The 56,082-nt window shown below is 70.8% G+C and carries 49 protein-coding genes (2 of these 49 only partly in view); 19 read left to right on the top strand and 30 right to left on the bottom strand.

Features of this window, described 5'->3' with window-relative positions:
* On the top strand, positions 1–1,316 hold the 3' portion of the coding sequence (locus ABTV91_RS02600) for an ATP-binding cassette domain-containing protein (RefSeq protein ID WP_433853089.1). It extends 301 nt beyond the left edge of the window; the window shows 1,316 of its 1,617 coding nt (coding positions 302–1,617); the start codon falls outside the window, past its left edge; the stop codon is at positions 1,314–1,316.
* A 196-nt stretch (positions 1,317–1,512) separates the two neighbouring features.
* Positions 1,513–2,577 (top strand): glycerophosphodiester phosphodiesterase, encoded by a 1,065-nt coding sequence (locus tag ABTV91_RS02595; RefSeq protein WP_433854102.1) that lies wholly within the window; start codon positions 1,513–1,515, stop codon positions 2,575–2,577.
* A 30-nt stretch (positions 2,578–2,607) separates the two neighbouring features.
* On the opposite strand, the gene ABTV91_RS02590 is transcribed toward ABTV91_RS02595, so the two are convergent.
* Together ABTV91_RS02590 and ABTV91_RS02585 are read right to left on the bottom strand one after the other, a co-directional pair.
* Entirely contained in the window at positions 2,608–3,390 is a 783-nt protein-coding gene (locus tag ABTV91_RS02590; protein WP_433853088.1) for a rhomboid family intramembrane serine protease, read from the bottom strand.
* A gap of 156 nt (positions 3,391–3,546) precedes the next feature.
* Positions 3,547–4,500, bottom strand: a complete 954-nt coding sequence (locus ABTV91_RS02585) for a TerC family protein (RefSeq protein WP_433854101.1) — start codon at positions 4,498–4,500, stop codon at positions 3,547–3,549.
* Between the two features lie 279 nt (positions 4,501–4,779).
* On the opposite strand from ABTV91_RS02585, the gene ABTV91_RS02580 reads away from it, so the two are divergent.
* The gene (locus ABTV91_RS02580; RefSeq protein ID WP_433853087.1) at positions 4,780–5,949 is read left to right on the top strand and encodes a class I SAM-dependent rRNA methyltransferase; all 1,170 of its coding nucleotides are present in this window, start codon (positions 4,780–4,782) and stop codon (positions 5,947–5,949) included.
* A gap of 152 nt (positions 5,950–6,101) precedes the next feature.
* Positions 6,102–7,343, top strand: coding sequence for a dipeptidase (locus tag ABTV91_RS02575; protein ID WP_433853086.1), 1,242 nt, complete (start codon positions 6,102–6,104; stop codon positions 7,341–7,343).
* Positions 7,344–7,703: 360 nt separating this feature from the next.
* Here ABTV91_RS02575 and ABTV91_RS02570 read toward each other — a convergent pair whose 3' ends face one another.
* From ABTV91_RS02570 to ABTV91_RS02550, 5 genes are all read right to left on the bottom strand, one after another.
* Complete coding sequence (locus ABTV91_RS02570; RefSeq protein ID WP_433853085.1) at positions 7,704–8,108, bottom strand: arsenate reductase ArsC; 405 nt, start codon at positions 8,106–8,108, stop codon at positions 7,704–7,706.
* A gap of 23 nt (positions 8,109–8,131) precedes the next feature.
* Positions 8,132–9,571 carry an amino acid permease gene (locus ABTV91_RS02565; protein WP_433853084.1) on the bottom strand — a complete coding sequence of 480 codons (1,440 nt, stop codon included), beginning with the start codon at positions 9,569–9,571 and terminating at the stop codon, positions 8,132–8,134.
* A 365-nt stretch (positions 9,572–9,936) separates the two neighbouring features.
* On the bottom strand, positions 9,937–10,293 hold the full coding sequence (locus tag ABTV91_RS02560) for a DUF488 domain-containing protein (protein ID WP_433853083.1): 357 nt from the start codon (positions 10,291–10,293) through the stop codon (positions 9,937–9,939).
* Positions 10,294–10,320: 27 nt separating this feature from the next.
* Complete coding sequence (leuE, locus tag ABTV91_RS02555; protein ID WP_433853082.1) at positions 10,321–10,944, bottom strand: leucine efflux protein LeuE; 624 nt, start codon at positions 10,942–10,944, stop codon at positions 10,321–10,323.
* Between the two features lie 19 nt (positions 10,945–10,963).
* Complete coding sequence (locus tag ABTV91_RS02550) at positions 10,964–11,497, bottom strand: nucleoside 2-deoxyribosyltransferase domain-containing protein (RefSeq protein WP_433853081.1); 534 nt, start codon at positions 11,495–11,497, stop codon at positions 10,964–10,966.
* 81 nt (positions 11,498–11,578) lie between these two features.
* On the opposite strand from ABTV91_RS02550, the gene rmuC reads away from it, so the two are divergent.
* Positions 11,579–13,120, top strand: a complete 1,542-nt coding sequence (gene rmuC, locus ABTV91_RS02545; RefSeq protein ID WP_433853080.1) for a DNA recombination protein RmuC — start codon at positions 11,579–11,581, stop codon at positions 13,118–13,120.
* An 82-nt stretch (positions 13,121–13,202) separates the two neighbouring features.
* Here rmuC and ABTV91_RS02540 read toward each other — a convergent pair whose 3' ends face one another.
* On the bottom strand, positions 13,203–16,331 hold the full coding sequence (locus ABTV91_RS02540; RefSeq protein WP_433853079.1) for a TonB-dependent receptor domain-containing protein: 3,129 nt from the start codon (positions 16,329–16,331) through the stop codon (positions 13,203–13,205).
* A gap of 232 nt (positions 16,332–16,563) precedes the next feature.
* On the opposite strand from ABTV91_RS02540, the gene ABTV91_RS02535 reads away from it, so the two are divergent.
* Together ABTV91_RS02535 and ABTV91_RS02530 are read left to right on the top strand one after the other, a co-directional pair.
* Positions 16,564–17,109, top strand: coding sequence for a glutathione peroxidase (locus ABTV91_RS02535; RefSeq protein WP_433853078.1), 546 nt, complete (start codon positions 16,564–16,566; stop codon positions 17,107–17,109).
* Positions 17,110–17,205: 96 nt separating this feature from the next.
* Positions 17,206–17,388, top strand: a complete 183-nt coding sequence (locus ABTV91_RS02530; RefSeq protein WP_433853077.1) for a hypothetical protein — start codon at positions 17,206–17,208, stop codon at positions 17,386–17,388.
* A gap of 85 nt (positions 17,389–17,473) precedes the next feature.
* Here the strand turns inward: ABTV91_RS02530 and ABTV91_RS02525 are convergent, their stop codons facing one another.
* From ABTV91_RS02525 to ABTV91_RS02495, 7 genes are all read right to left on the bottom strand, one after another.
* The gene (locus ABTV91_RS02525; RefSeq protein WP_433853076.1) at positions 17,474–18,505 is read right to left on the bottom strand and encodes an MlaA family lipoprotein; all 1,032 of its coding nucleotides are present in this window, start codon (positions 18,503–18,505) and stop codon (positions 17,474–17,476) included.
* 1 nt (position 18,506) lies between these two features.
* Positions 18,507–18,815 carry an STAS domain-containing protein gene (locus ABTV91_RS02520; protein WP_433853075.1) on the bottom strand — a complete coding sequence of 103 codons (309 nt, stop codon included), beginning with the start codon at positions 18,813–18,815 and terminating at the stop codon, positions 18,507–18,509.
* Positions 18,805–19,473 carry an MlaC/ttg2D family ABC transporter substrate-binding protein gene (locus tag ABTV91_RS02515; RefSeq protein ID WP_433853074.1) on the bottom strand — a complete coding sequence of 223 codons (669 nt, stop codon included), beginning with the start codon at positions 19,471–19,473 and terminating at the stop codon, positions 18,805–18,807. Before ABTV91_RS02515 ends, ABTV91_RS02520 begins: the two co-directional genes overlap by 11 nt.
* Before the next feature lie 2 nt (positions 19,474–19,475).
* A complete protein-coding gene (gene mlaD, locus ABTV91_RS02510) occupies positions 19,476–19,994 on the bottom strand; it encodes an outer membrane lipid asymmetry maintenance protein MlaD (RefSeq protein WP_433853073.1) in 519 nt (172 codons plus the stop codon).
* A gap of 106 nt (positions 19,995–20,100) precedes the next feature.
* The gene (locus ABTV91_RS02505; protein WP_433853072.1) at positions 20,101–20,850 is read right to left on the bottom strand and encodes an MlaE family lipid ABC transporter permease subunit; all 750 of its coding nucleotides are present in this window, start codon (positions 20,848–20,850) and stop codon (positions 20,101–20,103) included.
* Entirely contained in the window at positions 20,850–21,638 is a 789-nt protein-coding gene (locus tag ABTV91_RS02500; protein WP_433853071.1) for an ABC transporter ATP-binding protein, read from the bottom strand. Before ABTV91_RS02500 ends, ABTV91_RS02505 begins: the two co-directional genes overlap by 1 nt.
* 137 nt (positions 21,639–21,775) lie before the next feature.
* Complete coding sequence (locus tag ABTV91_RS02495) at positions 21,776–23,578, bottom strand: Na/Pi cotransporter family protein (protein WP_433853070.1); 1,803 nt, start codon at positions 23,576–23,578, stop codon at positions 21,776–21,778.
* A gap of 110 nt (positions 23,579–23,688) precedes the next feature.
* Here ABTV91_RS02495 and recC point away from each other — a divergent pair, with 110 nt between their 5' ends.
* The 5 genes from recC (at position 23,689) to ABTV91_RS02470 (ending at position 33,352) form a co-directional block, all read left to right on the top strand.
* Complete coding sequence (recC, locus tag ABTV91_RS02490; RefSeq protein ID WP_433853069.1) at positions 23,689–27,027, top strand: exodeoxyribonuclease V subunit gamma; 3,339 nt, start codon at positions 23,689–23,691, stop codon at positions 27,025–27,027.
* Positions 27,027–30,692: a UvrD-helicase domain-containing protein gene (locus ABTV91_RS02485; RefSeq protein WP_433853068.1), complete on the top strand. Its 3,666-nt coding sequence runs from the start codon at positions 27,027–27,029 to the stop codon at positions 30,690–30,692. The genes recC and ABTV91_RS02485 overlap by 1 nt, the downstream gene beginning before the upstream one ends.
* Positions 30,689–32,623: an exodeoxyribonuclease V subunit alpha gene (recD, locus tag ABTV91_RS02480; protein ID WP_433853067.1), complete on the top strand. Its 1,935-nt coding sequence runs from the start codon at positions 30,689–30,691 to the stop codon at positions 32,621–32,623. Before ABTV91_RS02485 ends, recD begins: the two co-directional genes overlap by 4 nt.
* Positions 32,624–32,771: 148 nt before the next feature.
* Entirely contained in the window at positions 32,772–33,056 is a 285-nt protein-coding gene (locus ABTV91_RS02475) for a ribbon-helix-helix protein, CopG family (protein WP_433853066.1), read from the top strand.
* 2 nt (positions 33,057–33,058) lie between these two features.
* A complete protein-coding gene (locus ABTV91_RS02470) occupies positions 33,059–33,352 on the top strand; it encodes a type II toxin-antitoxin system RelE/ParE family toxin (protein WP_433853065.1) in 294 nt (97 codons plus the stop codon).
* 23 nt (positions 33,353–33,375) lie between these two features.
* Here the strand turns inward: ABTV91_RS02470 and ABTV91_RS02465 are convergent, their stop codons facing one another.
* Positions 33,376–34,044 (bottom strand): hypothetical protein, encoded by a 669-nt coding sequence (locus ABTV91_RS02465; protein ID WP_433853064.1) that lies wholly within the window; start codon positions 34,042–34,044, stop codon positions 33,376–33,378.
* Between the two features lie 14 nt (positions 34,045–34,058).
* Positions 34,059–34,988, bottom strand: coding sequence for a LysR substrate-binding domain-containing protein (locus ABTV91_RS02460; protein WP_433853063.1), 930 nt, complete (start codon positions 34,986–34,988; stop codon positions 34,059–34,061).
* 133 nt (positions 34,989–35,121) lie between these two features.
* On the opposite strand from ABTV91_RS02460, the gene ABTV91_RS02455 reads away from it, so the two are divergent.
* Complete coding sequence (locus ABTV91_RS02455; RefSeq protein WP_433853062.1) at positions 35,122–35,826, top strand: pirin family protein; 705 nt, start codon at positions 35,122–35,124, stop codon at positions 35,824–35,826.
* Positions 35,827–36,366: 540 nt separating this feature from the next.
* A complete protein-coding gene (locus ABTV91_RS02450; protein WP_433853061.1) occupies positions 36,367–36,720 on the top strand; it encodes a hypothetical protein in 354 nt (117 codons plus the stop codon).
* A 515-nt stretch (positions 36,721–37,235) separates the two neighbouring features.
* On the opposite strand, the gene ABTV91_RS02445 is transcribed toward ABTV91_RS02450, so the two are convergent.
* The 5 genes from ABTV91_RS02445 to ABTV91_RS02425 form a co-directional block, all read right to left on the bottom strand.
* Positions 37,236–37,901 (bottom strand): DUF2894 domain-containing protein, encoded by a 666-nt coding sequence (locus ABTV91_RS02445; protein WP_433853060.1) that lies wholly within the window; start codon positions 37,899–37,901, stop codon positions 37,236–37,238.
* Positions 37,891–38,550, bottom strand: a complete 660-nt coding sequence (locus ABTV91_RS02440; protein WP_433853059.1) for an OmpA family protein — start codon at positions 38,548–38,550, stop codon at positions 37,891–37,893. The genes ABTV91_RS02445 and ABTV91_RS02440 overlap by 11 nt, the downstream gene beginning before the upstream one ends.
* Positions 38,547–40,943: a DUF802 domain-containing protein gene (locus ABTV91_RS02435; protein ID WP_433853058.1), complete on the bottom strand. Its 2,397-nt coding sequence runs from the start codon at positions 40,941–40,943 to the stop codon at positions 38,547–38,549. The genes ABTV91_RS02440 and ABTV91_RS02435 overlap by 4 nt, the downstream gene beginning before the upstream one ends.
* A gap of 10 nt (positions 40,944–40,953) precedes the next feature.
* On the bottom strand, positions 40,954–41,676 hold the full coding sequence (locus tag ABTV91_RS02430; RefSeq protein WP_433853057.1) for a DUF3348 domain-containing protein: 723 nt from the start codon (positions 41,674–41,676) through the stop codon (positions 40,954–40,956).
* 96 nt (positions 41,677–41,772) lie between these two features.
* Positions 41,773–42,045 carry a metal/formaldehyde-sensitive transcriptional repressor gene (locus ABTV91_RS02425; RefSeq protein ID WP_433853056.1) on the bottom strand — a complete coding sequence of 91 codons (273 nt, stop codon included), beginning with the start codon at positions 42,043–42,045 and terminating at the stop codon, positions 41,773–41,775.
* A gap of 46 nt (positions 42,046–42,091) precedes the next feature.
* Here ABTV91_RS02425 and dmeF point away from each other — a divergent pair, with 46 nt between their 5' ends.
* A complete protein-coding gene (gene dmeF, locus ABTV91_RS02420) occupies positions 42,092–43,066 on the top strand; it encodes a CDF family Co(II)/Ni(II) efflux transporter DmeF (protein ID WP_433853055.1) in 975 nt (324 codons plus the stop codon).
* Positions 43,067–43,185: 119 nt separating this feature from the next.
* Here the strand turns inward: dmeF and ABTV91_RS02415 are convergent, their stop codons facing one another.
* Both ABTV91_RS02415 and ABTV91_RS02410 read right to left on the bottom strand, forming a co-directional pair.
* On the bottom strand, positions 43,186–43,821 hold the full coding sequence (locus tag ABTV91_RS02415) for a response regulator transcription factor (RefSeq protein ID WP_433853054.1): 636 nt from the start codon (positions 43,819–43,821) through the stop codon (positions 43,186–43,188).
* Positions 43,818–44,969: a sensor histidine kinase gene (locus ABTV91_RS02410; RefSeq protein ID WP_433853053.1), complete on the bottom strand. Its 1,152-nt coding sequence runs from the start codon at positions 44,967–44,969 to the stop codon at positions 43,818–43,820. The genes ABTV91_RS02415 and ABTV91_RS02410 overlap by 4 nt, the downstream gene beginning before the upstream one ends.
* A gap of 118 nt (positions 44,970–45,087) precedes the next feature.
* On the opposite strand from ABTV91_RS02410, the gene ABTV91_RS02405 reads away from it, so the two are divergent.
* The gene (locus ABTV91_RS02405; protein ID WP_433853052.1) at positions 45,088–45,801 is read left to right on the top strand and encodes a hypothetical protein; all 714 of its coding nucleotides are present in this window, start codon (positions 45,088–45,090) and stop codon (positions 45,799–45,801) included.
* Between the two features lie 90 nt (positions 45,802–45,891).
* Here the strand turns inward: ABTV91_RS02405 and phhA are convergent, their stop codons facing one another.
* On the bottom strand, positions 45,892–46,782 hold the full coding sequence (gene phhA, locus ABTV91_RS02400; protein ID WP_433853051.1) for a phenylalanine 4-monooxygenase: 891 nt from the start codon (positions 46,780–46,782) through the stop codon (positions 45,892–45,894).
* A 127-nt stretch (positions 46,783–46,909) separates the two neighbouring features.
* On the opposite strand from phhA, the gene ABTV91_RS02395 reads away from it, so the two are divergent.
* Entirely contained in the window at positions 46,910–47,395 is a 486-nt protein-coding gene (locus tag ABTV91_RS02395) for an Lrp/AsnC family transcriptional regulator (RefSeq protein ID WP_433853050.1), read from the top strand.
* A 132-nt stretch (positions 47,396–47,527) separates the two neighbouring features.
* Positions 47,528–48,757 (top strand): alginate export family protein, encoded by a 1,230-nt coding sequence (locus tag ABTV91_RS02390; protein WP_433853049.1) that lies wholly within the window; start codon positions 47,528–47,530, stop codon positions 48,755–48,757.
* A 279-nt stretch (positions 48,758–49,036) separates the two neighbouring features.
* Here the strand turns inward: ABTV91_RS02390 and ABTV91_RS02385 are convergent, their stop codons facing one another.
* Together ABTV91_RS02385 and ABTV91_RS02380 are read right to left on the bottom strand one after the other, a co-directional pair.
* Positions 49,037–50,074 carry a patatin-like phospholipase family protein gene (locus ABTV91_RS02385; RefSeq protein WP_433853048.1) on the bottom strand — a complete coding sequence of 346 codons (1,038 nt, stop codon included), beginning with the start codon at positions 50,072–50,074 and terminating at the stop codon, positions 49,037–49,039.
* Between the two features lie 73 nt (positions 50,075–50,147).
* Positions 50,148–51,161: a TIGR00266 family protein gene (locus ABTV91_RS02380; protein WP_433853047.1), complete on the bottom strand. Its 1,014-nt coding sequence runs from the start codon at positions 51,159–51,161 to the stop codon at positions 50,148–50,150.
* Positions 51,162–51,500: 339 nt separating this feature from the next.
* On the opposite strand from ABTV91_RS02380, the gene ABTV91_RS02375 reads away from it, so the two are divergent.
* Positions 51,501–53,672, top strand: coding sequence for a methyl-accepting chemotaxis protein (locus ABTV91_RS02375; protein WP_433853046.1), 2,172 nt, complete (start codon positions 51,501–51,503; stop codon positions 53,670–53,672).
* A gap of 84 nt (positions 53,673–53,756) precedes the next feature.
* Here ABTV91_RS02375 and ABTV91_RS02370 read toward each other — a convergent pair whose 3' ends face one another.
* The 3 genes from ABTV91_RS02370 to ABTV91_RS02360 all read right to left on the bottom strand — a co-directional run.
* Positions 53,757–54,869, bottom strand: a complete 1,113-nt coding sequence (locus ABTV91_RS02370) for a glycoside hydrolase family 18 protein (RefSeq protein WP_433853045.1) — start codon at positions 54,867–54,869, stop codon at positions 53,757–53,759.
* 172 nt (positions 54,870–55,041) lie between these two features.
* Entirely contained in the window at positions 55,042–55,884 is an 843-nt protein-coding gene (locus ABTV91_RS02365; RefSeq protein WP_433853044.1) for an acid phosphatase, read from the bottom strand.
* Positions 55,885–55,941: 57 nt separating this feature from the next.
* Positions 55,942–56,082 carry the 3' portion of an ABC transporter ATP-binding protein gene (locus ABTV91_RS02360; protein WP_433853043.1) on the bottom strand. Its footprint extends 684 nt past the window's final position, so 141 of the gene's 825 nt are visible here — the last part of the coding sequence; its start codon lies beyond the right edge, outside the window; it ends in the stop codon at positions 55,942–55,944.

Below are 56,082 nucleotides of genomic sequence, written 5' to 3'. Positions count from 1 at the left end.
AACAGGGCAGCAGCGACGTCGCCGATTTCGAGGCGCTGGGCGATCGCTGGCAGCTGCGTGAGCAGCTGCAGGCCGAGCTGGAGGGGATGCAGCTGCATGGCGTCTCGGCCGACACGCCGGTGCACCAGCTCAGCGGCGGCCAGCGCATGCGCGTGGCCCTGGCCGGCGCCTTCCTGTCCGAAGCCGATTTCCTCATCCTCGACGAGCCCAGCAACCATCTCGACGCGCAGGGCCGGCAACGGCTGCGCGAACAACTGCGGCGCTGGCCGCGCGGCCTGCTGGTGGTCAGCCACGACCGCGAACTGCTGGGCGACATGCAGCGCATCGTCGAGCTGTCCCCGCTCGGCCTGCGCAGCCATGGCGGCAACTACGCGTTCTACGCGGCGCGCAGCAGCGAGGAACGGCGGCTGGCCGCGGAAACCCTGCAGCAGCGTCGCCACGAACGCCGCCAGGGCGAGCAGGCGCTGCGCGAGCAGCAGGAGCAACGCGAGCGCCGCACCGCCCGCGGCAACCGCCGGGCCGCGCGCGCCAACCAGGCGCCGATCCTGCTCGGCCGGCAGAAGCAGCGCGCGCAGGCCAGCGCCGGCAAGGCGCAGCTGCAGCAGCAACAGCAGCGCGAGCGGCTGGACGCGCAGGTGCGGCAGGCCGCCGCCGAGGTCGAAGCGGCCGCTCCCGTGGTGCTGCTGCCCGCCGACGCGGCCGGTGCCGCGCCCGAACGCGTGGCGGTGCTGGAAGACGTGGCGCTGCCGTTCGTCGAAGGCGCGCACGCGAAGATCGATCTGCTGCTGCGCCGTGGCGAGCGGCTGGCGCTCACCGGCCGCAACGGCAGCGGCAAGTCGGTGCTGCTCAAGGTGCTGGCGGGCCGGCTGCACCCCCTGCGCGGAGCGGTGCAGGTGAACGCGCCCCACGCCTGGCTGGACCAGCACTTGGCCCTGCCCGTACCGGAGGCGTCGGCGATGGAACAGCTGCGCCATGCCAACCCGGCGATGCCCGAAGCCGAGCTGCGCACCCGCCTGGCGCTGCTGGGCCTGGAGGCCGGGCATGCGCAGCAGCCGGTGGAGGCGCTCAGCGGCGGCGAACGCATGAAGCTGGCGCTCGCCTGCGCCCTGTATGCGCAACCGCCGGCGCAGCTGCTGCTGCTGGACGAGCCGGCCAATCATCTCGACCTGGATTCGATGCAGGCGCTGGAAACGATGCTGCGCGACTGGCCCGGCACGCTGCTGGTGGCCGCGCATGACGAGGCATTCCTGCAGGCCATCGGCATCACTGGCCGCCTGCATGCCGGTGCTGGAGGCTGGCAACGGCTTCCGCCCTGAAACAACGTAGGAGCGGCTTCAGCCGCGATGGAGCTTTACCGGAAGGCCCATCGCGGCTGAAGCCGCTCCTACGGGAGCACGGGCCTGTCCCATGCCGGTCACATGCGCGCTGCACACTCCCGCTTCTTTCCATGACGGAAAACAGGAGCGGGCGGTGTTCGGCAGAGCGGTGGTGGCTGTGGTGGCGGGCGTGTGCATGGCATCCTCGGCGGCGATGGCCGCTGCTCCCGCCCCGTCGTTCGCGCATGTCCCGGTGTACGCGCACCGCGGCGCCAGCGCGCTGCTGCCCGAACACACGCTGGCGGCCTACGCGCAGGCCATCGTCGATGGCGCCGATTACATCGAGCCGGACCTGGTGATGACCCGCGATGGGGTGATGGTGGCGCGCCACGAGAACGAGATCGGCGGCACCACCGACGTCGCCGCGCACCCGGAGTTCGCCGCGCGCCGCACCACCAAGGTGATCGACGGCCAGCGCATCGAAGGCTGGTTCACCGAGGATTTCACCCTTGCCGAACTGAAAACGCTGCACGCGCGCGAACGCCTGCCGGAGCTGCGCGGCACCGCCTTCGACGGCGAGTTCCGCATCGCCACGCTGGACGAGATCGTCGCGTTCCTGGTGCAGCAGGCGCGGCGTGCCGGGCGCGGCATCGGCCTGGCACCCGAAATCAAGCACGGCAGCTACTTCCGCGGCATCGGCCTGCCGATGGAGGAGCGCCTGCTCGACACCCTGCGCGGCAACCCCTATACCAACGTCGCGCCGATCCTGGTGCAGTCGTTCGAGACCGCCAACCTGCGCCAGCTGCGCGCGCGCATCGGCAGGCCGTCGAACATTCGCCTGCTGCAGCTGCTGGACGAAGCCGAGGCCAGGCCCGCGGACGTGGCGCTGGCCGGCGGCGAGCTGACCTATGCGCGCATGATGACGCCCGCCGGTCTGCGCGAGGTCGCCACCTACGCCGATGCGATTGGCGTCGAGCGTCGCGCCCTGCTGCCGGTGGACGCGCAGGGCCGGCTGGCCGCGCCCACGCCGCTGATCGCCGATGCACATGCCGCCGGCCTGCAGGTAGTGGCCTATACCTTCCGTCCGGAAAACCCGTTCCTGCCTGCCGCCCTGCGCCAGGGCGCGGCGGACGCGCGCAACCCGCCCGGCTCGGTCGCCGAGATCCGCGCCTATCTGCAGGCCGGCGTCGATGCCTTCTTCACCGACGACCCCGCGCTGGGCCGGCGTGCGGTGGACGGCGGCGAAGTGCCGGCACCCTGATCGCGCTTGCCGCCGGCGCCGGTCTGCGCCTTACTCGCGGCGCGTGCGCGGCCGCAGCTGCACCACCACCTCGTAGTCGCGGCCCTCGCGCGGCTGCCACAGCACCGGCACCTGGCCGGGGGAGGGCGGCTCCAGTTCGGCGTCGGCCAGCGGCGCGGCGTCGTCTTCCTCGTCCTCGTCTTCCCAGCTGTAGCGCTTGCGCGGCGCCAGCGGGTCGGCGTGGCGGAACAGCAGCGCGGCGATGACGCCGGCCGCGGCGCCGCCCATGTGCGACTGCCACGACACACCGGGTTCGTGCGGCAGCACGGTCATCACCATGCCGCCGTAGAACAGCACGCCGATCATGCCGGCGGCGATGGCGGCGCGGTCGCGGCGCAGCAGGCCCAGCCCGAGCACCAGGAACATCAGGCCGTGGGTGACGCCGCTGGCGCCCAGGTGATGGCTGCCGGGTTCGCCCAGCATCCACGCACCGATGCCCGAACCCAGCCACAGCAGCGGCAGGGCGCGCAGCGTCGCCTTCGGGTAGACGCCGCCGGCCAGGGTGCCGAGGATCAGCAGCGCCGCCGCGTTGGCGCCCAGGTGTTCGACCGAACCGTGCAGCAGCGGCGCGCCGAGCAGGCCCAGCAGGCCGGCGGTGTCGTGCGGGCCCACCGCCCACGGGCGCCAGTCCCAGCCGGTCTGCTGCAGGGCGAACATCGCCACCAGCAACAGCACGAAACCCAGGCTCAGGTTGAAGGCACGCAGCACGCGGCGGCGGTCGCTGCGGTCGGTGGCCGGCGTGTCGCCGGTGTCGGGCGTGTTGGAAGTGTCCATGGTTCTCGGGATTGCGGCGCCCCGCGATGAATGCAAGGGCGCCGCTTCGGGAAGCCGGTGTGCCACCGGCGGGACAATCGGGCAGGAACGAGTGAAGAGGAACGAAAGGCAGCTGTGGCTGCCGGGCTTGCCCGGCAGGCTTTACCAGCCCCGCACCTACGCCTTGCCGCGCGGCGGCAGCTTCACGCTCAGCACCATGGTCACCACCAGGATCGCCGCGACCACGCCCAGCGACACCGGCACCGGGATCTTGAACACGTCGATCAGCAGCATCTTGGCGCCGATGAAGCCCAGGATCACCGCCAGCCCGTATGGCAGCAGGTGGAAGCGGTCGGCCATGCCGGCCAGCAGGAAGAACATCGCGCGCAGGCCCAGCACCGCGAACACGTTCGAGGTCAGCACGATGAACGGGTCGGTGGTGATGGCGAAGATGGCCGGGATCGAGTCCACCGCAAAGATCACGTCGGTGACCGCGATCAGGATCAGCACCACGAACATCGGCGTGAACCAGCGCACGCCATCCTTCTCGGCGACCAGGCGGTTGCCGTTGTACTCGTGGGTGATGCGCAGGTGCCGGCGCATGAACTTCAGCGCCGGGTTGTCGTCCAGGCTCGGTTCCTGGCCGGCGGCGAACCACATCTTCCAGCCGGTGAACAGCAGGAACGCGCCGAATACGTAGAGCAGCCAGTGGAACTGGCTGACCAGCACGGTGCCGGCGAAGATCATCACCGTACGCAGCGCGATGGCGCCGAGGATGCCGATGATCAGCACGCGCTGGCGCTGCGTCTCGGGCACCGCGAAGTAGCCCATGATCAGCAGGAACACGAAGATGTTGTCGACCGCCAGCGCCTTCTCGATCAGGTAGCCGGTCAGGAACTGCAGGCCGACCTCGTTGGCCACCGCGCTGCCGGCGGTTTCGTTCAGGTAGTACCAGAGGCCGGCATTGAAGGCCAGGGCGAGCGCGACCCAGCCGACCGACCACAGCAGCGCCTCCTTGAAGGTCACCTTGTGCGGGCCGCCATGGCGCATCAGCACCAGGTCGATCAACAGGGCGGCGATGACGACGGCGATGAAGCCGCCCCAAAGCCAGGGATTACCGATTGTCTGGATCATGGGAGTTCCGGTCTTGTGGAGGTTCTCGGGACCGCAGGGGCCAGGAACTGGACACGGAATCGGGGGAGACCGGGGACAGAGCTTCGCCATTGCGGCGAAGGTCTCGCTCACAGTTCCGTCGGCCGGAACTGCCGTTGCACCGGAGCCCTGCGGCTCGAACTGACGGCGACAACGTCTGGGAGCTACTCCCCTTCAGGCCCGGATAGTGCCGCCTGCGGCCTTTGCCGTCAATGAACGCGCCGCGGCGGCGGGCCGGCGCCCGCTACAATGGCGCCCATGAATACCCCCCTTCCCGTCGTACGCCTGAAGAACGCGTGGCGCTCCAGCCACCCGTGGATTTTCCAGAAACTGGTCGAAAAGCCCGCCGCCAGGCCCAAGCCCGGCACCATCGTCGACGTGGTCGGCGTGGACGGGGAATGGATCGGCCGTGGCTTCTACAACGGCCATTCGCGCATCGCCGTGCGCATCCTGGAAACCCGCCAGGACGTGGACGTGGACCAGGCCTGGTTTTTCCGCAGGATCGCCGAGGCGGTGTCGCTGCGCCGCGACGTGCTGAAGCTGGACGCGGTGTCCGACGCCTGGCGCGTGGTGCACAGCGAGGGCGACGGCCTGTCCGGCCTGGTGGTGGACCGCTACGGCGACCTGGTCGTGGTCGAGTTCTTCGCCGCGGGCATGTTCCGCCACCGCGAATGGATCTACGAGGCGCTGCGCGCCCAGTTCCCGGGCTGCCGCTTCCACAGCTTCGCCGACGAGCACGTGCAGAAGCAGGAAAGCTTCGACTTCCACGGCAACACCACCACCGAACCGGCGGTCATCACCGAGTACGGCGTGAAGTTCCGCGCCGACCCGGCCGGCGCGCACAAGACCGGCTTCTTCGCCGACCAGCGCGAGAACCGGCAGTGGCTGAGCCAGCAGGTCGAAGGCCGGAGCGTGCTCGACCTGTGCTGCAACACCGGCGGTTTCGCGGTCTATGCGGCCGCGCGCGGCGCCAGCGAGGTGCTGGGCGTGGACATCGACCAGGACGTGATCCAGATCGCCAAGGGCAACGCGCGGCTCAACAACGCCAGGCCCAAGTTCGTGCAGGCCGACATCTTCCCGTGGCTGCGCGATGCCGCCAACCGCGGCGAGCAGTACGACGTGGTGATCCTGGACCCGGCCAAGATGACCCGCGACCGCGACCAGGTCATCAACGCGCTGAAGAAGTACCTGGACATGAACAAGCTGGCGTTGGGCGTGGTCAAGCCCGGTGGCCTGTTCGCCACGTTCTCCTGCACCGGGCTGGTGTCCGAGGAGCAGTTCCTGGACATGCTGCGCCGCGCCGCGTTCTATTCCGGCCGCACGATCCAGATCCTGAAGGTGGCCGGCGCCGGCCCGGACCACCCGTTCATGGCGCACGTGCAGGAATCGCGCTATCTCAAGGCGGTGTTCTGCCGCGTGGTGGACTGAGCGGGGTATTCCAGGGGAGCGGCAACGGTCGCTCCCATAGCGTGCGGATCGGGAGCCATGCCCGGCGGCTATGGCCGTAGCAACGGCGGGTACTACCGGTCCGCGCCGCGGCGGCGGTATGGTCGTGGCCTTTCCCCGATCCCGAGGCCCGCATGTCGCTGCGTCGTCTGTCCCTGCTGCTCGCCCTGGCGCTGGGCGTCCCGTTGTCCGCCCATGCCATCGAATTCACCCAGGCCGAGCTGGCCCGCGCCAAGGCGCTGCAGCAGCGCCTGCTGACCCTGGACAGCCACCTCGACACGCCGGCCAACTTCGCCCGGCCCGGCTTCGACATCCTGCATCGCCACGACCACAACGCGCTGTCGCAGGTGGATTACCCCCGCATGCTCGACGGCGCGCTCGACGGCGGCTTCTGGGCGATCTACACCGACCAGGGCGACCGCAGTGCCGCCGCGCACCTGGCCGAGCGCGACCACGGCCTGATGCGGCTGATCGAGATCCGCGAGATGCTGGCCGCGCATCCGGACAGGTTCCAGCTGGCGCTCACCGCCGACGACGCGGCGCGGATCAAGGCCGCCGGCAAGCGCGTGGTCTACATCAGCATGGAGAACGGCAGCCCGCTGGTGGCCGACCCGTCGCTGCTGGGCTTCTACCAGAAGGCCGGCCTGCGCATGCTGTCCGCGGTGCACTTCGCCAACAACGAATTCGCCGATTCGGCCACCGATCCCAAGGGCGCCGAATGGAAGGGCCTGAGCCCGGCCGGCAAGGCGCTGGTCCAGGAAGCGGTGCGGCTGGGCATCGTGATCGACCAGTCGCATGCGTCCGACGCGGTGTTCGACGACCTGGCGGCGATGCTGCCGGTGCCGTTCATCCTCTCGCACAGCGCGTCCAAGGCGGTGTTCGACCACCCGCGCAACCTCGACGACGCGCGCCTGCGCCAGCTCGCCGCCAAGGGCGGGGTGATCCAGGTCAACGCCTATGGCGGCTACCTCGTCGACGAGACCCCCGGCGATGAACGCCGGCAGGCCGAGGAAGCGCTCGAGAAGCGGCTGGGCGGCTGGGACGACATGCCCATCGAGAAGGGCGTGGAACTGGCGCGGGCGATGGCCGAACTCGACCAGCGCCTGCCGCGTCGACGCGCGACGCTGGACGATTTCTTCGTGCATTTCGCTCACATCCTCGACGTGGTCGGCCCCGACCATGTCGGCATCGGCATGGACTGGGACGGCGGCGGCGGCCTGCCGGGCATGACCGACATCACCGACCTGCCCAAAATCACCGCCTGGCTGCAGCGCCGCGGCCTGAGCGAGGCGCAGATCGCCAACATCTGGAGCGGCAACGTGCTGCGGGTGATGCGCCAGGCGCAGGACTACGCGGCGAAGAACAGCGCGAAGTAGCGGCAATCTGCGTACCCCGTAGGAGCGGCTTCAGCCGCGAAAGAGGCTTTACCGGCCAAGCCCCATTCGCGGCTGAAGCCGCTCCTACGCAGGGCTGTTCTCGCAGGACACGGTGTGGATCATCTCGGGGGCGGCATCCAGCACTGCCCCGCATGCGCGGATGCCGCCGACATCCGGAGCGGCAACGTGCTGCGGATGATGCGCCAGGCGCAGGGCTACGCGGCGAAGAACAGTGCGAAGTAGCGGCAATCTGCGTAGCCCGTAGGAGCGGCTTCAGCCGCGAACGGGCTTTACCGGCCAAGCCCCGTTCGCGGCTGAAGCCGCTCCTACGGAGGGTTGCTCATGACGCAGCCGCCGGGTTCAGGTCGGCGGGGGAACGCCCAGTGCCTTGAGCATCGCCGCCACGCGCGTGCGGATGTCGTCGCGCACGCCGCGGTACTGCTCCGGCGCCATGTCGCGCGGGTCGGGCAGGGCCCAGTCCGCGCGCTGGCGGGCAAGGATGAGAGGGCAGGCGTCGCCGCAGCCCATGGTCGCCACGACGTCGAATTCGACGTCTGGCAGCTCATCCAGCGATCTGGATGCATGGGCGGTGAGGTCGTACCCCAGTTCGGCCATCGCGGCGATGGCCCTGGGATTGATGACGCCGGAAGGGCGCGAACCGGCGCTGTAGGCTTCCACCGCCGCGCCGCCGAGCATGCGCGCGAAGGCTTCGGCCATCTGGCTGCGGTTGGAATTCTCCACGCAGACGAAGAGAACCCGTTTCACCGGCGTGGCCATGTCGCGCGCGTTCAGTCCGCGCGCTTGCCCAGCACCGCGTTGCGGCGGCTGTACAGCACGTAGACCACCAGGCCGAACACGTTCCACAGCGCGAACCACACCTGGGTGCGGGTGGGCAGGCTGAAGAACAGGTAGATGCAGCCCAGGATCGCGATCGGGCCGACCACCCAGGCCAGCGGCGTGCGGAAGGTGCGCGCGCGGCCGGGCTCGCGCCGGCGCAGCACCAGCAGGCACAGGCCGACGGCGGTGAACGCGGCCAGCGTGCCGGCGTTGGCCAGCGCGGCGATCTCGTCCAGGCGCGCCACGCCGGCCAGCGCGGCGACCAGCACCGCGGTGAACAGGGTGATGGTCACCGGCGTGCCGGTGCGCTTGTTCACCAGCGACAGCCCGCGCGGCAGCAGGCCGTCGCGCGACATCACGAAGAAGATGCGGCTCTGTCCGTAGAAGAACGCCAGCAGCACGGTCGGCAGGGCGATGATGGCGACGATGCCGATCACCAGCGCGGCAGTGCCGTGGCCGAGTTCGCGCATGATCAGCGCCAGCGGCTCGGCGCTCTTGCCGAACACGGTGTAGCTCATCGCGCCGACCGCGGCCAGCGCCACCAGCAGGTAGATGATGGTGCAGCCGACCATCGAACCGACGATGCCGATCGACAGGTCGCGCTTGGGGTTCTTGGTTTCCTCGGCGGCGGTGGAGATCGCGTCGAAGCCGTAGAAGGCGAAGAAGATGATCGCCGCGGCCGCCATTACCCCGCGTTCCACGCCATCGGCGCTGACCGACTTGGGGAAGCCGTAGGGCATGAACGGCTGCAGGTTGGCCGGGTCGAACGCCGGCAGCGCGACCGCCACGAACACCGCCAGCGCGATCAGTTTGAACACCACCAGCACCGCGTTGACCGTGGCGCTCTCGCGGGTGCCGGCGATCAGCATGCCGGCGACCAGGAAGGTGATGACGATGGCCGGCACGTTGAGAAAGCCGCCTTCCACGTGCGGGCCGGCGGCCAGCGACTGCGGCAGCACCACGTTCCAGCCGAACGAGGTGTGCAGCCATTCCAGGAAGCCGACGAAGTAGCCGGACCAGCCCACCGCCACCGTGCTGACCACCAGCGAGTACTCCAGGATCAGGCTCCAGCCCACCACCCAGGCGATGGTCTCGCCCAGCGCGCTGTAGCTGTAGGTGTAGGCGCTGCCGGCGGCCGGCATCATCGTCGACAGCTCGGCGTAGGCCAGCGCCGCGCAGGCGCAGACGATGCCGGCGACGATGAAGGAGATCAGCACCGCCGGGCCGGCCTTGTCCGCGCCCACGCCGATCAGGGTGTAGATGCCGGTGCCGACGATGGCGCCGATGCCCAGCGCGACCAGATGGGGCCAGCTCAGCGAAGGAATCAGCCGGCGGCCTTCCTCGTGCTGGGTGAGCTGGTCGATGGATTTGCGCCGGAGCCAGGACTGCATGCGGACCTCGCGGTTCGTGGTATTCGGGAAAGGGGCCGAGTTTCGCCGAACGCAGCGCAGCAAAGCCAGAATTTCCCGCTGCTTTCATGGGGCTTGGCGATGGGCGGTAGCCGGGATGACGGATCCGGCACAAAATCCGCCAGGAAGGTGTGGGTGGTGCCGCCCGCCGATGCACCGGGGGAGGCGGCCGTGGACGGAGCGGAACAACGCGCCATGCGGAAAGTCCGCGGGCCATGACGGCCGCCCGGCTTGCCGGCAGCGGCCTCCCGGCGCGGCGCATCCAGGGCGCAGGTGCGGGGCTCGCCCCGCACGGGGCCTTCCCGATGAAACGCCGGATCCAACGCCGTACGGGGCAAGCCCCGTACCTACGCGCGGCGCGGATGCGCCAGCAGGTAGTCGCGCAGGGCCACGGCCTGGTTGTGTGCGGTGTCGCGGGCGCCGTACACCAGGGTCACCGGGCCGGCGTCCAGCGCGTCGCGCAGCGGCGCCAGCAACCGTGGCTGCGCGGCCAGCTCCCGCCAGTAGCGCTGGCGGAATTCCTCCCAGCGCTCGGCGCGGTGGTCGAACCACTGCCGCAGTTCATTGCTGGGCGCCACCTCCTTGAGCCACTGTGCCTGCAGCTGCGCGTGGCTGACCCCGCGCGGCCACAGGCGGTCGACCAGGAAACGCTGGCCGTCGCCGGCCGTGGCCGGTTCATAGGCGCGTTTGCAATGGATGGGCATGCCGATCTCCGCAGCGCCGGGGGCGTTTCAGCTTTCCAGCCCCAGCCGTATCCCGAACGCCACCAAGCATACGCCCACCGCGCGCCGCAGCCACACGCCCACGCGCGGGTAGCCGGCCAGGCGCCGGGCGATGAACTGGCCGCCGAAGATCAGCACCGAGCACCAGCCCACGCTCAGCACCGCGATCAGGCCCGCCATCAGCGCCAGGGTCAGCGCGCCGCGCTGAGTGGCCGGGTCGATGAACAGTGGGAAGAAGGCCATGTAGAACAGGATCGCCTTGGGATTGAGCACGCCCACCAGCAGCGCCTGGCGGAACCAGCGCCGGCCCTGCTGCAGCGGCGTGGCCTCGGCGCCGGCGGCCGGTTCGCGCAGGAGCTGTACGCCGACCCAGACCAGGTAGGCCGCGCCGACGTAGCGCAGCCCGGCGAACAGCAGCGGGTGCGCCTTCAGCAGCGCGGCCACGCCGGTGGCGGCGATGGCGATCAGGATCTGGTCGCCCAGCATCAGCCCGGCCAGCGTCGCGTAACCGGCGCGTACGCCGCCGCGCGCGGTGGCGGTGAGCAGGGTGAAGGTGCCCGGGCCGGGTAGCATCAGAAACAGGATGACGGCCACCACGAAGGTGCCCAGGTCGTTGATGCCCATCCACGGCATGGCGGTCGTCCTGGCTGGCTCAGCGCGCGCGCTGCGCGGCCAGGCGCTGCTTCACCGCGGCGATCAGCGCCGCCAGGCCGTCATGGCGCGGCACGCCGTAGCGGTCGCCGGTGATGTCCAGGTTGCCCTTGCGCCAGAAACCGGCCGGCGCGGCCACCAGCAGCTTGCCCGAGCGCGCGTACAGGCCGAATTCCAGCAGGGTGATCGGGCTCTGCGTGCCGGGCGCGAAATACATCAGCACGATGTCGGCCTGTTCCAGCGCCGCCAGCTCCCATTCCACCTGGCGGCGGAACTCCGGCTCGTCGGCCTCGGCGCGCCAGGCCGGGTTCCAGTCGGCGCGGCGCGGGTTGAGCAGCAGCACGTCCTCGCCGGCCAGCGCCTGCTGCACCTGCTGCTGCCAGTCACCGGCCCTGCCCATCTCGATGCTGCCGGCCAGGAACACCTTGGGTCGCACATCGCTTTCGGGAATGGCGTCCGGCGAGGTGATGGTCTGCGAACCGGCCGCGGCGAACGGCGACAGCAGCAACAGGCAGGACAGCAGCAACGGCTTCATGGCGTGGCGGGGAGCGTGGGGGACGCACATGATCGCAGAAGCGGCGCAGCCGTTGAGACGCGCGGGGCTACACTTCGCCCCATGCAAACCGAAACCCTGATCCTGGCCGGCCTGCTGCTGGCCGTCCTCGTGCTGCAGCTGGTGCTGTTGTTCCGCCGTGCCGACAACGCCGCGCTGGAGAATGCGTTGCGCGAGGAGCAGCGCAACGGCCGCGGCGAGTTGCGCGAGCAGCTGGAAGGCATGTCGCGCCAGCAGGACGCCCGCATGGACGGCTTCAGCCGCAACCTCACCGACCTGTCCACCCGCACCGACCAGCGCCTGGACCTGCTGCGCGACAGCCTCACCGACGACGCGCGCAAGGGCCGCGAGGAAAACGCCGGCGCCCGCCAGCAGATGGCGCAGCTGCTGGACGCGCGCCTGCAGGAGGTGCGCGGGCAGCTCGACGCCTTCGGCCAGCAGCAGCACGCGCGCATGGAACTGTTCGCCAGGCAGCTGGCGGACCTGCAGCTGGCCCTGCTGGAGGAAACCCGCAAGGGCCGGCAGGAGGGAGGCGAGGCGCAGCAGCGCTTCGGCGAGATGCTGGGCCAGCGCCTGGCCGAACTCACCCAGCGCAACGAGCAGCGCATCGCCGAGATGCGGCAGACGCTGGAGGCGCGGCTCAAGGACCTGCAGGGCGACAACGCCGCCAAGCTCGAACTGATGCGCCAGACCGTGGACGAAAAGCTTCAGAGCACGCTCAACACGCGCCTGGATTCGTCCTTCAAGCTGGTTTCCGAACGGTTGGAGCAGGTGCAGCGCGGGCTGGGCGAGATGCAGCAGCTGGCCACCGGCGTCGGCGACCTCAAGCGCGTGCTGAGCAACGTCAAGAACCGCGGCGGCTGGGGCGAGGTGCAGCTGGACAACATCCTCGAACAGACGCTCACCGCCGAGCAGTACGCGCGCGGCGTGAAGCTGCGCCTGGACGGCAACGAGATGGTGGACTTCGCCGTGCGCCTGCCGGGCCGCGGCGGCGACGACGCGCCGGTATGGCTGCCGATCGATTCCAAGTTCCCGCGCGAGGACTACGAGCGCCTGCTCGACGCGCAGGAAGCCGGCGACCAGGAGGCGGTGCGCGCCAGCGGCAACCAGCTCGAACGCGCGCTGCGGGTGCAGGCCCGGTCGATCTGCGAAAAGTACATCGTGCCACCGCATACCACCGACTTCGCGGTGATGTTCCTGCCCACCGAAGGGCTGTACGCCGAGGCGATCCGCCGCCCGGGGCTGGTGGATGTCCTGCAGCGCGAACACCGCGTGGTCGTCGCCGGCCCGACCACCGTCACCGCCCTGCTCAACAGCCTGCAGATGGGGTTCCGCACCCTGGCCATCGAGCAGCGCTCCTCGGAAGTGTGGAGCCTGCTCGGCGCGGTCAAGGGCGAGTTCGGCAAGTTCGCCGGCATCCTCGAGAAGGCCGAGAAGCAGATCAACACCGTCGGCAAGAGCCTGGGCGACGCCAGCCGCAAGACCCGCACCATCGAACGCAAGCTGCGCGGCGTTGAATCGCTGTCGGCCGATGCGTCGCAGGCGCTGCTCGGCGCAGTCGAGGACGAAGACGCGAACGAAGGGGAGTCCGTCGATACGGACTGACGGCGGCGCACGCCGGCGTATCGCAGGAAACGCGACGCCCGGCTCCATGCGGAGCCGGGCGTCGCGTCCGATCAAGCGGTCATCAGAACTCGTAGCTGGCCGAGAACGTCACCGAGCGCGGATCGTTGTAGTCCGGCTGCATCCACAGCTTGTTGATCGCGGTGCGCGAGGACGTGGACTGGGTGTTGTAGATCACCGCGGTACGGGTATCGAGCACGTTCATCACGTCCATCGACAGCTTCAGGCCCTTCGCCCACTGCGGGCTGTAGCGCACGCCCAGATTGAAGGTGACCAGCCATGGCGAACGCCCTTCGGAACCGCGCCAGGTGGTCTTGAACGCATCCGTGCCTGACACGCCGCAGTAGAAGTAATACGCGCTGTCGTAGCTGGGCAGCTTGGTCGGGTAGTGCGCATAGCAGTTGACCGGCCGTCCGCTGACCGCGCTCATGCTGCCGCCCAGGCTCCATTCGTCGTTGAACTGGTAGGTGCCATAGGCCTTGAGCTGGTGGCGGCGGTCGTTGTTGAGATAACCGTTGGCGCGCTCCATCAGCAGGGTCTTGTCGTAGTCCTGCGTGGTGCTGGTGGAATCGTTGAAGCCCGAGTCGGCGCTGGAGGCGCGGTCGCTGTTGACCGGGCCTTCGGTGTTGCCGTAGCTCTTGGAGAAGGTGTACAGGAACTTGGCGCTCCACTTGTCGCTGAACGGGTGCTCCAGGTAGAAGTCCAGCGCGTAGTAGTTGCGCTTGGCCTTGGGCATGCCCAGCTGGTCGGCGGTGTAGCTGACCTTCTCGTAGGAACCGTCGTTCTGCTTGACCCAGAAGGTGTTGCCCTTGCCGGCGTTCACGATGTAGCAGTTGCCGTTGAAGATGTCCGGGCAGGTGTCGTCGACCACGTTCTTCAGGTCGCGGTAGGTGCCCTTGACGCCCCAGATCCATTTTTCGTTCAGCACCTGGTCCAGGCCGAGGATGAACTCGTCCTGGTACATCGGCTTCAGGTCCGCGGCCACGCGCGCGCGCGGGTCCTTCGCCACGCCGCAGTCGAAGTTGGACGAATACAGGTTGGTGCCCGGGCAGATCGCCGCATCGGCGGCGTTCGACACCGCGATCGGGTTCAGGCCGGTGGGTACGCCGGTGACTGGGTCGATGCCGGTATAGGTGTAGTACTGGTTGCCGCGGATGGTGGCCGACAGCACGCTGGCCATTGCCAGCCGCGCCGGCAGCGCCAGGTGGTAGCGGCCGAGGTTGCCGTACAGCTTGATGCTGTCGTCGCCGCGCACGTTCCAGGTGAAGCCCAGGCGCGGCGCCGGCTGCCAGGTCTGTTTCATGTAGGCTTCGCCGGCGCTGGTGTAATTGGTGAACTGCTCGTTGCGCAGGCCCAGGCTCAGCAGCAGGTTGTCGGTGACGTGCCAGCGGTCCTCGATGAACTGCGACAGCTGCTCGGTGGAAGGCGTTTCATTGCTGTGCCGGACCACGTAGTAGGCGTAATAGCCCTGCGGGCCGTAGCCACCGGCGGCGCCGGGCGCGCCGACGCTGCCGTTGATCGCTTCATTCGGCTTGTTGGCCTTGGTGAACACCCAGTAGCCATTGGCCTTGTCGCCGGCATCGCCGGTCGGCGCGCCGGTGTAGCGGGTGCCGGTCAACGATTCGGCCTCGAGGTTGTCCACGCCGAAGTGCAGTTCGTGGTCGCCCAGTACCCAGGCCACGTCCAGACGCCAGCCCTTGGTTTCGTCGTAGGCGCCGGCGATGTCGACCGACTGCACGCTCTGACAGCTGTCCACGTAGGTCAGGCCCGGCACCTGGTTGGCCGCGGTGGCCTTGGTGAAGTAGGCGCAGTTGGCCGCGCCGAGGCCGGCTGCGGTGGAGCCGTGCTTGATCTTCTGGGTGCCGTACAACGCGGACAAGGTCAGGTTGTCGGTCAGATAGCCGGTGTACTTGGCCACGTACAGCCGCGCATCGTCGTCGGTGAAGTTGCCCTTGGCCTCGTGTTCGTTGCCGTGGCTGAGGGTGGCGTTGTCCCAGCTGGATTTGTAGGTTTCGTACTTGCGGCGGTCCTGCACGCCGGTCAGTTCCAGCAGATGGTCGTCGGTGATGTACCAGTCGACCTTCGCGGTCCAGCGCGGATAGGTGTAGCTGTAGTCGTTCCAGCCCGTGGGCGAGCCGGTCACGCCGAAGTAGTTGGTGCTGTTGCTGTGGCCATCGGTCTTCTGGCGCTCGGCGTTGGCGAACACGAACAGCCTGTCCTTGACCAGCGGGCCGCTGACCCACAGCCCGGTATTGAGCGATTCGGTGCCGTTGTCGCGGTTGTAGCGGTACAGCTTGCCGTCGGAGTAGTCGGCCTCGCCCTTGGTGGCGAACGGGTGGTTGTTCTCGTTCCAGTAGCCGGTATCGGGGTAGTAATCGTTCTTCGGCGTGCCCTTCAGGCTTTCCGGGGTGTAGCGGGCATAGACGCCGCCGTGCCATTCGTTGCCGCCGCGCTTGGTGACGATGTTGATCACGCCGCCGGTGGAGCGGCCGAACTCGGCGCCGTAGCCGCCGGTCAGCACCTGCTCCTGGGCGATCGCCCGGAACGGTAGGCTCTTGTAGCCCAGGTTGTTGAGCGGGTTGGTGACCGGGAAGCCGTTGATGAAGTAGGCGTTTTCCGCGCCCGAGGAGCCGCCGAAACTGATGTTGGACGAGCCGGTGGAGGCGACCACGCCCGGCGCCAGCATCGCCACGCTGGCGATGTCCTGCAGGTTGCCGCCGAACGGCAGCGCCTCGATGTCCTCGGCGGTGAACACGGTGCGCACGTCGGTCTGCGACAGGTCCACCGCGACCGGTGCGGCGGTGACCTGCACCGCGTCCAGCAGCGTCGCTTCGCCATTGGGCGCCGGCACGCCGGTGAAATCGATCTGCGCGCCGCTGGCGATCTGCACCAGCACGTTCTCGCGCACGCCCACCACGGCGCCGTCCTTCTGCAGCTCCACCTTGTAGCGGCCGTTGGGCAGCGCCAGCGCGCGGTATTTGCCGTCCGTGCCGACCGGCACCGTACGGGTAAGGCCGGTATCCAGGTTCTGGATGACGACGGTTTCGCCGGGCTGGGCCGAGCCGTAGATGCTGCCGGTGATGTTGGACTGCGCGTACAGGTTGGCGCTCAGGCACAGGCCCGCGCCCAGCGCGATGCTCAAGGCCGAACGGCGGAGGGTCTTCCGGCGGGTGCCGGACGGATGCGTGGTCATTGCAGGATTTCCCCAGGTGATGGCGTGGCTTGATTGGGTCCGCGCTGGCGTTGTCCCCGCCATTCGCATCGGACAGGCCATGTCTCCGTAGTGGCCTGGGCCGAAATTAACCAGTCGATAACAAGACTTCTAGGAAAGGTTTCAGTTGCGGTCTTTTGCGTTTTGCAGCGCTCCGGCCATGGCGGGGAGGTCCACGGTCTATGCTTGGCATCCTCTCCAACACGGCGCAGCCATGACCGCATCCGTTTACGACATCCCCCTGACCACCCTCGACGGCGCCCCCGCCTCGCTCGGCGCCCACGCCGGCAAGGTGCTGCTGGTGGTCAACGTCGCTTCCAAGTGCGGCCTCACCCCGCAGTACGAAGGGCTGGAGAAGCTCTACCGCGAAAAGAAGGACGCTGGCCTGGAGGTGCTGGGCTTCCCGGCCAACAACTTCAACGGCCAGGAGCCGGGCAGCGAGGACGAGATCCGGCAGTTCTGCTCGCTCACCTATGACGTGACCTTCCCGATGTTCGCCAAGATCAGCGTCGCTGGTGCCGATGTGCACCCGCTGTACCAGCAGCTGATCGCCGCGCAGCCGGCTGCGACCGGCGAAGGCCCGATGCGCGAGAAGCTGGTCGGCTTCGGCATCGAACCCAACCCGGCGCCGGGCATCCTGTGGAACTTCGAGAAGTTCCTGGTGGGCAAGGACGGGCAGGTGATCGGCCGGTTCTCGCCGGACACCACGGCCGATGACGCAGGCCTGCGCGCGGCGATCGACGCGGCGCTGGCGGCCTGAGCGACGGAAAGCTGAAAGCAGAACCCCCGGCTTCCAAGGCGGGGTAATGAAGTATTCAAACCGGGCAACACGCCCAGGCAGGGAGGCGGTCACGAGATGGCCGCAGGCAATTCCGGTGGATTCGCGGTGGGTTGGTTCACGCTGGCGCTCATCAATGCCGGCCTCGCCCAGGGCAAGGGGCGCAGCGGCATGAACTGGGGGCTGCTGTCGCTGCTGCTGGGGCCGCTCGCGACCTTGCTGCTGGTGATGCAGAAACCAGGGCGTGCGGACGGCGGTTGAAGTCCTCCGGGGGCACGATGCCGGCCGCGGCGCGAAACGAAGAAGCCCGGGTTTCCCCGGGCTTCTTCGTTCAGGACGACCGCGCTCAGCGCCCCCAGTCGGGCATCGGCATCGCGTCGACCGGGATGGTGGTCTGCTCGTCGTCCTCGTGACGGTGGCGGTCGCGGCGCAGGTCCTTCTCGATCTGGTAGTTGCGCCGCTGCAGCCAGGCGTCGCGGGTCAGCGCGTACTCGTCCACCGCGCTGTCGCGGATGTCGTCCAGCGACAGCAACTGCACGCGCGTATCGACCAGCTGCAGGCCCTGCAGGCCGAGGCGCAGCTTGTCCATCTCGATGCGCCGCAGCGGCGACAGCGGGGTGTCGCCGGCCAGGCCGAACACGTCGCGCACGGTGCGCGGGCCGAAGAACGGCAGCTCCACGTAGCGCGAATCGCGCCAGCCCCAGGTGCCCAGGGTCTGCCCGAAGTCCTCGCTGCGGCGCGGCACCATCGCCTTGCTGGCCGGATCGAACAGGCCGCCGATGCCGAGGGTGGAGTTCATCAGGAAGCGGCCAAGCGTGTCCCAGGCGTCGTCGGCGTGGCCCTGCAGCAGCTGGTTGACCATGGTCAGCGGCGAGCGCAGGTTGCTGAAGAAGTTGCTCACGCCGGTGCGCGCCACGCGCGGCACCACGTGCACGTAGGCGGTGGCCAGCGGGCGTGCGATGCCGCGGTCCACCGCCAGGTTGAAGCGGTGCATCTGGCGGTTGTACTTCTCCCACGGGTCGTAGGCCGGTGCGGCGCCGTTGGCGGTGCCCGTGTCGCCGGTCGGGCCGCCGTACAGCGCGGCGAAGTCGTCCTCGGCATCGGTGGGCGCGGCGCCCTCGGCGCTGGCCGGCGGAGTCGCCGCGACACCGGCGTCGTCGACATGGCTGTCGGCCTGCGTCGATGCCTGTGCCGTCGTGGCCGTCGTGGCCGTCGCGGCCTCCTGCGTGGCCGGGCAGCGGGCGGGATCGGCGCAGGCCGCGGGTTCCGGCGAGACGCTGGTGCTGGGCGGCGGCGCGGGTGCGCGCACCGGCTTGCCGGCGCAGGCGCCGAGCAGCAGCACGGCGGCCAGGAGGGGGAGGGTACGGAGGAAGGTCATGTCAGCGGTCCGCCGAGGAGGCGTTGAAGTCCAGGTCCGGCGCCAGCCGGTAGGCCGCGCGCAGTTCGTCCAGGCCCGCGGGCGTGCCGACGATGGCGCCGCCGCCGTTGCCGCGCATGCGCGCGGCCAGCTCGGCCAGCAGCGCCACGCCGGCGCTGTCCACGCGTTCGACGGCGTGCAGGTCGAGCCGGCGCAGCGTGGCGGCCTGGCGCGCCAGCTGCGGCCACAGCGTCACCGCCGCGGCGCGGTCCAGCGTGCCGGCCAGGTGCAGCGCGTCGCCCTCGACGCGCGCGGTGGCGTCACTTGCCACGGGGAGCCGGGCCGGCGTTGGCCTGCATGCTGCCGTTGCGCAGTTCGGCCGCCACGTCCCGGATCGACTTCTGCCGCAGCGGCGCGTCGAACTGGTTCTTGAAGGTCTGCACGTAGGAGATGCCTTCGATCATCACGTCGAAGATCTTCCACTGGCCGCCAACCTCGCGCATCAGGTATTCGACCGGGGTCGGTTCGCTGCCGGCGCGCACCAGTTCGGTGGAGACCTTCACGCCGCGGTTGCCCGGCAGCGCGCTCTCGCCCTTGTAGCGGAAGCGCGGCTTGCCCTGGATGTCGAGCAGGGCCGAGCCGTAGCGCGACATCAGGTTGTCGGCCATCGCGTCGGCGAACAGCTTCACGTCGGCGTCGGGCGCGCCGCGGCCGTGCACGCCCAGCACCAGGCGGGCGGCGTAGTCGCGGTCGAAACCGCGGCTCAGTTCGCCGTCGATGAAGCCGCGCAGCGCCGTCGGGTTGGCGCGGAATTCGCTGCGGCGGGTTTCCAGCGTGGACAGGATGCGCGAGCTGGCGTCGAGCACGGTACGCGCGGCGGCCGAGGGCTGCGCGGCGGTGGCGGCCGGGCGCGCCTGCGCCATGGCCAACGACGGGGCCGCGGCCAGCAGGGCCGAGGCGAGCACGGTGGTGAGCAGTGGGGTTTTCATGATTACGGTTCTTCCTTGGAGGGCGCCGCGTGGGCGTCCGGGGCGGACTCGGAGGCGTTGTTGCCGCCACCGCTGAACATGTATTTGCCGACCAGCTGGATCAGGTCCACCGCCGGCTGGGTGAACACGATCTCGTCGCCGGACTTGAGCACGTCCGGATCGCCGCCCGGCTGCAGGCCGATGTAGCTTTCGCCGAGCAGGCCGCTGGTGAAGATGCCGGCCGAGGTGTCGGCGGGCAGGTCCTTGAACTTGCCGTCCAGCGACAGGGTGACGATGGAGTCGTATTTAGCGGGGTCCAGCTGAATATCGGCCACTTGGCCGATGGTCACCCCGCCAACCTTCACTGGCGCCTGCTTGCGCAGCTGGCCGATCTGGCTGAAACGCGCCTTGAGCACGTAGTCGCCGCCGCCCATGCCGAAGCGCTGGTTGGTGGACGCCACCGCCAGCACCAGCAGCGAGGCCAGCGCCAGCAGCAGGAAGGCGCCGACGGAAAATTCGAGTCGAGGTCCACGGATGGCCATGTTTTGTCTCACTCCTGATCCAGCAGGTGCTCCGCCGGTTCGGGCGAAGCGGGTTGTTCGTCAGATCCCGGCGCGGGAATGCGCCGGCTTCTGCGGGGGATGCGCGTCAATGGAACATCAGTGCGGAAAGCACGAAGTTGAACATCAGCACCAGCAGCGAGGCGTTCACCACCGCGCGGGTGGTCGCCACCGAGGTGCCTTCGATGGTGGGTTCGGCGTGGAAACCGACGTAAGCCGCGACCAGCGCCGCGGTGCCGCCGAAGATCGCCGACTTGAGCAGGGCCACGGCGAAGTCGTCCCAGAAATCGACGCTGCCGCGCAGCCCCGACCAGAACGTGCCGTTGTCCTGGCCCAGCACCTGCACCGCCTCGAACCAGCCGCCGGTGATGGCCAGCGAACAGAAGACGCCGGTCAGCAGCGGCACGGTCAGCACCGCCGCCCAGAAGCGCGGCGCCACCGCCTTGGCCACCGGGTCGATGGCCATCAGTTCCAGCGCCTTGATCTGGTCGGTGGCGCGCATCAGGCCCAGTTCGGCGGCGATCGAGCTGCCGGCGCGGCCGATGAACAGCAGCGCGGTCAGCACCGGCGCCAGTTCGCGGTACAGCGACAGGCCGAGCAGGGTGGACAGCGCGTCGGCGGCGCCGAAGGTGGTCAGCGTGCGGTAGCCCTGCAGGGTCAGCACCAGGCCGACGAAGGCGCCGCCCACGGCGATGATCGGCAGCGAACGCGCGCCGATCTTGTAGATCTCGCGGGTCAGTTCGGCCAGGAAGTCGCGGGTCGGCAGCGACCCGCGCAGCACCGTCAGCGAGAACAGGCCGGCGCGGCCCAGCGAGCGGATCGAGGAAACGAACGGCATCAGGCGATCCTCGCGCGCGGGGCGGCATCGAACGGGATCGGGCCGTCGGGCTGGCCGTGCAGGAACTGCCGCACCAGCGGGTCGGCGCTGGCCTGCAGCTGTTCCGGCGTGCCGGAGAACACGATGCCTTCGTTGGCGATGACCAGTGCCTGATCGCAGATCGGCAGCGTCTCGTGCACGTGGTGGCTGACGATGATGCTGGTCAGGCCGAGGCTGTCGTTCAGGCGCTTGATCAGGCTCATGATCACGCCCGAGGCGATCGGGTCCAGCCCGGTCAGCGGCTCGTCGTAGATCATCAGCGGCGGGTCCAGCGCCAGCGCGCGGGCCAGCGCCACGCGCCGCGCCATGCCGCCGGACAGCTCGCGCGGCCAGGCGTCGGCCGCGGCCAGCAGGCCCACCGCGTGCAGCTTCATCCGCACCAGGCGCTGCAGCACCGGCTCGGGCAGGCGGGTGTGGGTGCGCAGCGGCAGGGCGACGTTCTCGGCGACGGTGAGGTCGGTCAGCAGGCCGTTGCCCTGCAGCAGCACGCCGACGTTGCGGCGCATCTCCAGCAGCGCGCGGCTGCCGTGCGGGATGTCCTGCCCGAACAGGCGCACGTGGCCGGCCACCGGGCGCAGCTCGCCGGTCAGCGCCGCCAGCAGCGTGGACTTGCCGGTGCCCGACGGACCTAGCACGGCGGTGATGCTGCCGCGCGGCACGTCCAGCGAAACGTCGCGCAGGATCGTGCGACCGCCGCGGTCGATGCGGACGTCGGACAACTGCACCAGGGGCGTCCGGGGAGGGGACATGGCGGCCTTTAACGGAAAACCAACGTGGCAGGATTATCGGGTCCGCCTGAACAAAAGAGAACTGGACCGTGCAGTATTGTCGCCGGGCCGGCCCCGCGCGTCAGTGCCCATGGGCGGAACGCCCAGTCCTCCGGATGTCACTCCGGCGCGTGCGCGCCGCGCCGGCGCAGGCCGCGCAGCGAACCGGGTTCGTCGGTGAAGGCCACCACGTCGCGCAGGCTGGCATGGATGCGCCGCGCGTAGCCCAGGTCGTTGAGCAGCGAGCCGGCCTGCAGGCCGTCCAGGCGGTCGTGCTTCACCGCGGCGAACAGCTGCTGGCGGAACGCCGCGTCGAACCTCGCGGCCTGCTGGTCGAGCGCCTCCAGCCCCTGCTGCCGCGCCTGCCGCTGCGCGGCGTCATCGGCCGGCATCAGTGCCACCCGGCGCAGGCCGCGCAGTTGCCCGAACAGGTGCCCGCGCAGGTCCACGTAGGCCGCGCGCAGCGGCGAATCGGCCTCGTGCAGGCGCTGGCCGAGGTTCTTCTGCAGGTGCTTGGCGTCCTTGACCGCATCGACCATGCGCGCGGCCGCGGCCTGGCTGCCGGACCAGAAACGCTGGTGCTCCGCGTCCAGCACCACTTCCAGCCGGCCCATGAAGCGCAGCAGGTCGCCATAGACGCCCTTGACCCGCTGCTGGTACAGCGTCTCGGCGTCGCGGCAGCGGCCGTCCGGGCGCGCCCCCAGCAGCGCCGCGTCGGGCGTGTCGGCGTCCAGCGCCTCCACCGGCAGGCACAGCGCCTGGCAGATCACCTCCACGCTCAGTCCGCCCAGGTGCTCCAGCTCCAGGGCGACCGCGGCCGCGGCGGCATCGGCCGATTCCAGCGCCTGGTCGCTCAGGTGGCGGGCGCGCACGCGCTCGATGCCGCCGCCGGCGATGGCGTCGCTGCGCTCGGGCAGCCAGCGCTGCAGCGCCTGCGCCAGCCGCCGCTGCCAGGGCCAGAACAGCGCCACCCCGCCGGCATTGAACAGGGTATGGAACAGCGCCAGCTGCAGCAGCGGGTTGCCGCCGAACCCGGCCAGTCCCGCCAGCGCCGCCACCAGCCAGGTCAGCGGCACCAGCAGCGCGAACGCGAGCAGCGCCGTCACCGCGTTGAACAGCACGTGCGCCAGCGCCAGCCGCTGGCCGCTGCGGTTGCCGCCGAGCATGCCCACCACCGCCGTGCTCACGCTGCTGCCGACGTTGGAACCGATGGCGATGGCCAGGCTCTGTTCCAGCTGCAGCTGGCCGGCCGCCAGCGCCGCCAGGGTCAGCATCAGCGCCGCGTGGCTGGACTGCAGCACCACCGTCAGCAGCAGGCCGCCGAGCACGAACAGCGCCATCGCGCCCATGCCGTCGCCGCCGCGCCCGGCCAGGTCGAAGCCGCCGCCGAAGCCGTCGAAGCCGGCCTTGATCTGGTCGATGCCCAGGAACACCAGCGCCACGCCCAGCACCACCCGCCCGGCCGCCTTGCCGCGTTCGCCGGCGATCCCGCCCAGCACGCCGAACACCAGCATCGGCAGCGCCAGCGGCGACAGGCTCAGGTTCTGCCCGGCCAGCGCCAGCAGCCAGATGCCGCTGGTCGCGCCGAGGTTGGCGCCGAAGATGATGGCGATGCCGCCGGCCAGCTGGATCAGCCCCGAGCTGATGAAGGCGATCGCCAGCAGCGATACCAGCGTGCTCGACTGCAGCGCCGCGGTGCCGGCCACGCCGAACAGCAGGCCGCGCAGCGGCGTGGACGTGCCGCGTGCCAGCAGCTTCTCCAGGCTGCCGCCGGCCAGCTGCTTCAATCCTTCCTCCAGGATCTGCATGCCGAACAGGAACACCGCCAGCCCGGCGCACAGCTGCATCCACGCGCCATGGCGCCAGAACGACCACGCCAGCAGCGCGGCGGCGGCGGTAGCCAGGAGGATGCGCGGGTTCACGGTCGCCGGTTTTCCATGCAGGACGGGGCCGCGCATTATCGGCGCGCGCGGCCGCGCCGGGTGCACGCGGTCGCACCGGCTGCGACGCGCTCCGGCACAATGGCGCGACCATGCCTGACGCCGCCGCGGACTTCCGCCTCTACCATTCCAACGCGCTGGACGTGCTGGCCTCGCTGCTGGCGCATGCGCTGCGCGAGCCGGCGCCGGGCCAGCCGCTGCTGGCCCCCGACACGGTGCTGATCCCGCAGGTGGCGATGCGGCGCTGGCTGCAGTCCACGCTGGCGGCCGAATACGGCATCGCCGCCAATCTCGAGTTCCTCACCCCCGGCGAGTTCGTCGCGCGCGCGCTGAACGAAAACGTGCCTGGCGAGCAGGACGACCTGGGCGCGGCCGGGCTGCACTGGCGGCTGTACGCGGCGCTGACAGACTCGGCGCTGATGCGGCAGCCGGCGATGGCCGGGCTGCGGTCCTACCTGGACCGCGACGATTCGCTGCGGCCGTGGTCGCTGGCCGCCGAACTGGGCGGCGTGTTCGAGAAGTACCAGGCCTGGCGCCGCGACTGGCTGCTGCGCTGGGAGGCCGGCGCCGACGCCGGCGACCCGCAGGCGATCCTCTGGCGGCGCATCGCCGGCGGCCGCCAGCACCGCGCGCGCCGCATCAACGACTACCTGGCGCGCTTCGAGGGCGCCGGCCAGCCGCTGCCGCGCGGCCTGCCGCCTCGGCTGTTCGCCTTCGCCACCCTCAACGTCTCGCCCGACGTGCTGCGGGTGATCGCCACCCAGGCGCGGACCGGCACGTTGCATTTCTACCTGCCCACGCCGACGCGCGCTTACTGGGGCGACCTGCAGACCCTGTCCGAGCGGCTGCGCGGCGGCATGGACGATCCGTTCGCCGGCGGCAACGGCGAGAACCCGCTGCTGCAGGCCTGGGGCGCGGCCGGGCGCGACTTCATGGCGGTGCTGGGCAGCTACGAGGTCGTGCACCCGTCCGGCGAGATCGCCGCCTATGCCGATCCGGAACAGCGCGGCGGCCGGACACTGGACGAAGGCGGCCTGCGCGACAGCCTGCTGCACCGCCTGCAGGCCGACCTGTTCCACCGCCGCGCGCAGCCGCCGGCGCCGCTGCGCCCGGCGCTGCGGCTGGACGACCCCAGCGTGCAGATCCACGCCTGCCACACCCGCCTGCGCGAGATGCAGGTGCTGCACGACCAGCTGCGCGCGCTGCTGGACGACCCGCGCTTCGACCCGCCGCTTCAGCCGCGCGAGATCGCGGTGCTGGCGCCGGACATCGACCCCTACGTGCCGTACCTGGAATCGGTGTTCGGCGGCCGCGGCGCCGGCGAAGGCCACATCCCGTGGGCGCTGGCCGACGCCAGCCCGCTGCAGGGCGAGCCGCTGGCCGAAGTGTTCGTGCAGCTGCTGGGCCTGCCGGTGTCGCGCTTCGGCCTCAACGAAATACTCGACCTGCTCGCCAGCCCGCCGCTGGCTGCGGCCGCCGGACTGGACGCGGCCGCGTTCGAGCGCCTGCACGGCTGGCTGCAGGCCGCCGGCGCGCGCTGGGGGCTGGATGCCGCGCACCGCGGCCAGCACCAGGCGCCGGCCGACGACGCCTGCACCTGGCAGTTCGCGCTGGACCGGCTGCTGCTCGGCCACGCCAGCGGCAGCGACGACGACCTGGCCGGCATCGCGCCGTGGCCGGAGCTGGAAGGCAGCGCGCTGGCCGCGCTCGATGCGCTGATCCGCCTGCTGCGCGTGCTCGCCCGCCACCAGAAGACGCTGGCCGAAGCGCTCGCTCCCGCGCAGTGGCGCGAGCGCCTGCTCGGCCTGCTGGACGCGCTGCTGCCGGAAACCCCGGCCGAAGCTTCCACCCAGCGCGCGCTGGACCGCCTGCGCAAGCTCATCAACGAATTCGCCGAAGACGCGGACAAGGCCGGCTTCGACGCGGCGGTGCCGGCCGAGGTGGTGCGCGCGCATTTCGCGGCGGTGCTGTCCGAGGCCGACACCCGCGCGCCGCTGCTCACCGGCGGCGTCAGCTTCGGCCGCATGGTGCCGATGCGGCTGCTGCCGTTCCGCGCGATCTGCGTGCTGGGCCTGGACGATGGCGAGTTCCCACGCCGCGACCCGGCCGCCGGCCTGAGCCGGCTCACCGCCGAACTGGGCACCGCGCGCCGCCGCCATGGCGACCGCTCGCTGCGCGAGGACGACCGCTTCCTGTTCCTGCAGCTGCTGGCCTCGGCGCAGGACGTGTTCTACCTGAGCTACCTCGGCGCCGACGCGCGCGACGGCAGCGTGCGCGAGCCGTCAGTGCTGGTCAGCGAACTGATCGACGCCGCGGCCGCCTGCCACGCCGATCCGGATGCCGCGCGCCGGGCCATCGTCGTGCGGCATCCACTGCAGCCCTTCGCCCCGGCCGCGTTCGGCGGCGACGGCGAGCCGCGGCGTTTCAGCTATCGCCGCCAGTGGCACCCGGCGGCGGGGGCGTTCGGCGGCCAGCGCCAGGCGCTGGCGCCGTGGTCGGCTGGCGAGCTGGCCGCGCCGCTGCCGGAAGCCCTGCAGGAACCGGTGCTGTCGCTGGATGCGCTGCGCCGTTTCCTGGCCGACCCGGCCGGGCAGTTCCTGGAACAGCGGCTGGGCCTGCGCCTGGCCGGCGAGATCCAGGCCAGCGACGACATCGAGCCGCTGGTGCTGCCCGAACGCGGCCGCGAACATGCCTCGCTGCAGCAGCAGGTGCTTGCCGCGCTGCTGGAAGGCCGCGAGCAGGGTCTGTACGAGCGCCTGCGCGCGCGTGCGCTGCTGCCCTCCGGCGCGCTGGGCCGGCAGCAGTTCGAGCAGCTGCTGGGGAGCATACGGCCCTGTGCGGAGACGTTCGCGCACTGGTACGACGGTGCGCCGCTGCAGTCGCAGCGGCTGGAGGTGGCGATCGACGGCACCACCGTGCACGGGCGTGTCGCGCAGATTCATCCACAGGGCCTGCCGCGCCTGCAGGCCGGTGCGCCGGGCGTGGCCTGGGTGCTGCGCAGCGGGCTGGACTGGCTGCTGGCCAATGCCGCCGGCCTGCCGACGCCGCTGCTGCAGTTCATCGACGGCGGCGATGGCGGGTTCGGCCCGCATGCCCTGCCGGCGCTGCCCGCGGTGCAGGCGCGGGACGCCCTGAAAGCCTTGCTGCAGCTGCGTTCGCAGGGCCTGCGGGCGCCGCTGCCGTTCGCGCCGTACACCGGCTGGGCGATCTACACCGCCGATCCGGACAAGCGCGAAAAGGCCGCGCACGAGAAGTGGCACGGCAGCGACCGCAGCTGGGGCGAACGCGACGGCGAAGCCCTGCAGCTGGCCCTGCGCGGCGCCGATCCGTTCGCCGACGCGGCAACTGCCAACAGCTTTATCCACAACAGCCTGCTGGTATTCACGGCGCTGCGCGAGGGCCGCGTGCTGGCCGAAACGGAGGTGCGGTAATGAATGCCGCCGCGCCCGCGACCGACCCCTACCTCGACCTGCCGCTGGACGGCCTGCGCCTGATCGAGGCCAGCGCCGGCACCGGCAAGACCTTCACCCTGGCCACGCTGTTCAGCCGGCTGGTGGTCGAGCAGGGCCTGCGCATGGGCCAGATCCTGGCGGTGACCTTCACCGACGCGGCGACGCAGGAGCTGCGCAAGCGCATCCGCGAGCGCCTGGACCTGGCCGCGCGGCTGGTGGACGCCGCGCCGGCCGAAGGCGACAGCGCCGAAGTCGCGCTCACCCGCGCCATCCTCCAGCGCCACCTGCGGCGCGGTACCGAAACCGCCGCGCAGCTGGCCCGTCGCCTGCGCATCGCCGCCGAGGAAACCGACCTGGCGGCGATCTTCACCATCCACGGGTTCTGCACCCGCGTACTGGCCGAGCATGCGCTGGAAAGCGGCCACAGCTTCGCCGCGCCGGAACTGCTGACCAACACCCGCCAGCTTCATGCCGCGCTCGCCGCCGACCTGTGGCGCCTGCATGCCGCCCGCGACGATGCGCTGGCGGCGCTGACCGGCCTGTGGAAAAAGCCGGAAGCGCTGGCGGCCGACCTGCCGGTGCTGGTCGCTGACCTGCCGCTGTTGCCCGCCGCACCTGGCGCGCCGGCGGGCAACGCCGGCATCGACGATCCCCGCGCCCGTCTGCAGGCCGCCGCCGATGCGCTGCGGCAGGCTGTCGCGCAGCACCTGCCCGAGGCCCGCCACGCCATCGCCGATGCCTTCGACCGCAAGCGCCTGGACGGCCGCCGCGCCAAGCGGCCGAGCTTCGAGAAGGCGTTCGTGGAACTGGAGGCCGGCTGCGCCGCGGGCGAATGGCCGCGCGGCGACAAGCAGCACGTCGACAAGCTGGCCACGGCCCAGCTGCGCTCCTTCTGCAGGGAAGGGGAACCGGCGCCGGCCTCGCCGCTGTTCGACGCCTTGCAGGCGTGGTTCGACGCCGACGACCTGCGCCAGCAATGGTTGCGGCAGCGCCGCGTGGAACTGCTGCACCGGCTGCGCGACGAAGCCCGCCAGCGCCTGGCCCGGCACAAGCAGCAGTACCGGCTGCAGACCTACGACGACCTGATCGACGGCGTGCACGCCGCGCTGGACGGCGAGGGCGGCGCCACGCTCGCCGCGAGGCTGCGCGCGCAGTACCGCTTCGCGCTGGTGGACGAGTTCCAGGACACCGACCCGCGGCAATGGGACATCTTCCGCCGCGTGTTCGCCGGGCCGGACGGGGACGCCGCGCTGTTCCTGATCGGCGATCCCAAGCAGGCCATCTACGGTTTCCGCGGCGGCGACGTGCATACCTACCTGCAGGCCCGCGCGCTGGCCGCCGCCGCGCCGCGGCTGTCGCACAACTTCCGTTCGCGCCCGGCCGTGCTGCGCGCGATTGACGCCCTGTACGCCAACGCCGGCGAGCAGGCCTTCCTCGATCCGCGCATCCGTTTTGAACCAGTGCGGGCCGGCGACCGGCGCGACGATGCCGACTACCTGCTCGACGGCGCACCGGCGCCGGCGCTCACCGTGCACCTCATCGACGGCGACGGGGACGGCAGGCCGCTGAAGGCCGACGACTCGCGTCACGCCGCCACCCTGGCCTGCGTGGCCGACATCCACCGCGTGCTGTCGGCCGCGCGCGAGGGCAGGGCGCTGATCGACGGCCGCCCGGTGCGTCCGGGCGACATCGCCGTGCTGGTGCGCTCGCACCGCGAAGCCGCGCGTATCCAGCAGGCGCTGGCCGTGGTCGGCATCCCGGCGGTCGCGGCCGGCAAGCACAGCCTGTTCGCCACGGCCGAGGCGCACGAACTGCGCCTGCTGCTGCTGGCGCTGCTGCAGCCGGCCGACGAAGGCCGGCTGCGCGCGGCGCTGGCCACCGTGCTGCTGGGCGAGAGCGCCGCCGCCATCGCCGCGATGGAACACGAAGGCGAGCGCCAGCGCCGGCACCAGGAGCGCCTGCTGCAATGGCGCGAGCGCTGGCAGCGCGGCGGCGTGCTGGCGATGCTGTCGGACCTGTGCGCCGAACAGGCCGAACGCCTGCTGGCGCTGGCCGACGGCGAGCGCCGCCTGACCAATTACCTGCAGCTGGGCGAACTGCTGCAGGAAGCCGGCACCCGCAGCATCGGCCTGCATGGCCTGCTCGACTGGCTGCAGGCGCGCATCGCCCACGCCGACGACGGCGACGAGACCCAGCTGCTGCGCCTGGAATCGGACGCGCACCGGGTGCAGGTCATCACCCTGCACAAGAGCAAGGGCCTGGAATACCCGCTGGTCTACCTGCCGTTCGTCGGCATCGACGGCGGTGCGCCGGACACGCATGCCTACCGGGTCGTGCACGACGGCGCGCGACGCGTGCTGCACTGGAAGATCGACCGGGACGACGACGGCTGGAAGGCCGCCGCCCGGCAGGCCGCCGCCGAGGATGCGGCCGAGACCGCGCGCCTGCTCTACGTCGGCCTGACCCGCGCCGGGCACGCGCTGTGGATCGCCGGCGGCGCGCTGGCGGGGCTGCCGGGCTCGCGGCTGGGGCCGATGCTCGGCGACATGGCCACCCTGGCCGCGCATGCCGACATCCGCATCGTCGAAGGCGGCGTCGACACGCTGCCGGCGCGGCTGCCGCCCGAACGCGACGCGGCGCTGCCGCCGGTGCGCAACGTGCGCCGCGCGCTGTCGCAGGACTGGTGGGTCTACAGCTTCACCCAGCTCGCCCATGCCGAGGCCGGCCACGACACCTCGGCCGCCGCCACGCAGGACAACGGCGGCGCCGCCGACGAACCGGCGCAGGGCGAAGAGGAAACCGCGCAGGACCTTGCCGCGCCGCAGGAAACGTTCGATCCGCGTTTCGCCGGCAGCCGTTTCGGCAACGTGCTGCACGCCGCGCTGGAGAACGCCGACTTCGGCGCGTGGCGCGGCTGGCGGCCCGGCGATGCCGCGCCGGAAGGGCAGGCCGAGGTGATCGCCATGGCACTGCGCGCCGAAGGCTACGCCGGTGGCGACATCGACGATGGCGTGGCCGTGCTCACCACGCTGGTCGGCCAGACCTTGACCGTGGCCCTGCCCGAAGGCGGCGCACTGCATGCGCTGGGCGCCGGCGAGCGCCGCGCCGAGATCGAGTTCCACTTCGCCATGCAGCCCACCGCGGTGCCGGCGCTGCTGCGCGTGCTGCATGCGCACGGCGTGGTGCGCGGCCGCCACGGCTTCGGCGCGCGCGGCCGCCTGGAAGGGCTGATGACCGGCAAGATCGACCTCACCTACCTGCGCGACGGCCGCTGGTATGTGCTCGACTACAAATCCAACCGCCTGCCCGGCTATGCCCCGGCGCAGCTGGAAGCGGCCATGCGCCACAGCGAGTACGACCTGCAGGCGCTGATCTACACCGTAGCGCTGCACCGCTGGCTGCGTTTCCGCCTGGGCGACGGCTACGACTACGCGCGCGATTTCGGCGGCATCCGCTACCTGTTCTGCCGCGGCCTGGACGCGACCCGCACGCCGTCGCCCGGCCTGTACGCGCATTGTTTCGCGCCGGAACTGGTGCACGCGGTGGATGCGTTGTTCGCCGGCGGCGAGCCTTTGAAGCCCCTCTCCCAGCGGGAGAGGGGATGGGGTGAGGGGCAAACGAAGTCAGCGAGAACCGAACCATGAGTCTGCTGAGTGCCCTCGCCAAGACCGGCGCACTGCGCGCGCTCGACCACGCGCTGGCGCAGAGCCTGCGCCGCCTGGATCCAGAAACGCCCGATGCCGTGCTCGCCGCCGCCGCGCTGGCGTCGCTGGCCGTGGCCCAAGGCCATGCCGGTTTCGATCCAGCCCAGCCCGCGCGGCTGATCGAAGCGCCGCTGCCGTGGCCCGAGCCGCAGGCGTGGATCGCGCAGTTGCAGGCCTCACGTTGGGTGGCGGCGCCCGGCGACGACAGCGTCGAAGCCGTGCAGGCGCCACTGGCCTGGGAACACGGCCTGCTTTACCTGCGCCGTTACCGCGAATACGAGCGGCGGCTGGCGCTGGGCCTGCAGCGCATCGGCCAGGCGCCGCTGGACGCCGGCGATCCGGCCGCGCTGGCGCCGCTGTTCGCGCAGCTGTTTCCCGGCAACGCGGACGCCACGCCACGCACGGTGTCCGTGCAGGGCGACCTGTTCGCCCAGGCACCCGCCGCCACCGAATCCGCGGAGGCCTCCATCGCCGTCGACCAGCAGGCCCGCGCCGCGGCGCTGGCCCTGCGCCACCCGCTGCTTCTGGTGACTGGCGGGCCCGGTACCGGCAAGACCACCACCATCGCGCGCCTGCTGGTGCTGCTGGCCGCGCAGGCCCAAGCCGCCGGCCGCGCGCCGCCGCGCGTGGCGCTGGCCGCGCCCACCGGCCGTGCCGCCGAGCGCATGGCCGAAAGCCTGCGCAACGCCGTGCAGCAGCTGCCGCGGCTGGGCGTGGACGCCGCGCTGTGCGCGCAGCTGCCGACCACCGGCACCACCCTGCATCGCCTGCTCGGCGTGATTCCGGATTCGCCGCGTTTCCGCCACCACGCCGACAACCCGCTGCCGTACGACACGATCGTGGTCGACGAGGCCTCGATGATCGACCTGCCGCTGATGGCCAAGCTGGTCGAGGCGGTGGCCGACGGCACCCGGCTGGTGCTGCTCGGCGACCCGGACCAGCTGCCGTCGGTGGAAGCCGGCGACGTGCTGGGCGCCATCCTGCGCGCCGCCGGCGACGGCACGCGCATCGCGCCCGACGACGCGCAGGCGTTGCAGGGCCTGCTGGGCGCGCTGCCGGCGGCATCCATCGCGCCGCCGGCGACCGGTTTCGCCGGCACCCGCGTGCAGCTGCAGCGCGGCTACCGGCAGAGCGAGGCGCTGCAGCTGGCGCCGCTGGCCGCGGCGATGCGCGCGGGCGACGCCGCGCGCGCGCTGTCGCTGCTGCGGGACGGGCAGCTGCCCGGCGTGCACTTCCACGAGAACGAGGACGACCCGCTGCAGGCCTGGCACGAGCCGCTGCGGCGCTACTGGGAAGCGCTGGCCGCCGCGCAGACGCCGGCGCAGGCGCTCGCCCTGGCCGGGCGCCTGCGCCTGCTCACCGCCGTGCGCGAAGGCCCGCAGGGCGCGCGGGGGCTCAACGCGCGCATCGAGGAACTGCTCGGCGGCACGACCCCGCGCGGCGGCGCGCCGGCCCACTTCCACGGCCGCCTGCTGCTGATCACCGAGAACAGCTATCGCCACCGCCTGTTCAACGGCGATGTCGGCATCTGCCTGCGGGACGAGGGCGACGGCGCGCGCGGCATCACCGCCTGGTTCCCCGGCGACGACCCCGACGCTCCACGGCCGTTCCATCCGGCGGCCCTGCCCGCGCACGAAAGCGCCTTCGCCATGACCGTGCACAAGGCGCAGGGCTCGGAGTTCGACGAGGTCTGGCTGCAGCTGCCGTGCCGCGACAACCGCGTGCTCAGCCGCGAACTGCTCTACACCGGCATCACCCGCGCCCGCCACGCCCTGCATGTCGCCGGCGACGCGGCGGTGATCGAAGCGGCGCTGTCGCGCTACGCCAGCCGCTGGTCGGGCCTGGCGCAGCGGCTGGGCCATCCCGGGTAGGAGCGCACTTCAGTGCGCGATGGAGCTTCACAGACAAGCCTCCGGCACGCCAGGCCGTGTTCCGCATGACCCGCCGTCCGGGTCCCTGTCGGCAAGTAGCACATATGTGCTACTTTGGTCCGGAATCAGCGATCCAACGGAGCAGCTCATGAGCACCACCACCATCCGCCTGCCTGACGAGCTGAAAGCCCGCGTCGCCGAGATGGCGAAGGAAACCGGCATGACGCCGCATGGATTCATCCTGGAAGCGATAGCCGAGAAAGCGGCGCTGGCCGAACGCCGCGCCGACTTCGAAGCCGAGGCGGAACGACGCCACGCCGGCATCGCCGCGTCGGGACAAACCATCCCCTGGGACGAGATGCGCAGCTATCTGGAACGTCGGGTGGCGGGCCAGACCGCCCGGCGCCCCGCCGCCCGCAAGCTGGCGGAATAGCGGTGACGCGGATCGAACTTGCGCCCGAGGTCGGGGAGGACTTCGAGCGCATCCTCCTGCATCTCGAGCAATACGATGCCGGCCAGCGCATGGCACGGCTTGGCGGCATCATCGAAGCCTTCAACGTGCTGGAAAGCAGCCCCCTGATCGGCCGCCCCTGTGGCGAGGACATGCGCGAGCTGGTGATCGGCAGGGGCGCACGCGGATACGTGGCGTTGTACCGATACGTCGCCGGCATCGACACAGTGTTCGTTCTTGCGATCCGGGCGCAGCGCGAGGCAGGGTTCATACGCTGATCCGCCCCGGATGGTCGGCTGTTCTACTGTCCCATGTATTGCTCGGCATAAAAGCCGCGCACGAAACCGTCGATATCGTCCGCACTCATGTCGCGGCTTTCCTTGCGGATATGCGCCACGGCCTCGCGGTACTGCGCGGTCTGCCTGAACGCCTGGAACTTCCGCTCGCGCCAGGCGTGGAACTGTTCGGCATCCATCGACAGCGCCTCGACCACCCGGCCCTGGGCGATGCGGTAGACGCGGTAGTGCGCGTAGGTGGAGCCGTAGCCCATGTGCACGTAGTTGACCAGGCGTCCGTCGGGAATGACCAGCGCGCCGCTGTACCAGGTGGCGGCCACCGGGCCGCCTTCGGGAAACAGCCGGGTCAGCAGGTCGACGCTGCTGGAGCTTTCGTTTTCGGCGTCGTACAGACGCACCTCGACTTTGCGCAGCAGCAGCCGGTCGCCGTCGATCGCCCAGTGCGCGACGTAGCCCCGCCAGTTGGCGGTGCTGCGCGATACGTTTTCCGGCAGGAACCCGCGGCGGTCGCGCAGCTGGCTTTCCAGCGGGTTGGTGTTGAGCGCGTACTCGCGGCCTTCGACGAGGATGCGGTCCGGCACCTGCGCGGTCGCGCCCGCGGTTGCGGCCAGCACCAGCAGCAGGCCGGCCAGCAGCATGCGCATCGCCAGGTTCATCGCCTTCTCCATGGTCATCGTCATAGCCGAAGTTACTGGCCGGCACCCATGCCTGTCGCCCACGGTGCGCGTTCGAGGCCCGCGGCCAGGTAGTCGATCAGCGCCTGCACGCGCGCCGGGCGGCGCAGGCCGGGCGGGGTGACGATATGCAGGGCGATCGGCTCCACCTGCCAGTCGTCCATCGCCGTTTCCAGGCGGCCGGCGCGCAGCTCTTCCCAGACCATGAATTCTGGTTGCAGCGCCAGCCCGAGGCCCTCGCGCAGCGCGGCGGCGAACATCTCGGCGTTGTTGGCCTGCAGCTGGCGCGGCACGGTCTGCGCGAACTCGCCATGGCGGCTGTGACGAAAACGCCAAGTGTTGCCGCCGCGGGTATGGCTGTACTGGAAGCCGCGGTGGCGGGCGAGGTCGCGCGGGTGCTTGGGCCTGCCGTGTTCGGCGAAATAGGCCGGCGCGCCCACCAGCAGGATGCGCACCTGGCACAGGCGCCGCGCGCGCAGGCTGGAATCGGCCAGGCTGGAAATGCGCAGCGCCATGTCGAAGCGCTCGGCCACCAGGTCCACCTGCGCGTCGCTGAGCTGGACGTCCAGCTCCACGTCCGGGTGCTCGCGCATGAACGCCGGCAGCAGCGGCGCCAGCTGCGCCACGCCGAACGACATCGGCGCGGCCACCCGCACCAGCCCGCGCAGCGTGGTCGAGCGGTCGGCGACCTCGGCCTCCACCGCCTCGCCCTCGTCGAGGATGCGCGCGGCGCGCTCCAGCGCCGCCTCGCCCGCGCCGGTCAGCGACATGCGCCGCGAGGTGCGGTGGAACAGCGTGGTGCCGATGCGCGTTTCCAGCCGGGTGATGGCCTTGGACACGGTGGCCTGCGACAGGCCCAGCGCCTCGGCGGCGCGGGCGAAGGAACCGGCCTCGGCGACCTTGGCGAAGATGGCCCAGGCTTCCAGATCGGGGAGTTGGCTCATGGCGGTGGCCGCAGGAGTGACAGGGAGATCATTGCACAAATGGAAAGGATGTCTTTTCAATCCTTCCATTCCGGATGGCAAGAGGCAGGCCTAGACTGGCCCCCATCGCAACCCACCCATGCAGGAGAACGCCATGATCGAGCGCCGCCCGTTTGCCAGCCTTGGCGGAGCCAACCACGGTTGGCTGGATGCCAAACACCACTTTTCCTTCGCCGGTTACCACGACCCGGCGCGCGTCCACTGGGGCGCCCTGCGGGTCTGGAACGACGACACCATCCAGGCGGGCACCGGCTTTCCGCCGCACCCGCACGCCGACATGGAAATCGTCACCTACGTGCGCGAAGGCGCCATCAGCCACCAGGACGACCAGGGCAACAAGGGCCGTACCGAGGCCGGCGACGTGCAGGTGATGAGCGCCGGCACCGGCATCCGCCACGCCGAATACAACATGGAACCGGGCGTGACCCGCATCTTCCAGATCTGGATCATCCCGGACGAGCGCGGCGGCGCGCCGGCCTGGGGCACCAAGCCCTTCCCCAAGGGCGGGCGCTCGGGCCGTTTCATCGCCCTGGCCAGCGGCATCGCGGGCGACGAGGACGCCCTGCCGATCCGCGCCGACGCCCGCGTGCTGGGCGCCACGCTGAAGGCCGGCGAGAGCACCGAGTATCACTTCAGCGACACCACCCGCCATGGCTACCTGGTGCCCAACACCGGCAAAGTGGAAGTGAACGGCGTGCTGCTCGATGCCCGCGATGGCGCCGCCATCACCGGCGAGCACAGCATCACCGTCCGCGCGCTGGAAGACGCCGAACTGGTGCTGGTGGATACCGCCGCCTGAGCGGCAGGGCCCGTTGAGAGCGAATGACGCAAGGGCGCGGGCAACCGCGCCTTTGCGTTGTCCATGGGAGTGGGGGCGCGCGGGAACGGTGCAGGTGCCGATGGACTTCTCGGAAGCCGGTCAGCGTCAAGCGTCCTGCTTTTTTTCGGGTGTGGAGCCTGCTCCACACGGAGGCTTTCCCGCATGAGTCCCATGCGGAGCAGGCTCCAAAACTGCAACGGTCTGGGCATGGCTGGGGAACCGATGCACTCTCCCGCTGCTGGAACATGACGCCGATCAGACTCCGGCAACGTCCCGTGACGCTTTGTGCGCCGCGGCGATGTCCCCGCGCCGCGCGGGTTCTCCGCGGCAGGACGCGAATGGACCACAGCGCCCGCTGTCGGTGACGGAAAGGCGATCAACCTGCGCACGTGCGGACCGCGGCGGGCCTTGGAAGCTGGAAGAAGCGGCAGGAGATCGCACGATCCGTGCAGGACGCCACGGGCGGCGGCTCCGCTTGCCGCCATACTGCGCGTTGGCCGGCCACGCTACCGCGACGACATGCGCGACCTCATCTACTACTCGTCCTTGCTCCTGCTCGGGTTCGCCTGGTACCGGTTCGGGCAGAAGCGGCTGCGCAAAGCACCCTTCGACGAGCACGGCGCGCCGACCCAGGGGCTGGTCGGGCCGCTGGGTTTCCTGATGACCGCGGGCGTGGCGGGCTATGCCCTGTTCGCCGTCCTTCGCGCGCTGCTGCGCGGCGAAATACCCTGCGTCGGCAAGGGCTGTGCGGGGCAGGTGTACACCCTGGCCGCCCACACGGGCGCGTACTGGGCCAACGTCTTCTTCCTGGTGTGGATCACGCTCGCGCTGGGTTATGCGCTGTACGTGACGTTGAAGATCTGGTTCCGATGATGATCCCCAGCGTGCCTTGAGCCGCGATGCTTCTTCGGCGCTGGAGCGTGGGGCCCCGAAGTACTGCCGGCGGCACACAGGGGCGAGCCAGCCGGCACGGAGACGCCCGGCAGCCAACACCGGAATGGTTTCCTCCCACCGGAAACCCGGTCATGCAGGCGAGGGGCGGATTCGCCATTGCGTGTGTTCCACGGGAATCACCAGACGGCGGCGCGGTCGTCGGCCCTGTGTCCGGCACGCGTTCCCGCGCCCGCTCGACGCCACCTGCGTGGTGCGCATGCCCGCGGTGATGTCGCCGATGTCCGGTTGTGTCACCCTCGAACGCATCGAAGGCATGTTCGACGAGCGCCACGCGGCTTCCGTGCCGGCACAACAGCTTCATGGACCGCAGCATGCTGCGCCTCAGCCCGCCCGGGCGCCCATGGCGGCTCCGCGAACCGACCGGCGCGGCCACATCGGCACTCGTTGTCGGCAGGCATGGGCACACCTTCAACCGCGGCACCTACGGGATAGGGCTACTGCTGCTTTCTGCGGCGGGGGCTGCGCGCGGGCTTGCGGGCGACGGCCGTGGGCTCGGTGTCGTTGCCGCTGTCCGTGCTGCCGCACAGCTGCTCCAGCCACGACAGCGCGTCGGTATAGGCCACGAAGTGCTGCAGGTAGTCCGGGCAGACCTCGCGCATCAGCGCCATGGCGCGGTAGGTGAGCACGCTGGAATGCAGCGGGCCGGCGTCCTCGGGCAGACCGTCCAGGCACTGGCGCAGCAGGCCGTCGATGCGGATGCGGGTCCACAGCTGCTGGAACTCGTCCAATACCGGCATCGGCGCGGCGATGTCGGCCGCCGGCGTGCGCTCTCCGCTTTCGCCGACCGGCAGCGGAATGGCCGCCGGCATGGACGCGTCCGGCCGCGGTCCGTTGCCCAGCTGTTCCAGCAGTTGTTTCAGCGGACCGTCGCCAACGCCACGCGGCGACGCCTCCACGGGCGTACGGGCCGGCAGCGCGGCATAGGCGTCGGCCAGCACCTGCAGGCGCGCGTCCAGGCGTTGCCGTACCGCACCGCCGTAGCGCGCCGCGCGCTGCGCCAGCGCGGTCATCAGCGCGAAGCGCACCGGATCGATGCGTTCGGCGCCCTGCCGGCGCCAGGCCTCGAGCCGCGCGTGCACGTCGGCGCCGTCAGCGGGCATCGGCCTTGCCATCGGGCGTTTCAGTGGGCTTGTGGCGCGGGATCGGCGCGATCTCCACGCGGCGGTTCTTCGCGCGGCCGGCTTCGTCGTCGTTGGAGCTGACCGGCTGCTCGGCGCCGAACGCGGCGGCGAACACCGACGAGGACGGCACGCCGTCGGCGATCAGGGTGCGGGTGACGGTGAGCGCGCGCGCCGCCGACAGTTCCAGGTTGTCGGCGAAGCGGGCGTTGGCCGCGCGCACCGGCTGGTTGTCGGTGAAGCCGCTGACCATCAGGATCTCGTCGCGCGCGGACAGGTAGTCGCGCAGCGGCCCGGCGATGCTCTGCAGCAGTTCGCGGCCCTCGGGCTGCAGCTGGTCGGAGTTGAGCGCGAACAGCACGCTGCCGCTGATGCCGATGCGGCCGTCGATCACGGTGACGCGGCCGGCGGCCAGCGGCGCGGCCAGCGCCTGTTCCAGCGTCTTCAGCCGCGCGGCCTCGGCCTGGCGCTGCTTCACTTCCTCGTCCAGGCGGTTGTGCAGCAGCAGCTGGATGCCGATGACGCTGGCCAGGATCAGCACGAACGCGCCCAGCAGCACCGACATCAGGTCGCCGAACGCGGCCCAGGTGGTGGCGCTGGATTCGGCGTCGAACTCGATCTCGTCGCTCATGCGCCGGCGGCCCCGTCGCGCGCGCCGGCCAGCTGCTGCAGCTCGCCGATGATCTGCTTCTGCGACAGCATGCTCAGCTCGATCACCTCGCGCGCCTGCGCCACGTAGTAGGCGAGCTGCTCGTCGCTGCGCGCCAGCGATTTCTCCAGCGCCGATTCGATGCCCTGCAGGCGTTCGTTCAAGGTCTCGGTGGACTGGCCGAACGCCTGCACCGCGCCGCCGAACGCCTCGCCCAGGCTCGCCACTTCCAGCGCGCTGCCGGTGACGTGCGCTGCGGCGGCGTCGAGCTTGCCGGCCTCGCCTTCGACCTGCGCGGTGAAGCGGCTGCCGACGCGCTCGAGCAGTTCGGCCGAGGTGGAGACCAGCGCATCGATGGCGCCGCGCTGTTCGGTCGACGCGTGGTTGACCGCGTCGAGCAGGGTCTGCACGGTTTCCAGCAGGCGGCCGCGTTCTTCCAGCGTGGCGGTGTCGCGCACCATGCTGTCGGACAGTTTCTGGCGCAGCTCGGCGACCACTTCGGCGGCGGCGCGCGGCGCCTCCGAGGCGGTGGCGACCAGCCGCGAGATCTCGGCCAGGGTGTCGCGGGCCTGCGCCTGCGCCTGCGCGTGGATCGCCTGCGTGGTCTGCGCCAGCGTGTCGCATACCTGCTGCTGCTGCGCGGCCACCTGCGCGCTGTTCTGTTCCCAGCGCTGGCCGAACTCGCCGGTCAGCTGGGCGAAGGCGTCGCGCCACTGTGCCAGGCGCTCGGCGTCGCGCGCCTGCAGGGCCTCCTGCAGTTCGCCGTGCGAACGCTGCAGGGCGTCGATCATCGCGTCGCTGCGCTGGGCGAAGGCCGCGGCGGCTTCGGTCAGCACCTGCGCGTTGCCGGCAATGCCGTCCAGCGCGCCGCCGGCCGCGGCCTGCAGCTGGGCCGAGACTTCGCCCGCGGTGCGGGCCAGCGCGTCGCACACCTGCTGCTGCTGCTGCGCCACCTGCGCGCCGTTGCGCTGCCAGCTTTCGTCCAGCGTGGCGAGCATGGTTGCCAGCGACTGCGACCATTGCGCCAGCCGCTGCTCATCGCGCGCGGCCAGCGCCGACTGCAGCTCGCCGTGCGACTGCTGCAGGGTATCGACCAGCGTGCGCGCGTGTTGCTCGAAATGATCGGAAGCGGCGGCCAGCGCCTGCTCGTTGCGCTGGGCCAGCGCCTCGTGCGTTTCATGCTGGCGAGCCAGCGCGTTGCTCCAGGCCTCGGCGGTGCGGGCAGTGCTGTCTTCCAGCCGCGCCGCCACGCCATCGACCAGCGCGGCCGAGCGCTGCTCGAAGGTGCCGGCGAACTGCTGCAGCGCCTGCTGCAGGCCATCGGCCAGCGCGGTGTTGCCGCGCTGCTGCTCGGCGACGGCGGCGTTCCAGCTGTCGCGGGCGGCGCTGGCCGCGCCCTGCACGGCGCTGTCCAGGCCGTCGAGCTGGCGGCGCACGGCCTGTTCGATGGCCACGTGCAACTGGTCGGATTTTTCGGCCAGCCCGGCCATGGTGGTGTCCACCACCGGCTGCAGCGCGGCGCCGACGGCGTTGGCCTGCTGCGCGATGCCCTCGCGCAGCGCCTGCTGCAGCGAAGCGGCCAGCTGCGTCCACGCGGCCTCGCTGCGCTGGTGGAACTCCTGCTGGCTGGACTGCAGGCGCGCGCCGGCATCGTGCTGCTGGCGTTCCAGCGTGTCGGCCAGGGCCTGCAGGCGCTCGACCAGCGCCGGCATCAGCGCGTTCTGTTCCTGCAGCAGGCGGAAGGTCTCGCGGCGCTGCGCCGACTGCGACAGATGCCCCAGCTGCGTGGCGATGCCCGCATCCAGCTGTTGTACCGCCTGTGTGCGCTCGCGGCGCAGCAGCGCGGAGAGCAGGCCCAGCGCGGCCGAGGTGGCGACGCCGGCGATCGAAGTGCCGAAGGCGAAGCCCAGGCCCTTGACCGGCGCGGCCAGCGAGCTGCGGATGGCGTCCAGGTCGCTGGCGCTTTCCAGCGCAAGGCCGGTGCCGCGCAGGGTCGCCATCATGCCGAGCAGGGTGCCGAGCATGCCCAGCAGCACCAGCAGGCCGACCAGGTAGGGCGTCAACGCGGGCGCCGGCAGCCCGGTGCGCTCGCCGGCGATGCGCAGGCGCACGCCGTTGCGCAGGCCCGGGTGCAGGCGCGACAGCCAGCCGTCGAGGTCGCCGGCGGCTTCGCCGAGCGACGGCAGCGCCTGCACCAGCGTGGCGGTGGCCTGGCGGTAGCGCAGCAGTTCGATGGCGCCGGCCAGGTAGCAGGCGGCGATCAGCGCGGCGACGGCGGCGGCCAGCGGGTGGCTGCCGAGATAGCCGATGCCGATCCAGCACACGGCCAGCAGGCCGGCAAGGAACACGACGGGAGCGATGGGGTTTCTGGACATGAGGGTGCGGTTACTCGGTACGCAGCGCTGCGAGCAGGCCGTCGATGGGGTGGAAGCGGACCTCCAGTTCGGCCAGCAGCGCGGTGCGCATGTCTTGGCGGAACCGTGCCAGCCAGGGGCCGGCAGGGGGAGCCGCGGGGGTGTCGTCCGGCGCGTCGGCGCCGGTGGAATCGGGCAGGGCGGCCTGGCGCAGGCGCTGGTAATGCAGGCCGAGCAGGTTGGGTACGGCGGCCAGCAGCGCCTGTTCGCGCGGGCTGAGCGTGGCCTCCATCACCGCGTCCACCTCGGCCAGTCGCGCCTTGGCCGGCGACTGCAGCGCCAGCATGTCGCGCAGGCGCCCGCGCAGTAGGCCGGTGGCCGCCTGCATCGCGCGCTGCGCGGCCAGGCAGTGCTGGCGGTAGGGCAGGTAGCCGGGGTCGACGCTGGCGGCGCCGGCATCCTTGCGCCGCGGCGCGGACAGGTCGATGTCGGCGTCGATGGTATCCAGCAGGGTCTGGCGCAGGCGCGCGCATTCGGCGTCCTGGGCGTCGTCGAACGCGGCCCCCGGCTCAGGCTCGGGCAGGCGGTTGTCGAGCGCGCGCGACAGGGTGATGGCGCGGTTCCAGTCGAACCACTGCGCCAGCCGCTCGGTCAGCACCGGCGGCGTGCGCGGGAGGTCGGCGTCGCCGAAGCGGGCCAGCAGGCGAATGAACGCCGGGCCCAGCACGGGCGCCCGTGTGGAAGCTTTCGCCATGGTCCTGACCGGAAAATCGGGCATTTTACATGGCCCGGCAGGGCGCGCCCCTCATCCGCATTCATGTCCGGCCGCGCCGCGCAGGCACGGCGTCCTTCACCGCGCGTGACGCTTGAGCAGTTCCAGCAGCACCTCGGCCTCGCCCGCGCGCCGGTCCGGGTCCGGCTCGGCGACGATGTGGTCGCTGAGATGGCCGGCCATCACCTCCAGCATCAGGCCGTGCATGGCGCCCTTGGCGGCGGCGATCTGCACCAGCACCGCATCGCAGTCGTCGCCCGCCTCCAGCGCCTGCTCCAGCGCCGCCACCTGGCCGGCGATGCGGCGCACGCGGGTGAGCAGCTTTTTCCGGTCGCGCTGGATATGTGCCATGGCAGGGATCGTATACCCTATGGGGGTATATGAGAAGGCCGCCCCGATGAACCTTGAAGCCCTTGCCCGCTCCCGCCAGCACAGCCACGCCTTCAGCGAGGGCAACCCGATGGCGGAGAAGAACACCCGCCGCGCCATGGCGCTGACCCTGGTGATGATGGTGGTGGAGATCGCCGGCGGCTGGTGGTTCAACTCCATGGCGGTGCTGGCCGACGGCTGGCACATGAGCTCGCATGCGCTGGCGCTGGGGCTGGCCGCGTTCGCCTACGCCTGCGCGCGGCGCTACCGCGACGATCCGCGCTTCGCCTTCGGCACCTGGAAGATCGAAATCCTGGCCGGCTACACCAGCGCGATCCTGCTGCTGGGCGTGGCCGGGCTGATGGCCTTCGAATCGATCGTGCGCGTGTTCAAGCCCAGCCCCATCCATTACCCGCAGGCCATCGCCATCGCCGTGGTAGGGCTGGCGGTGAACCTGCTGTGCGCGTGGTGGTTGCGCGACCAGCATGACCACCACCATGGCCATGCGCACGACCATGGTCATCACCACGATCACGGCCATGGCCATCACCACCACCATCACCACCACCACCACCACGATCTCAACCAGCGCTCGGCCTACCTGCACGTGCTGGCCGATGCCGCCACCTCGGTGCTGGCGATCGTCGCCCTGCTCGGCGGCCTGTACTTCAACGCGTCCTGGCTGGACCCGCTGATGGGCATCGTCGGCGCGGTGCTGGTATCGGTGTGGGCCTGGGGCCTGATCCGCCAGACCGGCCGCGTGCTGCTGGATGCGGAAATGGACGCGCCGGTGGTGGCCGAAATCCGCGAGGCAGTCGAGCAGGGCGAGGTACCGGCACGCATCAGCGACCTGCACGTCTGGCAGGTCGGCCGCGGCCGCTTCGCCTGCTCGATGGAAGTGGCCACCGTGCCCGGCGTGGACGCGGCGGTGTTCCACCGCGCGCTGTCGGTCCACGAGGAGATCGTGCACGTCACCGTGGAAGTGCGCAGCACCGGCCCGTAACGGGCGCCTGTTGGAGCGCCTGTAGGAGCGCACTTCAGTGCGCGATGGGGTCTTGCCGATAAAGCCCTATCGCGCACTGAAGTGCGCTCCTACGGCGGGTCCTGCGGCGGCCTCGGTATTCAGATGATGCGCAGCGTGATCGCCTTGAGCACCGCGCGGGTGCGGTCGCGCGTATCCAGCTTGTCGAGGATGGCCGACACGTAGTTCTTCACCGTGCCTTCGGCCAGGAACAGGCTGCCGGCGATCTCGCGGTTGCTGTAGCCGCCGGCCATCAGCCGCAGCACGGCCACTTCCTTCTGGCTGAACAGTTCCCTGGGCGCATCGTCGGCGTGGTAGCGATAGCGCTGCCGCACCGCGTCGGTGCTGACCGGCTGCAGCAGGGTCTGGCCGGCGACGATGCGCACGATGGCATCGCGCAGGTCTTCCGGCGCGGCGTCCTTGAGCAGGAAGCCCTGCGCGCCGGCCTCGGTGGCGCGCAGCAGCAGGTCGCTCTCGTCGAAGGTGGTGAGGAACAGGCAGGGCGTGGCGTCGCCCTGCGCACGCAGCGCCTGCAAGGCCTGGATGCCGTCCATGCCCGGCATGCGGATGTCCGAGACGATCAGCTGCACCGGCTGCTGCCGCAGCTGCGCCAGCAGGTCTTCGCCGCTGTCGGCCTCGAAGGCGATGTCGATGCCCTGCTGCTGCAGCAGCGCGCGCAGGCCGGCGCGGATCAGGGCCTGGTCGTCGACCAGGGCGATGCGCGGCGCGCCGCTCATGCCGCGAACTCCGCCTGGATGCGCAGCGCGCCGGACGCGCCGCGCTGCAGCTGCAGCCTGCCGCCATGCTCGGCGACGCGTTCGCGCATGCCGGTCAGGCCGTTGCCTTCGCGCAGTTCGCCGCGCAGCCGGCCATCGTCCTGCATGTCCAGCAGCAGGCGGCCGTCCTGCCGCCGCAGCGCCACGTGCAGCACCTGGGCGTCGCCGTGGCGCGCGCTGTTGGTCAGCGCCTCCTGCACGCAGCGCAGCAGCGCCTCGGCCACGGCGGTGTCGCGCACGTGCACGTCGTTGTCCAGCTGCAGCTGCAGGCGCGGCCGTGGCAACGGCGCGGCCAGCGCATGCAGGGCGGTGGCGATGTCGAGTTCGCCGCTGTCGCGCAGCGACTGCACCACGGCGCGGATGTCGCCCAGCAGTTCGGCGGAAAGCTGTTCGCACAGCGCCAGCCCCGCCGGCGCGCCCGGCTGCCCGGCCAGCGCGCGCAGCTGCAGGCGCAGCGCGGTGAGCTTGTGCCCGGCGACATCGTGCAGGTCGCGCGACAGCCGCAGGCGTTCGGCGTCGCGCGAGCTTTCGGCCAGCAGCGCGCGGGTGGCGAGCAGGTCGGCGTTGACCAGCGCCAGCCGGTCGCGGGCCTGCTCGGCGCTGCGCGCGTAGTGCGTGGTGAGCATGGCGAAGGCCTGGAAGCCGGCAAAGATCACCACCACCACGCCCGCGTGCTCGTTGACCCCGCGCAGCACGGCGTACATGCCCAGGTCCAGGGCGGCGACGGCCAGCAGGGCGATGCGCAGCGGCCAGGTGGCGGCGACCTGCGCGGCCAGCATCACCAGCAGCGCCGGCGCCACGCCGCTGTAGTGGGCCAGCCGCACCAGCGCCAGTGCGGCGACGGCTTCCACCAGCACCAATACCGCACGTTGCCAGGACGCCTGCGGCAGCGCCGTCGCCCCCAGGAAGGCGGCCAGGAACAGCACGGCGCAGCCCCAGCGCCACGGCTGCAGCGCGGCGTTGCCATAGGACAGGGTAAAGGCCACGGCGCACCAGGTGAGCAGGCCGGCCAGGTTGAGGGGATGAAGGAGTCCGCGCCAGCGCGACTGTGAGCCGATTTCCATGTGCGCATGCTGGTGGGCACGGCCGCCGCCGGCAAGGGGGGCCATGCAGAAAGTGACTTCCGGCAGGGTCCACGAGTGACCGCCGCGACTGCCGTGACCCGCGTCGTTCCACGAACCTGTGCACGGGCCGCCGCACTCCGCAGGCGCCACCGGAGGAAGCGTCATGCCTGGGTATTCGTTGTTCGTCGCGCTGCACGTACTGGCCGGCGTGGTCGCGCTGGCCGGCTTCTGGTCGGCGGCGCTGATGAAGAAGGGCTCGCCGCGCCACCGCGCGCTGGGCAAGGTGTACCTGGTGGCGATGGCGGCGATCGTCGCCACCGCGCTGCCGATCACCGTGCAGTACGCCTTCTTCCGCCAGCAACCGCTGTCGGCGCTGTTCCTGGCCTACCTGATGGCCATCACCGGCAACGCCGCCTGGCTGGCGTGGCGCGCGGTCACCGACAAGCGCGACTGGAAGCGGCTGGTGGCGCGCATCGGCTGGAAGCTGGCGTTGTGGCCGATGGTGCTGCTGGCGCTGGCCACGCTGGTGGTCGGCATCCGCCAGGGCCAGATGCTGTTCCTGGGCTTCTCGATGATCGGGCTGTGGGCCGGCTGGCGCATGTGGACGTTCGCCCGCCGAGGCCCGGTGCGCCCGGACTGGGCGCTGCGCCAGCACTACCAGTCCATGCTGGGCGCCGGCATCGCCACCCACGTCGCCTTCCTCGGCATCGGCATGCGCCCGGTGTGGCAGTGGCTGCAGGCGCACGCCACGGTGCCGCCGCTGCTGGTCGAACTGTTCCCGTGGACGGCGCCGGTGGTGGTCGCGGTGGTCGTCGGCATCCGCCTGGACCGCAGGTACGGCGGCCGGCGCGCCGCGGTGGCGCAGGCGCCGAGGTGAGGCTTTAGGCGGCAGGAGCGGCTTCAGCCGCGAAGGGGCATTCCCGGCAGAAGCCCCTTCGCGGCTGAAGCCGCTCCTACGGATGTCGGCTCAGACGTCGCCGCCGTCGGCCCAGCCTTCGCCGGTGCCGCGCTGGAATACACGGTCACCGTCCTGCACGTCGCCGGCCGGGAAGTGCGCCTGCTCGGCGAGCCGCGCGTAGATCGGGGTGAAGTCCGGTTCGGTCGCCGCCATCAGCTGCTCGAAGCTGTCGATGACGAAGTAGGTCTTCTGGAAGGTATCGATGCGGTAGCGCGTGCGCATGATCCGCTCCAGGTCGAAGCCGATCCGGTTGGGCGCGGCCGATTCCAGCGAGTACAGCGATTCGCCCTTGGACGAGACGATGCCGGCGCCATAGATGCGCAGGCCCTCGGCGGTGTCGATCAGGCCGAACTCCACCGTGTACCAGTACAGGCGGGTGAGGTTCTGCAGCGCGTCCGGGCCGATGGCATGCGCCTTGACGCCGCCGCGTCCGTAGGCGGCCATGTAGTCGGCGAACACCGGGTTCATCAGCAGCGGCACGTGGCCGAACAGGTCGTGGAACAGGTCCGGTTCGGCGATGTAGTCGATCTGGTCGGGGCGGCGGATCCACCACGTCACCGGGAAGCGGCGGTTGGCCAGGTGCTCGAAGAAGTCGAGCTCCGGCAGCAGGCCTTCCACGCCCACCAGGGTCCAGCCGGTGGCTGCGCCGAGCACTTCGTTGAGCTGGTCGAAGCGCGGGATCATGTGCTCGCTCATGCCCATCTCGTCCTGGGCATCGAGGAATTCCCGGCAGGCGCGGCCGACCAGCAGTTCGCGCTGGCGCCGGTACAGCGTGCTCCAGGTGCCGTGGTCGTCGGCGCTGTAGCCGTCCCACGGCTGCTCCACCACGGCGGTGGTGTAGACCGGCACGTAGCCCTTGTCGGTCTGCTGGTGCTCTACGCGGCGGGGGGACAGGTCCATGGCGGTGTTCCAGAAAGTGGATCACCCGGATGGTAGAAAGCCGGCCGCGCAACAGGTGTGCGAAATTGCGCCAAGCGCGTGATATGGCGCAACATTGTTGCGTCGATTCGATGTTGCGGAGCAACAAATGAATGCCGTCTCCCTCGACCGCACCGATCTGCGCCTGCTGGCGGAAATCCAGCAGCACGGTCGCGCCACCAATGCCGAACTGGCTACCCGGGTGAACCTGTCGGCCTCGGCCTGCCTGCGCCGCGTGCAGCGGCTGGAAGCCGAGGGCGTGATCGCCGGTTACGGCGCGCGCCTGGAGCCGCGCGCCATCGGCCTGGGCCTGCAGGCCTTCGTGCGCGTGCAGCTGTCCAAGCACGGGCAGGCGGCGATCGGCCATTTCGTCGAGGCGGTGCAGCTGTGGGACGAGGTGGTGGCCTGCCACGCGCTCACCGGCGACATGGACTACCTGCTGCACATCTACGTGCGCGACCTGGACCACTTCTCCGCGTTCCTGCTCGACAAGCTGCTCGACGCCACCGGCGTGGCCGACGTCAACTCCAGCTTCGTGCTGCGCACGGTCAAGGAGTTCCGCGCGCTGCCGTTGTCGCAGCTCGGCCGCGGTTGATGCCGGCCGGCGTGGAAGCGGGCGGGGCAGCCGCGTATTGGAACAGGTGGCGATCGATGCCGGCTTGATCCGCATCATGGTGGCCGTGGGAGGCGGCGCGGAGGATGGCGCCACCCCACACGAGAGCCCGCCATGTCGATCCGCCTCCTCCACGCCCTGCCCCTGCTGCTGGCCGCCGCCCCGGCGCTGGCGGCCAACGCCGGCGGCGCGCCGGTGCTGGACCTGCGCTACCGCTACGAGCATGTCGCGCAGGATGGTTCCGCCCGCGATGCCGATGCGCATACCCTGCGCGCGCGGCTGGGCTACCGCACCGCGCGCTGGCATGGCTGGTCGGCGCTGGGCGAGGTCGATGGCGTGGCGCACCTGGACGGCGAGCGTTTCAACGACACCCGCAACGGCCGCACGCGTCATCCGGCGGTGCCCGACCCGGATTACGCCGAGATCAACCAGGCGCTGCTGCGCTACGACGGCGCGCGCGGCAACGTGCAGTTCGGCCGGCAGCGCATCAACCTCGACAACCAGCGTTTCGTCGGCGGCGTGGGCTGGCGCCAGAACGAGCAGACCTACGATGGCGCGATGGCTGAATTTCGCCCGGACGCGCGCTGGAAACTGACCTACGCCTACATCGGCAACATCAACACCGTGTTCGGCCCGGACGAACCGGCCGCGCCCAGCCTCACCGCGCCGGCCAACATCCACGGCGACAGCCATCTGCTGCAGGCGCGGTTCGCGCCTGGCGCGGCGCTTGCGCTGACCGGTTACCACTACCGCCTGGACCTGGAGAACGTGGCGGTGGCGGCGGGCGCGCCGCGCGGCACGCTGTCGGGCAACACCACCGGCCTGCGCGTGCAGGGCAGCCACGGCGCCTTCGGCTACGTGCTGGAGCATGCGCGGCAGGTCGACGGCCACGGCAATCCGTGGTCGCTGGACAGCCGCTACTGGCTGGGCGAAGCCAGCCACGCCGCCGGAAACGTGAAGAGCACGCTCGGCTACGAAGTGCTCGGCGCCGGCCGCGGCGGTCCCGGCAACCGCGCCTTCCAGACGCCGCTGGCGACCAAGCACGCGTTCCAGGGCTGGGCCGACCAGTTCCTGACCACCCCGGCCGACGGCCTGCGCGATGCCTACGCGGGCGTGGCGCTGCCGCTTGCCGGCGGCAAGGCGCAGGCGGTGTACCACGACTTCCGCAGCGACCGCGGCAGCCGGCGCTACGGCCGCGAGTTCGACCTGTCGTGGGAGCGCGCCATCCCGCAGCTGAAAGGCCTGGGCGTGCTGCTCAAGGCCGCGCGCTACCGCAGCAGCGACGAGCTGCGCACGCGCGACGCCGACAAGTTCTGGGTGCAGCTGCAGTACACCCGCTCGTAGGAACCCATTGCCGGAGCGCACCGCAGGAGCGCACTTCAGTGCGCGATGAAGCTTTACCGGAAAACCCGACGCGCACCGAAACACATTCCAAAGACGCGCCGGCCCGCCACAGCGGGCCGGCCGGGATGGCATTCGCGTCCGTGCCAGTCTGCCGGGACGACGCCAGCCGCACCCGCGCTTCCCGGCGATGCCCTGGCCGCACCTGCACCGGGAGCCGCCACCAGGAAGATCCGCCCGGAGGTTCCCGGCGACCTGCCGGAATAAACGCCGCTCGCCGCTTCAGCGCGTCGGTGCGGCGCAGTCGCCTTCCTTGCCGCGCAGCTTGTCCAGCCGCGAACGGCCGTCCAGGCAGCGCTGGTAGGCTTCGGCCGCCGCGGCGCTGGCGCGCGCATCGGCATCGCGCGCCGCCGCCGCGTGCGCCTGCCGCAGGCGGTTGATGCCGGCGCGGATCTGCGGCATCGCCGCCATCGCCGCCTTCTCGCCTTCGAGGATGGCGCGGCCGCGCTGCTCGAAGTCGGCCGCGCCGATGTCCAGCACCTGCGGACGGATCACCACGTCGGCGCGCGCCAGCTCCTGCTCGCCCAGGCGCTGGCCCATGATGGCGATGGACTGGTTCACCGCGCCCAGCAGGCTGGTCGGCCGCTGGCCGGTGGCCTTGCTGGAAATGTCCACGGCGATGACGAACTCCGCGCCGAGCTGGCGCGCCGCGTCCACCGGCACCGGGCTGACCACGCCGCCGTCGACGAAGGTCTTGCCGCCGATGGTGACCGGCTCGAACACGCCCGGCACCGAACTGGACGCACGCACTGCCTGGCCGACGTTGCCGCGCACGAACACCGCGCGCTCGCCGTTCTCCAGCTGCGTGGCCACGGCCGCGAACGGCTTCTTCAACTGCTCGGCCGGCTTGTTGCCGACCTGCGCGTTGACGTAGTCCTGCAGCTTCTGGCCCTGGATCAGGCCGCCGGAGAACAGCCGCACGTCGCGGATGCTGGCCTGGTCCAGCGACACCGCTTTCTGCTGCATGTCGAAGGCGTTCATGCCGCTGGCGTACAACGCGCCGACCACGCTGCCGGCGCTGGTGCCGGACACCACCACCGGCTCGAAGCCGTTGGCCTCCAGCATCTTGATCACGCCGATGTGGGCGAAGCCCTTGGCCGCGCCGCCGCCCAGCGCCACGCCGATCTTCACCGGCCTGGCCGGCGCGCCCGGCACCGCCGCCTGCGCCGGCCCGGACGGCCGCGTGTTCTCGCCGCCGCAGGCAGCCAGCAGGCCAAACAGCGAAAAGGACAGCAGCAGGCGGGCGTTGCGCGGCTTCATGATGAATGCGTGTGCGGGAAAGGGCGCAAGCATAGCGGCAACCAGCCAAACCGCGGGCCAACGGCGCGGGCGCTCAGAACCGGTTGTCCCCGTCCAGGATGCGCCCCAGCCCGCCCAGCACCGAGCCCTCGCCGCGGCTCTGGCCGCCGGCCTGCGGCGCGGCCGCGTACATGCGTCCGGCCAGGCGCGAGAACGGCAGCGACTGCAACCACACCTTGCCCGGGCCGGTGAGGGTGGCCAGGAATACGCCCTCGCCGCCGAAGAACATGCTCTTCAGGCCGGCCACGCGGCGCACGTCCATGTCCACGCCGGCGTGGTAGGCGACCACGCAGCCGGTATCCACGTCGATGCGTTCGCCGGCGGCCAGCTCGCGCTCCACCACGCAGCCGCCGGCATGTACGAACACCCAGCCGTCGCCCTCGAGCTTCTGCATGATGAAACCCTCGCCGCCGAACAGGCCGGTCATCACCTTGCGCTGGAAATGCACGCCCACCTGCACGCCGCGCGCGCCGGCCAGGAAGCTGTCCTTCTGGCAGATCAGCTTGCCGCCGTGCTCGTCGAGCTTCATCGGCAGCACGGTGCCGGGGTAGGGCGCGGCGAAGGCGACCTTCGCCTTGCCCTGGCCGGTATGCGTGTAAAGCGTGGCGAACAGGCTTTCGCCGGTGATCACGCGCTTGCCGGCCGACAGCAGCTTGTCCATCAGCCCGGCGCCCTGGCTCTCGTGGCGGCCGTCGCCGAACACGGTGTCCATCTGCACGGCGGCGTCCTTGTACATCAGCGCGCCCGCCTCGGCGACGGCGCTCTCGCCCGGGTCCAGTTCGATCTCCACGAACTGCATCTCGTGGCCGACGATGCGGAAGTCGATGTCGTCGGCGCGGTTGCGGCGGCCGCCGACCGGCGGCGGCATGGGCGGCGGCGATGCCTGGCCGCCGAACTCCGGCAGCGACGCGGCCGGCTGCCAGCCCTGCATGCCTTCGCGCCAGGCCAGCGCGTCGCGGTGCAGCTGTACGTGGCGGCGGGCGGCATCGTCGTCGAACGGGCCGACGCGGTCGGGTTGACCGGGGGTGTGGAAGTACCACTGGCTCATGGGCGGACCTGGGTGGGAAAGGAGCCAAGTCTATGCCGCGCGGGCGTCGCCAGGGCATAGGCCGGCGGTCATTTCCACGCCCCCGGCAGCGTGCCGGCGACCAGCCTTCCGGTTCAGCTCCTTTCTTTCCATCCACCGCTAAAGCGGCCGGTCGCAAGGCCGATAGATCACGCACCGCGGGGGAGGGCTGGAGGCCATGCCGCGCAGTACTTGGCAAAGCCGCCATGCTCGGTTGGCTGCTGAACAGGCAGCCATGAAGGCGCCACCCCGTCCGCCCTGGGAAAGCGGGCCGGTGGCGACGGAATGAGTCAGGGCGTCCACTCATTCAAGGGGAACTTCGTGTCGATCAAAACGCTGTTCATCAGTCTGTTCGCCGTCACCCTGGTCATCCTCGGCCTGGTGTTCGCTTCCATCTTCGAGGTCAAGGCGACCTCGGCCCGGCTCAAGGCGGCCCAGCAGTCGCGCTACGACTCCTACCTGCTGGCCGACGAACTGCGCCAGAGCTCGGACGACCTCACCCGGCTGGCGCGCATCTATGTCGTCACCGGCGACGAGCGCAACGAGCAGGCCTACGCCGACATCGTCGCGGTCCGCAACGGCAGCAAGGCGCGCGCGGACGGCCAGGCGGTGTCGCTGCAGAAGCTGATGGAGAAGGCCGGCTTCACCGCCGCCGAGTTCGCCAAGCTCAAGCAGGCCGAGGACCTGTCCAACGAACTGGCCAAGGTGGAAAACGCGGCCATGCACATGGTCAAGGGCCAGTACGACGACGGCAACGGCGGCTTCACCCTGGCGGGCGAACCGGACCTGGAACGCGCGCGCGCGCTGATGCACGACCAGGCCTACCAGGACACCAAGGCCGCGATCATGAAGCCGATCGGCGAGTTCTTCGTGCTGCTGGACCAGCGCACCGAAGGCCAGGTGCTGGCGGCGGAGAAGGCCAACGGCCTGTGGACCGGCATCGCCGTGAGCTCGATCGTGGCCGCCCTGGTGGTGCTGCTGGGCGCGCTGCTGTTCGCCTTCCGGCGCATCATCGGCCAGCTCGGCGGCGAGCCGCAGGACGTGGTCAAGGCGGTGGAGCGCATCGCCAACGGCGACCTGCAGACGCCCATCGCGCTGCGCCCGGGCGACACCTCCAGCCTGGTGCACTCGCTGCGCGCCATGCAGGGCAGCCTGAAATCCATCGTGGCCGACATCCAGTCCATGGCCGAGGCGGCGGTGCGCCGCGGCGACTTCAGCGTCAAAATGGACAGCGCCGGCCGCGCCGGCTTCATGAAGGACATCGCCGGCCTGCTCAACGAACTGTCCGACGTGACCGAAGCCGGGCTGCAGGACATCAGCCGCGTGTCCGGCGCGCTGTCGGCGGGCGACCTCTCGCAGAAGATCGGGCAGGACTACCCGGGCCTGTTCGGCCACACCGCCAGCGCGGTCAACCACACCGTCGCGGTGCTGGCCGGCCTGGTCGACGAGATCCGCACCCTGGCCGACAGCGCCGGGCAGGGCGATTTCAGCCGCCGCATCGAGCTGGACGGCAAGCAGGGCTTCGGCCAGGAGATCGGCCGCCTGCTCAACCAGCTGTCCGTCACCACCGACTCCGGCCTGCGTGACGTGCTGCGGGTCGCCCAGGCGCTGGCCCAGGGCGACCTGACCCAGCGCATCGACACCGACTACCCCGGCCTGTTCGGCCAGGTGCGCACGGGCATGAACGCCACCGTCGCCAACCTGCACCGCCTGGTCCAGCAGATCAAGGACGACGCCGACCAGATCGGGCTGGCCACCACCGAGATCGCCAACGGCAACCAGGACCTGTCCGCGCGCACCGAAACCCTGGCGGCCAACCTGGAAGAGACCGCCGCCAGCATGGAGGAGCTGACCTCCACCGTGCGCGACAACGAACTGCGCGTGGCCCGCGCCGGCGACATCACCAGCTCCGCCACCGACGTGGCCGCCCGCGGCGGCGAGATCGTCAAGGCGTCGATCGTCACCATGGACGAGATCGCGCAGAGCTCGCGGCAGATCGCCGAGATCATCGGCGTCATCGACGGCATCGCCTTCCAGACCAACATCCTGGCGCTCAACGCCGCGGTGGAGGCGGCGCGCGCCAGCGAGCACGGCCGCGGCTTCGCGGTGGTGGCCTCGGAGGTGCGCAGCCTGGCGCAGCGTTCGGCCGAAGCGGCCAAGGACATCAAGAACCTGATCACCGACGCGGTGGCCAAGGCGGAAAACGGCACCGAGCGCGTGCACCGGGTCGGCGATGCGATGGACGAGATCGTCACCGGCATCGGCGGCGTGACCGCGATCATGTCCGAGATCCTGCTGGCCAGCCGCGAGCAGAGCAGCGGCATCAGCCAGGTGGCGCAGTCCACCACGCAGATGGACGAAGTGACCCAGAGCAACGCGGCGCTGGTGGAGGAAGTGGCGGCGGCGGCGACTTCGCTGCGCGACCGCGCGCAGAGCCTGCTGCAGTCGGTATCGGCGTTCAACCTGGGCAGCAGCCTGCGCCTGGCGGCGTAAGCGGCGCACCTGTAGGAGCGGCTTCAGCCGCGAAGGGGCTTTACCGGGAGAGCCTCTTCGCGGCTGAAGCCGCTCCTACGGGCTTCAACGGCCGGTGTCGTGCAGCGCCTTGTGCAGCACGTCCAGCAGCTGGCCGTCGTCCAGCCGGTGTTCCCAGTACATGATGCCGCCGAGCCTGTTGCGTTTGACGTAGTCGGCCTTGATCGCCAGCGACTGCGGGTCGTCGTAGGTGATCAGCTGCCGCGTAGTGGGATTCCAAAGCCACGGCACCTGCGCCTGCGCATCCCAGTGGCGTTCCCAGCCGGGTGCGCCGAGGCGGCTGCGCACGATCTCGCCCCAGTCGATGAAGCCGCCTTCGCTGGCGAACTTCCGGTACAGGCCGGCATCCACCGGCTCCACGTCGCCGAAGCGGCGGCCGTAGAACGGCACGCCGACGTTGATCTTGCCCGCCGGCACGCCGGCCTCCAGGAAGTAGCGCACCGCGCCCTCGGTGGTGCGTTCGTCGGCCGGCGCCAGCGCCGAGCGCGCCAGCCCGCTCTGGTGGCCGGTGGTCGGGGTCAGGCTGCCGTGGAAGTCGTAGGTCATCAGGTTGATCCAGTCCAGCGACCGGGCGATGCGCGGCAGTTCCAGGCCCTCGGCGAAACGGCCCTCGGCCGCGGCGATGGTCAGCAGGTAGTGGCGCTTGCCGCCCTCGCGGTCCAGGCGGGCGCGCAGCGCTTCCAGCAGCAGGGTGAAATTGCGGCGGTCGTCCGGGCTGTGGCTGATGTCGGCGTCGCCCAGGGTCGGGTATTCCCAGTCGATGTCCAGGCCGTCCAGGTCGAAGCGCCGCAGCAGGGCGATGCCGCTGTCGATGAAACGCGCGCGCGCTTCGTCGGTGGCGGCGGCCTCGGAGAAGTTGCCGGCGCCCCAGCCGCCGATGGACAGCACGATCTTCAGCGCCGGGTTGTCGGCGCGATGGGCGACGAGCGCGTGCACGTGCGCCGGATCGACCTTGTCGGGCAGGTAGACGCTGCCGTCGGGCGCGACCTTGGCGAAGGCGAAGTTGACCACGTCCAGCTGCGCGGCCGGCAGCTGCGGCGGCGCCGTGCCGTCGGTCACGTAGCCGATCAGGCGGAAGGGCTGCGCCTGCGTGGCGGCGGCGAAGGCGAGCAGCGCGGTCGCCAGCAGGGCGCGCAGGCGGCGGTGGGGTGCGGACATGGAAGGCCCCGGTATGGATGAGCGGCCCACTCTAGCCGCTCCGGCCGATGCCGCCGCGCGCGGTAACGCCTGAAACCGGTGGTCACGACGCCTGTAGGAGCGACTTCAGTCGCGAAGGAGCATTCCCGGTGCAGCCCCTTCGCGACTGAAGCCGCTCCTACGGGGGCGGCGGTCAGCGCGCTTCGGACAGGTCGGTTTTCAGCACGGCGTTTTCGGCGGCGCAGTCGCGCGGCACGGGCAGTGCCTGCGCGCGTGCGGCGGCGATCTCGCGCCGCGCCGCGGCCAGGTCGGCGCGGAATTCGGCGTTGTCGTGCAGGCGCGCGACCGCGGCCGCGCCCATCGCTTGGCCCTGCTGCACGTCGCTGTACCAGTGCACGTTGCATACCAGCCGGCTGTGGCCGTAGTTGCGGCCGCGTTCGAGCAGCGCGGTGGCGCGTTCCGGGGCGATTTCCGACAGGATCAGCGCCCAGGCCCAGCCAATGGCGGTGTGGCCCGACGGATAGGAGCCGCTGCCGCGCAGGTGCGGTTCGTCGTCGGGCGTGCAGGTCGGCTGGCCGTTGACCATGAACGGGCGCGGCCGCCGGTAGTGGTTCTTGGCCGCGCGGGTCGCCGCGCTGGCATCGATCAGGCTGCGCTGCAGCAGGCGATACAGGACCGGCGTGTGCGTCGCATCCACCGGCACCCCGAGCGCGCAGCTGAACTGCCCGGCACCGGTGGGGAAGCGCAGGTCGGCATCGGCGTGGGCCTGGCCGAAGCGCGCGCTGTCGCGCAGCGCGATGGCCTGGCGGGCGACGGCTTCATCCAGCGCGGCCCAGGCCGAACCCGGCGCCGGTGGTGCGGGGCTGAGCGCCAGGCTGTCGGGGATCGCGTCGCCCTGCAGGTAGCCGGTCGGCGCCGATGCGGGGATTTCGCGGTGGCCGGTGGCGACGGGGGCGGGCGCGCTGGCGCAGGCGCCGAGCGCGGCGGCCAGGACGAAGGCCGCGCCCAGGCGCAGCGGAAACGGGGAACGGGACATCGCGGGGCATGGATCGGCGGAACAGGCCGGCATCATCGCACCGATGCCGCGGCCTACCTAAACGGCGCGGGCCCAGGCGGTCAGCCGGCCGTCGTCCTCGCGCACGTCGATCGGGCCGCCGAACACCTCCGACAGCGGGCCGGCGCGCAGCAGCTCGCCACGCAGGCCGTCGGCGAAGATGCGCCCGCCCTTCATCAG

It is taken from the genome of Stenotrophomonas nitritireducens (assembly GCF_050984405.1).
Taxonomy (GTDB): domain Bacteria; phylum Pseudomonadota; class Gammaproteobacteria; order Xanthomonadales; family Xanthomonadaceae; genus Stenotrophomonas; species Stenotrophomonas nitritireducens_B.
The sequence above is the reverse complement of the archived record's forward strand: the minus strand, read 5'-3'. Positions and strand labels throughout refer to the sequence as shown.

Excerpts from the sequence above, each read along its gene's own strand:
- ABTV91_RS02595 (WP_433854102.1), top strand. The coding sequence starts at position 1,513 with ATGGCATCCTCGGCGGCGATGGCCGCTGCTCCCGCCCCGTCGTTCGCG.
- ABTV91_RS02590 (WP_433853088.1), bottom strand. The coding sequence starts at position 3,390 with ATGGACACTTCCAACACGCCCGACACCGGCGACACGCCGGCCACCGAC.
- ABTV91_RS02580 (WP_433853087.1), top strand. The coding sequence starts at position 4,780 with ATGAATACCCCCCTTCCCGTCGTACGCCTGAAGAACGCGTGGCGCTCC.
- ABTV91_RS02575 (WP_433853086.1), top strand. The coding sequence starts at position 6,102 with ATGTCGCTGCGTCGTCTGTCCCTGCTGCTCGCCCTGGCGCTGGGCGTC.
- ABTV91_RS02565 (WP_433853084.1), bottom strand. The coding sequence starts at position 9,571 with ATGCAGTCCTGGCTCCGGCGCAAATCCATCGACCAGCTCACCCAGCAC.
- ABTV91_RS02560 (WP_433853083.1), bottom strand. The coding sequence starts at position 10,293 with ATGCCCATCCATTGCAAACGCGCCTATGAACCGGCCACGGCCGGCGAC.
- leuE (WP_433853082.1), bottom strand. The coding sequence starts at position 10,944 with ATGCCGTGGATGGGCATCAACGACCTGGGCACCTTCGTGGTGGCCGTC.
- ABTV91_RS02550 (WP_433853081.1), bottom strand. The coding sequence starts at position 11,497 with ATGAAGCCGTTGCTGCTGTCCTGCCTGTTGCTGCTGTCGCCGTTCGCC.
- rmuC (WP_433853080.1), top strand. The coding sequence starts at position 11,579 with ATGCAAACCGAAACCCTGATCCTGGCCGGCCTGCTGCTGGCCGTCCTC.
- ABTV91_RS02540 (WP_433853079.1), bottom strand. The coding sequence starts at position 16,331 with ATGACCACGCATCCGTCCGGCACCCGCCGGAAGACCCTCCGCCGTTCG.
- ABTV91_RS02535 (WP_433853078.1), top strand. The coding sequence starts at position 16,564 with ATGACCGCATCCGTTTACGACATCCCCCTGACCACCCTCGACGGCGCC.
- ABTV91_RS02530 (WP_433853077.1), top strand. The coding sequence starts at position 17,206 with ATGGCCGCAGGCAATTCCGGTGGATTCGCGGTGGGTTGGTTCACGCTG.
- ABTV91_RS02525 (WP_433853076.1), bottom strand. The coding sequence starts at position 18,505 with ATGACCTTCCTCCGTACCCTCCCCCTCCTGGCCGCCGTGCTGCTGCTC.
- ABTV91_RS02515 (WP_433853074.1), bottom strand. The coding sequence starts at position 19,473 with ATGAAAACCCCACTGCTCACCACCGTGCTCGCCTCGGCCCTGCTGGCC.
- mlaD (WP_433853073.1), bottom strand. The coding sequence starts at position 19,994 with ATGGCCATCCGTGGACCTCGACTCGAATTTTCCGTCGGCGCCTTCCTG.
- ABTV91_RS02505 (WP_433853072.1), bottom strand. The coding sequence starts at position 20,850 with ATGCCGTTCGTTTCCTCGATCCGCTCGCTGGGCCGCGCCGGCCTGTTC.
- ABTV91_RS02500 (WP_433853071.1), bottom strand. The coding sequence starts at position 21,638 with ATGTCCCCTCCCCGGACGCCCCTGGTGCAGTTGTCCGACGTCCGCATC.
- recC (WP_433853069.1), top strand. The coding sequence starts at position 23,689 with ATGCCTGACGCCGCCGCGGACTTCCGCCTCTACCATTCCAACGCGCTG.
- ABTV91_RS02485 (WP_433853068.1), top strand. The coding sequence starts at position 27,027 with ATGAATGCCGCCGCGCCCGCGACCGACCCCTACCTCGACCTGCCGCTG.
- recD (WP_433853067.1), top strand. The coding sequence starts at position 30,689 with ATGAGTCTGCTGAGTGCCCTCGCCAAGACCGGCGCACTGCGCGCGCTC.
- ABTV91_RS02475 (WP_433853066.1), top strand. The coding sequence starts at position 32,772 with ATGAGCACCACCACCATCCGCCTGCCTGACGAGCTGAAAGCCCGCGTC.
- ABTV91_RS02465 (WP_433853064.1), bottom strand. The coding sequence starts at position 34,044 with ATGACCATGGAGAAGGCGATGAACCTGGCGATGCGCATGCTGCTGGCC.
- ABTV91_RS02460 (WP_433853063.1), bottom strand. The coding sequence starts at position 34,988 with ATGAGCCAACTCCCCGATCTGGAAGCCTGGGCCATCTTCGCCAAGGTC.
- ABTV91_RS02455 (WP_433853062.1), top strand. The coding sequence starts at position 35,122 with ATGATCGAGCGCCGCCCGTTTGCCAGCCTTGGCGGAGCCAACCACGGT.
- ABTV91_RS02450 (WP_433853061.1), top strand. The coding sequence starts at position 36,367 with ATGCGCGACCTCATCTACTACTCGTCCTTGCTCCTGCTCGGGTTCGCC.
- ABTV91_RS02445 (WP_433853060.1), bottom strand. The coding sequence starts at position 37,901 with ATGCCCGCTGACGGCGCCGACGTGCACGCGCGGCTCGAGGCCTGGCGC.
- ABTV91_RS02440 (WP_433853059.1), bottom strand. The coding sequence starts at position 38,550 with ATGAGCGACGAGATCGAGTTCGACGCCGAATCCAGCGCCACCACCTGG.
- ABTV91_RS02435 (WP_433853058.1), bottom strand. The coding sequence starts at position 40,943 with ATGTCCAGAAACCCCATCGCTCCCGTCGTGTTCCTTGCCGGCCTGCTG.
- ABTV91_RS02430 (WP_433853057.1), bottom strand. The coding sequence starts at position 41,676 with ATGGCGAAAGCTTCCACACGGGCGCCCGTGCTGGGCCCGGCGTTCATT.
- ABTV91_RS02425 (WP_433853056.1), bottom strand. The coding sequence starts at position 42,045 with ATGGCACATATCCAGCGCGACCGGAAAAAGCTGCTCACCCGCGTGCGC.
- dmeF (WP_433853055.1), top strand. The coding sequence starts at position 42,092 with ATGAACCTTGAAGCCCTTGCCCGCTCCCGCCAGCACAGCCACGCCTTC.
- ABTV91_RS02415 (WP_433853054.1), bottom strand. The coding sequence starts at position 43,821 with ATGAGCGGCGCGCCGCGCATCGCCCTGGTCGACGACCAGGCCCTGATC.
- ABTV91_RS02410 (WP_433853053.1), bottom strand. The coding sequence starts at position 44,969 with ATGGCCCCCCTTGCCGGCGGCGGCCGTGCCCACCAGCATGCGCACATG.
- ABTV91_RS02405 (WP_433853052.1), top strand. The coding sequence starts at position 45,088 with ATGCCTGGGTATTCGTTGTTCGTCGCGCTGCACGTACTGGCCGGCGTG.
- phhA (WP_433853051.1), bottom strand. The coding sequence starts at position 46,782 with ATGGACCTGTCCCCCCGCCGCGTAGAGCACCAGCAGACCGACAAGGGC.
- ABTV91_RS02395 (WP_433853050.1), top strand. The coding sequence starts at position 46,910 with ATGAATGCCGTCTCCCTCGACCGCACCGATCTGCGCCTGCTGGCGGAA.
- ABTV91_RS02390 (WP_433853049.1), top strand. The coding sequence starts at position 47,528 with ATGTCGATCCGCCTCCTCCACGCCCTGCCCCTGCTGCTGGCCGCCGCC.
- ABTV91_RS02385 (WP_433853048.1), bottom strand. The coding sequence starts at position 50,074 with ATGAAGCCGCGCAACGCCCGCCTGCTGCTGTCCTTTTCGCTGTTTGGC.
- ABTV91_RS02380 (WP_433853047.1), bottom strand. The coding sequence starts at position 51,161 with ATGAGCCAGTGGTACTTCCACACCCCCGGTCAACCCGACCGCGTCGGC.
- ABTV91_RS02370 (WP_433853045.1), bottom strand. The coding sequence starts at position 54,869 with ATGTCCGCACCCCACCGCCGCCTGCGCGCCCTGCTGGCGACCGCGCTG.
- ABTV91_RS02365 (WP_433853044.1), bottom strand. The coding sequence starts at position 55,884 with ATGTCCCGTTCCCCGTTTCCGCTGCGCCTGGGCGCGGCCTTCGTCCTG.